General features: G+C 41.1%; 54 protein-coding genes (2 of these 54 running past the window's edge). 27 read left to right on the top strand and 27 right to left on the bottom strand.

Annotation, left to right across the window (positions count from 1 at the left end; all coding sequences use genetic code 11):
- Both KQP93_RS05320 and KQP93_RS05315 read right to left on the bottom strand, forming a co-directional pair.
- Nucleotides 1-232: the beginning of a YqaA family protein gene (locus KQP93_RS05320; protein WP_217876231.1), read on the bottom strand. 353 nt of this gene lie to the left of the window's left edge; 232 of the gene's 585 nt are visible here — the first part of the coding sequence; its start codon is at nucleotides 230-232; the stop codon falls past the left edge of the window.
- A 59-nt stretch (nucleotides 233-291) separates the two neighbouring features.
- Entirely contained in the window at nucleotides 292-1,200 is a 909-nt protein-coding gene (locus tag KQP93_RS05315; RefSeq protein WP_217876230.1) for a GGDEF domain-containing protein, read from the bottom strand.
- A 236-nt stretch (nucleotides 1,201-1,436) separates the two neighbouring features.
- Between KQP93_RS05315 and KQP93_RS05310 the strand changes: the two genes are divergently transcribed.
- Both KQP93_RS05310 and KQP93_RS05305 read left to right on the top strand, forming a co-directional pair.
- The gene (locus KQP93_RS05310) at nucleotides 1,437-2,669 is read left to right on the top strand and encodes a TMEM143 family protein (protein ID WP_217876229.1); all 1,233 of its coding nucleotides are present in this window, start codon (nucleotides 1,437-1,439) and stop codon (nucleotides 2,667-2,669) included.
- A 141-nt stretch (nucleotides 2,670-2,810) separates the two neighbouring features.
- On the top strand, nucleotides 2,811-4,850 hold the full coding sequence (locus KQP93_RS05305; protein WP_217876228.1) for a S9 family peptidase: 2,040 nt from the start codon (nucleotides 2,811-2,813) through the stop codon (nucleotides 4,848-4,850).
- Between the two features lie 33 nt (nucleotides 4,851-4,883).
- On the opposite strand, the gene KQP93_RS05300 is transcribed toward KQP93_RS05305, so the two are convergent.
- Entirely contained in the window at nucleotides 4,884-6,014 is a 1,131-nt protein-coding gene (locus KQP93_RS05300; RefSeq protein WP_217876227.1) for an ROK family transcriptional regulator, read from the bottom strand.
- 155 nt (nucleotides 6,015-6,169) lie between these two features.
- On the opposite strand from KQP93_RS05300, the gene fucP reads away from it, so the two are divergent.
- From fucP to KQP93_RS05260, 8 genes are all read left to right on the top strand, one after another.
- The gene (fucP, locus tag KQP93_RS05295; protein ID WP_217876226.1) at nucleotides 6,170-7,459 is read left to right on the top strand and encodes an L-fucose:H+ symporter permease; all 1,290 of its coding nucleotides are present in this window, start codon (nucleotides 6,170-6,172) and stop codon (nucleotides 7,457-7,459) included.
- An 80-nt stretch (nucleotides 7,460-7,539) separates the two neighbouring features.
- Nucleotides 7,540-7,890, top strand: a complete 351-nt coding sequence (locus KQP93_RS05290) for a hypothetical protein (RefSeq protein ID WP_054561182.1) — start codon at nucleotides 7,540-7,542, stop codon at nucleotides 7,888-7,890.
- Nucleotides 7,890-8,270 (top strand): hypothetical protein, encoded by a 381-nt coding sequence (locus KQP93_RS05285; protein ID WP_217876225.1) that lies wholly within the window; start codon nucleotides 7,890-7,892, stop codon nucleotides 8,268-8,270. The genes KQP93_RS05290 and KQP93_RS05285 overlap by 1 nt, the downstream gene beginning before the upstream one ends.
- 84 nt (nucleotides 8,271-8,354) lie before the next feature.
- Nucleotides 8,355-9,110 (top strand): substrate-binding periplasmic protein, encoded by a 756-nt coding sequence (locus tag KQP93_RS05280; protein ID WP_217876223.1) that lies wholly within the window; start codon nucleotides 8,355-8,357, stop codon nucleotides 9,108-9,110.
- Nucleotides 9,111-9,113: 3 nt separating this feature from the next.
- Nucleotides 9,114-11,330, top strand: coding sequence for a tetratricopeptide repeat protein (locus KQP93_RS05275; RefSeq protein ID WP_217876218.1), 2,217 nt, complete (start codon nucleotides 9,114-9,116; stop codon nucleotides 11,328-11,330).
- A 411-nt stretch (nucleotides 11,331-11,741) separates the two neighbouring features.
- Nucleotides 11,742-13,625: a propionyl-CoA synthetase gene (locus tag KQP93_RS05270; protein ID WP_217876217.1), complete on the top strand. Its 1,884-nt coding sequence runs from the start codon at nucleotides 11,742-11,744 to the stop codon at nucleotides 13,623-13,625.
- Nucleotides 13,626-13,737: 112 nt separating this feature from the next.
- Nucleotides 13,738-15,405, top strand: a complete 1,668-nt coding sequence (locus tag KQP93_RS05265; protein ID WP_217876216.1) for an asparagine synthase-related protein — start codon at nucleotides 13,738-13,740, stop codon at nucleotides 15,403-15,405.
- Between the two features lie 119 nt (nucleotides 15,406-15,524).
- Nucleotides 15,525-16,094: a DUF2799 domain-containing protein gene (locus tag KQP93_RS05260; RefSeq protein WP_217876215.1), complete on the top strand. Its 570-nt coding sequence runs from the start codon at nucleotides 15,525-15,527 to the stop codon at nucleotides 16,092-16,094.
- Here the strand turns inward: KQP93_RS05260 and KQP93_RS05255 are convergent.
- Together KQP93_RS05255 and KQP93_RS05250 are read right to left on the bottom strand one after the other, a co-directional pair.
- Nucleotides 16,080-17,762, bottom strand: a complete 1,683-nt coding sequence (locus KQP93_RS05255) for a sensor domain-containing diguanylate cyclase (RefSeq protein ID WP_217876212.1) — start codon at nucleotides 17,760-17,762, stop codon at nucleotides 16,080-16,082. The two genes, KQP93_RS05260 and KQP93_RS05255, sit on opposite strands and share 15 nt — an antisense overlap.
- Nucleotides 17,763-17,877: 115 nt before the next feature.
- Nucleotides 17,878-19,191: a DASH family cryptochrome gene (locus tag KQP93_RS05250; protein WP_217876209.1), complete on the bottom strand. Its 1,314-nt coding sequence runs from the start codon at nucleotides 19,189-19,191 to the stop codon at nucleotides 17,878-17,880.
- A gap of 235 nt (nucleotides 19,192-19,426) precedes the next feature.
- On the opposite strand from KQP93_RS05250, the gene KQP93_RS05245 reads away from it, so the two are divergent.
- Complete coding sequence (locus tag KQP93_RS05245; RefSeq protein ID WP_217876207.1) at nucleotides 19,427-21,067, top strand: hypothetical protein; 1,641 nt, start codon at nucleotides 19,427-19,429, stop codon at nucleotides 21,065-21,067.
- Here the strand turns inward: KQP93_RS05245 and KQP93_RS05240 are convergent.
- Nucleotides 21,064-21,537 (bottom strand): VOC family protein, encoded by a 474-nt coding sequence (locus KQP93_RS05240; protein ID WP_063700397.1) that lies wholly within the window; start codon nucleotides 21,535-21,537, stop codon nucleotides 21,064-21,066. The genes KQP93_RS05245 and KQP93_RS05240 overlap by 4 nt on opposite strands.
- 68 nt (nucleotides 21,538-21,605) lie before the next feature.
- Nucleotides 21,606-22,862, bottom strand: coding sequence for an MFS transporter (locus KQP93_RS05235; RefSeq protein WP_217876202.1), 1,257 nt, complete (start codon nucleotides 22,860-22,862; stop codon nucleotides 21,606-21,608).
- 252 nt (nucleotides 22,863-23,114) lie between these two features.
- On the opposite strand from KQP93_RS05235, the gene KQP93_RS05230 reads away from it, so the two are divergent.
- From KQP93_RS05230 to KQP93_RS05220, 3 genes are all read left to right on the top strand, one after another.
- A complete protein-coding gene (locus KQP93_RS05230) occupies nucleotides 23,115-25,484 on the top strand; it encodes a TonB-dependent receptor domain-containing protein (RefSeq protein WP_217876200.1) in 2,370 nt (789 codons plus the stop codon).
- A gap of 119 nt (nucleotides 25,485-25,603) precedes the next feature.
- Complete coding sequence (locus KQP93_RS05225; protein ID WP_217876199.1) at nucleotides 25,604-26,524, top strand: alpha/beta fold hydrolase; 921 nt, start codon at nucleotides 25,604-25,606, stop codon at nucleotides 26,522-26,524.
- A 43-nt stretch (nucleotides 26,525-26,567) separates the two neighbouring features.
- Nucleotides 26,568-27,260, top strand: coding sequence for an ATP-dependent Clp protease proteolytic subunit (locus KQP93_RS05220; protein ID WP_217876198.1), 693 nt, complete (start codon nucleotides 26,568-26,570; stop codon nucleotides 27,258-27,260).
- 14 nt (nucleotides 27,261-27,274) lie between these two features.
- On the opposite strand, the gene KQP93_RS05215 is transcribed toward KQP93_RS05220, so the two are convergent.
- Nucleotides 27,275-28,642: an alkaline phosphatase PhoX gene (locus KQP93_RS05215; protein WP_217876197.1), complete on the bottom strand. Its 1,368-nt coding sequence runs from the start codon at nucleotides 28,640-28,642 to the stop codon at nucleotides 27,275-27,277.
- 260 nt (nucleotides 28,643-28,902) lie between these two features.
- Here KQP93_RS05215 and KQP93_RS05210 point away from each other — a divergent pair, with 260 nt between their 5' ends.
- Together KQP93_RS05210 and KQP93_RS05205 are read left to right on the top strand one after the other, a co-directional pair.
- Nucleotides 28,903-29,373 carry a DUF4920 domain-containing protein gene (locus KQP93_RS05210; RefSeq protein WP_187489954.1) on the top strand — a complete coding sequence of 157 codons (471 nt, stop codon included), beginning with the start codon at nucleotides 28,903-28,905 and terminating at the stop codon, nucleotides 29,371-29,373.
- A complete protein-coding gene (locus KQP93_RS05205; protein ID WP_217876196.1) occupies nucleotides 29,366-29,935 on the top strand; it encodes a PepSY-associated TM helix domain-containing protein in 570 nt (189 codons plus the stop codon). The genes KQP93_RS05210 and KQP93_RS05205 overlap by 8 nt, the downstream gene beginning before the upstream one ends.
- A gap of 57 nt (nucleotides 29,936-29,992) precedes the next feature.
- Here the strand turns inward: KQP93_RS05205 and KQP93_RS05200 are convergent, their stop codons facing one another.
- Both KQP93_RS05200 and KQP93_RS05195 read right to left on the bottom strand, forming a co-directional pair.
- A complete protein-coding gene (locus tag KQP93_RS05200; protein ID WP_217876195.1) occupies nucleotides 29,993-30,802 on the bottom strand; it encodes a hypothetical protein in 810 nt (269 codons plus the stop codon).
- Between the two features lie 98 nt (nucleotides 30,803-30,900).
- The gene (locus tag KQP93_RS05195; protein ID WP_440590109.1) at nucleotides 30,901-31,320 is read right to left on the bottom strand and encodes an Lrp/AsnC family transcriptional regulator; all 420 of its coding nucleotides are present in this window, start codon (nucleotides 31,318-31,320) and stop codon (nucleotides 30,901-30,903) included.
- 128 nt (nucleotides 31,321-31,448) lie between these two features.
- Here KQP93_RS05195 and KQP93_RS05190 point away from each other — a divergent pair, with 128 nt between their 5' ends.
- Together KQP93_RS05190 and KQP93_RS05185 are read left to right on the top strand one after the other, a co-directional pair.
- Nucleotides 31,449-32,039, top strand: coding sequence for a LysE family translocator (locus KQP93_RS05190; RefSeq protein ID WP_217876194.1), 591 nt, complete (start codon nucleotides 31,449-31,451; stop codon nucleotides 32,037-32,039).
- Between the two features lie 155 nt (nucleotides 32,040-32,194).
- The gene (locus KQP93_RS05185; protein ID WP_217876193.1) at nucleotides 32,195-33,331 is read left to right on the top strand and encodes a GGDEF domain-containing protein; all 1,137 of its coding nucleotides are present in this window, start codon (nucleotides 32,195-32,197) and stop codon (nucleotides 33,329-33,331) included.
- Here the strand turns inward: KQP93_RS05185 and KQP93_RS05180 are convergent.
- Entirely contained in the window at nucleotides 33,328-33,849 is a 522-nt protein-coding gene (locus KQP93_RS05180) for a cytochrome b (protein WP_217876191.1), read from the bottom strand. The genes KQP93_RS05185 and KQP93_RS05180 overlap by 4 nt on opposite strands.
- Before the next feature lie 82 nt (nucleotides 33,850-33,931).
- Complete coding sequence (locus tag KQP93_RS05175) at nucleotides 33,932-34,735, bottom strand: LytR/AlgR family response regulator transcription factor (RefSeq protein WP_217876189.1); 804 nt, start codon at nucleotides 34,733-34,735, stop codon at nucleotides 33,932-33,934.
- A gap of 167 nt (nucleotides 34,736-34,902) precedes the next feature.
- Here KQP93_RS05175 and KQP93_RS05170 point away from each other — a divergent pair, with 167 nt between their 5' ends.
- From KQP93_RS05170 to dps, 3 genes are all read left to right on the top strand, one after another.
- Nucleotides 34,903-35,913, top strand: coding sequence for a substrate-binding domain-containing protein (locus KQP93_RS05170; protein WP_217876186.1), 1,011 nt, complete (start codon nucleotides 34,903-34,905; stop codon nucleotides 35,911-35,913).
- Between the two features lie 79 nt (nucleotides 35,914-35,992).
- Complete coding sequence (locus KQP93_RS05165; protein ID WP_217876184.1) at nucleotides 35,993-36,412, top strand: CBS domain-containing protein; 420 nt, start codon at nucleotides 35,993-35,995, stop codon at nucleotides 36,410-36,412.
- 227 nt (nucleotides 36,413-36,639) lie between these two features.
- A complete protein-coding gene (dps, locus tag KQP93_RS05160) occupies nucleotides 36,640-37,158 on the top strand; it encodes a DNA starvation/stationary phase protection protein Dps (RefSeq protein WP_058585578.1) in 519 nt (172 codons plus the stop codon).
- A gap of 221 nt (nucleotides 37,159-37,379) precedes the next feature.
- On the opposite strand, the gene corA is transcribed toward dps, so the two are convergent.
- The 5 genes from corA to KQP93_RS05135 all read right to left on the bottom strand — a co-directional run bounded on the left by corA (nucleotide 37,380) and on the right by KQP93_RS05135 (nucleotide 41,125).
- Nucleotides 37,380-38,336, bottom strand: a complete 957-nt coding sequence (corA, locus tag KQP93_RS05155; protein WP_054560713.1) for a magnesium/cobalt transporter CorA — start codon at nucleotides 38,334-38,336, stop codon at nucleotides 37,380-37,382.
- A gap of 121 nt (nucleotides 38,337-38,457) precedes the next feature.
- Nucleotides 38,458-39,687, bottom strand: a complete 1,230-nt coding sequence (locus tag KQP93_RS05150; RefSeq protein ID WP_217876177.1) for a serine hydrolase domain-containing protein — start codon at nucleotides 39,685-39,687, stop codon at nucleotides 38,458-38,460.
- A 28-nt stretch (nucleotides 39,688-39,715) separates the two neighbouring features.
- Nucleotides 39,716-40,330 carry a hypothetical protein gene (locus KQP93_RS05145; RefSeq protein WP_217876176.1) on the bottom strand — a complete coding sequence of 205 codons (615 nt, stop codon included), beginning with the start codon at nucleotides 40,328-40,330 and terminating at the stop codon, nucleotides 39,716-39,718.
- Nucleotides 40,331-40,361: 31 nt separating this feature from the next.
- Nucleotides 40,362-40,574: a helix-turn-helix domain-containing protein gene (locus KQP93_RS05140; RefSeq protein WP_054560716.1), complete on the bottom strand. Its 213-nt coding sequence runs from the start codon at nucleotides 40,572-40,574 to the stop codon at nucleotides 40,362-40,364.
- A 167-nt stretch (nucleotides 40,575-40,741) separates the two neighbouring features.
- Nucleotides 40,742-41,125 carry a hypothetical protein gene (locus tag KQP93_RS05135; RefSeq protein ID WP_055021296.1) on the bottom strand — a complete coding sequence of 128 codons (384 nt, stop codon included), beginning with the start codon at nucleotides 41,123-41,125 and terminating at the stop codon, nucleotides 40,742-40,744.
- 182 nt (nucleotides 41,126-41,307) lie between these two features.
- Between KQP93_RS05135 and KQP93_RS05130 the strand changes: the two genes are divergently transcribed.
- A complete protein-coding gene (locus KQP93_RS05130) occupies nucleotides 41,308-41,958 on the top strand; it encodes a tellurite resistance TerB family protein (protein ID WP_217876174.1) in 651 nt (216 codons plus the stop codon).
- A gap of 44 nt (nucleotides 41,959-42,002) precedes the next feature.
- Here the strand turns inward: KQP93_RS05130 and KQP93_RS05125 are convergent, their stop codons facing one another.
- Entirely contained in the window at nucleotides 42,003-42,251 is a 249-nt protein-coding gene (locus KQP93_RS05125; protein ID WP_054560719.1) for a hypothetical protein, read from the bottom strand.
- A 156-nt stretch (nucleotides 42,252-42,407) separates the two neighbouring features.
- Here KQP93_RS05125 and KQP93_RS05120 point away from each other — a divergent pair, with 156 nt between their 5' ends.
- On the top strand, nucleotides 42,408-43,178 hold the full coding sequence (locus tag KQP93_RS05120; RefSeq protein WP_217876172.1) for an AraC family transcriptional regulator: 771 nt from the start codon (nucleotides 42,408-42,410) through the stop codon (nucleotides 43,176-43,178).
- Here the strand turns inward: KQP93_RS05120 and KQP93_RS05115 are convergent.
- Genes KQP93_RS05115 through KQP93_RS05105 form a run of 3 tightly spaced genes read right to left on the bottom strand, consistent with a single transcriptional unit; the run spans nucleotide 43,175 to nucleotide 44,789 of the window.
- Complete coding sequence (locus KQP93_RS05115; protein ID WP_054560721.1) at nucleotides 43,175-43,381, bottom strand: helix-turn-helix domain-containing protein; 207 nt, start codon at nucleotides 43,379-43,381, stop codon at nucleotides 43,175-43,177. The genes KQP93_RS05120 and KQP93_RS05115 overlap by 4 nt on opposite strands.
- On the bottom strand, nucleotides 43,381-43,938 hold the full coding sequence (locus KQP93_RS05110; RefSeq protein WP_217876170.1) for a DUF2975 domain-containing protein: 558 nt from the start codon (nucleotides 43,936-43,938) through the stop codon (nucleotides 43,381-43,383). Before KQP93_RS05110 ends, KQP93_RS05115 begins: the two co-directional genes overlap by 1 nt.
- The gene (locus KQP93_RS05105) at nucleotides 43,935-44,789 is read right to left on the bottom strand and encodes an alpha/beta hydrolase (protein WP_217876169.1); all 855 of its coding nucleotides are present in this window, start codon (nucleotides 44,787-44,789) and stop codon (nucleotides 43,935-43,937) included. The genes KQP93_RS05110 and KQP93_RS05105 overlap by 4 nt, the downstream gene beginning before the upstream one ends.
- A gap of 264 nt (nucleotides 44,790-45,053) precedes the next feature.
- Between KQP93_RS05105 and KQP93_RS05100 the strand changes: the two genes are divergently transcribed.
- Complete coding sequence (locus KQP93_RS05100; RefSeq protein ID WP_217876168.1) at nucleotides 45,054-46,202, top strand: hypothetical protein; 1,149 nt, start codon at nucleotides 45,054-45,056, stop codon at nucleotides 46,200-46,202.
- Between the two features lie 10 nt (nucleotides 46,203-46,212).
- Here KQP93_RS05100 and KQP93_RS05095 read toward each other — a convergent pair whose 3' ends face one another.
- Nucleotides 46,213-47,841 carry a sensor domain-containing diguanylate cyclase gene (locus tag KQP93_RS05095; RefSeq protein WP_217876167.1) on the bottom strand — a complete coding sequence of 543 codons (1,629 nt, stop codon included), beginning with the start codon at nucleotides 47,839-47,841 and terminating at the stop codon, nucleotides 46,213-46,215.
- Nucleotides 47,842-48,033: 192 nt separating this feature from the next.
- On the opposite strand from KQP93_RS05095, the gene KQP93_RS05090 reads away from it, so the two are divergent.
- Together KQP93_RS05090 and KQP93_RS05085 are read left to right on the top strand one after the other, a co-directional pair.
- Nucleotides 48,034-48,573 (top strand): heme NO-binding domain-containing protein, encoded by a 540-nt coding sequence (locus KQP93_RS05090; protein ID WP_217876162.1) that lies wholly within the window; start codon nucleotides 48,034-48,036, stop codon nucleotides 48,571-48,573.
- A gap of 1 nt (nucleotide 48,574) precedes the next feature.
- The gene (locus KQP93_RS05085) at nucleotides 48,575-50,302 is read left to right on the top strand and encodes a response regulator (protein ID WP_217876160.1); all 1,728 of its coding nucleotides are present in this window, start codon (nucleotides 48,575-48,577) and stop codon (nucleotides 50,300-50,302) included.
- 3 nt (nucleotides 50,303-50,305) lie between these two features.
- Here KQP93_RS05085 and KQP93_RS05080 read toward each other — a convergent pair whose 3' ends face one another.
- Nucleotides 50,306-51,442, bottom strand: a complete 1,137-nt coding sequence (locus tag KQP93_RS05080; protein WP_254907712.1) for a helix-turn-helix domain-containing protein — start codon at nucleotides 51,440-51,442, stop codon at nucleotides 50,306-50,308.
- 227 nt (nucleotides 51,443-51,669) lie between these two features.
- On the opposite strand from KQP93_RS05080, the gene KQP93_RS05075 reads away from it, so the two are divergent.
- Nucleotides 51,670-52,479, top strand: a complete 810-nt coding sequence (locus KQP93_RS05075) for a DUF2306 domain-containing protein (protein WP_217876158.1) — start codon at nucleotides 51,670-51,672, stop codon at nucleotides 52,477-52,479.
- Nucleotides 52,480-52,546: 67 nt separating this feature from the next.
- On the opposite strand, the gene KQP93_RS05070 is transcribed toward KQP93_RS05075, so the two are convergent.
- The 4 genes from KQP93_RS05070 to KQP93_RS05055 all read right to left on the bottom strand — a co-directional run.
- Entirely contained in the window at nucleotides 52,547-53,548 is a 1,002-nt protein-coding gene (locus KQP93_RS05070) for a family 43 glycosylhydrolase (protein WP_217876156.1), read from the bottom strand.
- Between the two features lie 264 nt (nucleotides 53,549-53,812).
- Nucleotides 53,813-55,312 (bottom strand): hypothetical protein, encoded by a 1,500-nt coding sequence (locus KQP93_RS05065; protein ID WP_217876154.1) that lies wholly within the window; start codon nucleotides 55,310-55,312, stop codon nucleotides 53,813-53,815.
- Between the two features lie 272 nt (nucleotides 55,313-55,584).
- Entirely contained in the window at nucleotides 55,585-57,360 is a 1,776-nt protein-coding gene (locus KQP93_RS05060) for a sodium:solute symporter family protein (protein ID WP_217876152.1), read from the bottom strand.
- Between the two features lie 19 nt (nucleotides 57,361-57,379).
- Nucleotides 57,380-57,671 carry the 3' end of a Gfo/Idh/MocA family protein gene (locus KQP93_RS05055; RefSeq protein WP_217876150.1) on the bottom strand. The gene runs 851 nt beyond the window's last position, so only the last 292 of its 1,143 coding nucleotides appear in the window; its start codon lies off the right edge, out of view; its stop codon occupies nucleotides 57,380-57,382.

Below are 57,671 nucleotides of genomic sequence, written 5' to 3'. Positions count from 1 at the left end.
AATAGCCGAGGGCATAACCAAAAATAGCACCAATAATACAACCAATAGTCGCCATTAATGCGATTAACCAAATCTTTTCGCGGCGGGCCTGCATTAACGGAACAAGCACAGCTTCAAGAGGAATAGGCACTATGGTTGACTCTAAAAATGATGCCACCGTGATTGATTTTAGCATATGTTTAGAGTCGATAAACTGCCGTGTTTTTTGCTTTAACTTTTTAGCAATTGCCATTATTCATCCCTTGGAGTTTTGTTGCGCTTTAGGTTACAACAAAAACCCTTAACCGTCCCTTACGGTTTATGAATATAACGGCTACGGCCTTGATTTTTTGCCAAATAAAGCGCTTGGTCGGCACGTTTCATGGTGTTGCTAAATGTCTCTGTGGCACGTTTTATAGCCGAACCCACACTCACGCTGAGCGTTTTACTAGGCGTCACCATCACATTATTGGCAAGGCTGAGCAATTGCTCACAGGTAGCACGTAATTCATCTGCGTCGTCGGTGGCTACATAAAGTGCAAACTCCTCACCACCGATTCGCGCAAATAGAATGTCTTCATCTAATGCTTGATGACACTGATATACAAAATCTATCAATACCTGATCGCCAACATCATGGCCATATTCATCATTAATCGCTTTAAAATGATCAATATCAGCTATCACCAAGCTGTGTGGCTTATCTTGGTTTTGCTGCACATAATGATAAAAATAACGACGGTTATACGCCTTTGTTAATACATCGGTTTTTAGCTCTTCTTCAAGCTGCTCGCGGGTTTTCGCTAAATCAGTAAGCGCAAGATAAAGCCCAAACCCAGTCACTAGCATTCCTAAGGTGCGGGTAATATCTTCAATATAAATGCCAACCCAGATTGGTTGAAATACCAGCTCATCTAAAAAATCAAATGTAAGCCCAACGCTCCAAAGGAAGATACCCACACTTAAAAATAAGTAACTGCGCTTGGCAACCACCGAGGTTTGCACAAACGCGAAAATACAAATCAAAATGAGCAAATTGATGGCGTCACTTAGCACGCCATTTAAATAGATATCGTTTTCTAGTCGATTAAAGTAATACAGATAAGTGATAACTATCAGCAACAAAAAGGCGACAAAAGAACTAATAAAAAACTGCTTTACTAAAAGTGGTACTGAGTTTAACTCAGCCTTTATTTCTGGGGGGGATGCTTGCTTATTCATACCTAATCACGACAACGTACTGCAATGACATCAACATTAGCAAAGCAAATTTAAAAGTGCATGATAAAGCCGCTTTAAAGGGCAAAAACCAGCGTTTTTACTGGAGTAAAAAGTCTAAAAATAAGCCGTTTTAGTCAGTAAAAAAGTCTAAGTTCATGCTATTTGCCACTAACGGTCGCAATTCTGCTGTTATTTTTTTATTATCGCTGACAATTTAAATGACATAGCAAGAATCAATGAGCGACGCACGATTTATTCCATTTCGAAAACATGACATCATCAACCTTTGCCAAGCCTATTTAGGTAAATCGCAATCAGGTTCGTTTATGGAGTTTGCTACACTTTTGCAAAGCGTGACTCATTATCAATATCACGAGCTGCTGGAGTCATTAAAAAACAACTATGCGCCATTTGACCCAAATAGCGACACTCGCACTCTAACACCGATTACTAACGAGCAACGTGCTAGCTACCAGTCAGCCTTTGCAAAAGACTTTGCCACGGTACTCAATGCTGCCAATTTCGAAACCATTACAAATCAAGACTTACAAGATGCGCTGAATGAAGAGTCTTTATTCAAAGTGCGTTTAGCCGTTGAGTTTGATGACTTTGCAGAAGTAGTTTTTTACCGTCGCGGCGAATCGCAAAAAACAGAGACGCTGCGCAGTTTTTGGGGCCTTAAGAAAAAGCAGATTCAATTTACTAACTATGACCGCGTTGCCATATTCATCCGCTTTAAAGACGAGCAGTACTTTTTAGAAAAAGGCAAAATGCCAGTGGGCTTTGAGCCAAATTCAACCATTGTCAAATTATTCCAGAATGTGCCAAAAGCCGATTTAGAAATGCTGTTTCCGAATAGCGAAGTAAAAATGCGCCCAATAGATAAACTGATTATTGGTTCATCAGCACTGATTGGCGGTGCTGTGGTATTGATAACAAAATTAGGCGCGTCAATTTTACTACTGATTGCTCTGATTGCCTTTTGGGGTGGTTGGCGCAGTGAAGAAGTACATATGAGTCAGCAGCACTTTATTACCTTTGCAATTGGCATGGGAGTGTTTGGCAGCTTTATTTTTAAAGAATGGAGCAAGTTTAAAAACCGTAAAATTCGCTTTATGAAAGCACTGGCCGACAACTTGTATTTTAAAAACCTCGATAACAATGCAGGTGTTTTTCATACTCTCGTTGATGCAGCTGAAGAAGAAGATGTTAAAGAGGCGCTGCTTGCCTACACCTTTTTACTAAAAAGCGAATCAGCGATGACTGCAGAGCAATTAGATAATCAAATTGAGCAATGGTTTAAGGAGCAACATAATTGCCAACTCGACTTCGAAATTGATGACGCTTTAGACAAGCTAGTAAGGCTTGAGCTGGTTAATCAGCAAAGTGATCTTTATTCAGCGGTTGATTTAGATAAGGCCAAACAGCGCTTAGATGCGCGTTGGGATGACTATTTTAAGTTTGCCTAAGCCTTTAAAATCAGCTACTAGCAAGTACAAATAAATTTAGAGTCAATTCAACTGGGGTAAATGCAACTTTATCTCAATGTGCTTGCGCAGCGAATGGTCTGCTTTTAGGATAAAATTTTACGGCTAAAAAAAGACCATTCCATGCAATTAAAAAAAACAATCCTTATTGGAGCAGGTTTGCTGTGCGCAGCAACAACAGCTCAAGTATATGCTAATGACAAATTTGTCTCTGAAGATATTTTTCAACTTGAATACGCAGGCGACCCACAAATAAGCCCAGACGGTAAAAAAATCGTTTATGTGCGCAGCGGCTACGACATCATGAAAGATGGTAACAAGCGTAGCTTTTGGCTGTACGATATAAAGTCTGGTCAACACACGCCGCTGTTTTCTGATGAGCATAACTATAGCCAACCTAATTGGTCTCCTGATAGCAAGAAAATTGCCTTTACCAGCAACTCAAGTGGCTCAAATCAACTTCACGTTTATTGGTTAGCACAAGACAAACAAGCATTATTAACGCAACTACCAAAATCAGTACGTAACTTAACTTGGTCGAATGACTCTGAACAAATTGCTTTCACCATGAGCATTCCTGAAGGTAAATCTGCGTTCGCTAAATCAGTAAAACTGCCTAAAAAACCAAAAGGCGCTGAGTGGTCAAAACCAGTGAAAGTGTTTGAAAAAGCACGCTATCAAGCTGATGGCGCAGGCTTTTTAGAGCCTTCATACCGTCACGTTTTTGTTATTCCTGTTTCGGGTGGCACACCACGCCAATTAACATCGGGTGATTATCAGCACTATGGCCCACTTGCTTGGGATCCAAGTAACACAAAACTGGCTTTTTCTGCTGATCGCAATGATGAGTGGGAGTACCGCACAACTGAGTCAGACTTATATGAAATCAATGTAAAATCAGGCGAGCTTACGCAACTAACTGATTTACCAGGCCGTGAAACTAAGCCGCGTTACGCACAAGACGGTGATGAACTTGCCTTTGTTGCGCGTGACAATGCCCCTGTGCCTTACATTAACTCGACACTATCTATGCTCGATTTAGATGATAAATCAATCAAGCATATTACTGAAAAATTAGACCGCTCAGTAGCTGATTATAAGTGGTCAGGCGATGGTGACTTTGTTATTCAGTACGATGATTTTGGTAAGCGTAAGCTCGCTAAAGTAAACAGCCGCGGTAAAGTTACTGATTTAACTGATACGGTATCGGGCACTTCGATTGGTCGTCCGTATATCAGTGGTAGTTTCAGCATGGCCAATAATGGCGCTATTGCGTACACCACAGGCAGCGAATACCGCCCAGCTGATTTAGGCTACATCTACAGAGGTAAAAGTAAAACGCTAACTTCATTAAACGAAGATGTATTAGGCCATAAAAAGCTTGGTAAAGTGCATGAGCTGAATGTTAAATCGCAGTTCGACGGCCAAGCCATTCAAGGTTGGTACATTACGCCACCTGATTTTGATGAAAACAAACAATACCCATTAATGGTTGAAATTCACGGCGGCCCACATCTTGCCTATGGCCCAAGCTTTACTGCTGAATTACAACGTTATGCCGCTGAAGGTTACGTGGTTGTGTATGTGAATTACCGAGGTTCAACAAGTTACGGTAAAGACTTTGCACTACTGCTAGATGGTAAATACAGCTCTGAAGAAGACTTTGCCGATCACAACTCGGCAGTTGATGCCATGATTGCTAAAGGCTTTATCGACAAAGATAACCTATTTATTGCTGGTGGTTCAGCTGGTGGTATTGCAACGGCTTATGCGGTTGGTTTAACAAACCGCTTCAACGCTGCTGCAATTACCAAGCCGGTGATCAACTGGTTAAGTAAAACTCTTTCAGCTGACAGCTATATTGGTCAAATTCGTAACCAGTTCCCTGGTATGCCTTGGGATAATGTAGAGCACTACTGGAAACGTTCGCCGCTTTCATTAGTGGGTAACGTAACCACGCCATCATTGATCATGACAGGTGAAGAAGACCGCCGCACGCCTATTTCAGAATCAGAGCAGTTCTATCAAGCATTAAAACTGCAAAAGGTCGATACCGTGCTTATTCGTGTACCGGGCTCACCACATGGTATTGCAGGTCGTCCATCACGTATGATTTCTAAAATTGAATACACCCTTGCGTGGTTCAAACAATATCAGAAGTAATGAATTAAGCAGGAGTGAGGTGCTCACTCCTGCTTAAAAATAATGATGACTAAGCGCAAGTTGAGCTGAACCTATCGACTGCGCTTTTTCCCCGCACACGCCTAAACCCACTTCACAGCTACGTAGTCCACGACTATCTAAACGTGAAAATGCTGTAATTGATAACTGCTTGAGCTGTTCAAGCGCTTTACTCGGTAACGGCGAATCAATAATCACAGCTTGCATATCTAATAAACTTAAACTGTTATGCATGGCAATACTGATAGCCTCAGCGGCTTTTTCAAGCCAAGGCTGAACGAGTCGTTTATGATCTGAAAACTGACTGTCGGTAAGCTCATACACTGAAATGCCAAGTTGCTGCTTATCAAACTCGCTTTGCAATGATAGTAATGAACATTGACTAAGTAACTGCTCCCGATCAGCGTTTAGCATTGAGCCTATAGCACCGGCATTACCACTTTTACCTTCGAGAAGCTGGTGGTTAATCACCACAGCCCCGCCTAAAAAAGCCCCCAAATAAACATAGAGAAAATCGCTGTAGTTATTAGGGTTACCAAGGCTTAGTTCTGCACAGCAGGCAGCGTTATTATCGTTACTAATATAAACCGGTAAATTAAACTGACTTTCTAAGTAACCTTTTAAGTCGAAGTTTTGCCATTGGCTAAGGGTATTTGTTGCAGAGTCTGAAGCAGCTTGCCATTGCCAAATATCAAACGGCATAGCGACCCCAAGCCCACACACATGTGAGCGCAGTTCAGGTTCTAATTGACTGATTAATTGTGGAATATGTGTTTCTAAGAATGATTTGAGCTCATCGACAGATGCTTCATTCACCTCAACAGATACCGATGCTCTTTGCGTGCTTTGTAAATCAACGAGTATCAGGTCGAAGCGTCGTCGCCCGATTTTCAAACCAAAGCTAAACGCGCCATCGGGATTGAGCCTGAATGGCACGCTTGGTTGCCCTACTCGTCCTTTTACAGGTGCATCACGAAGCAATAGCTTATCTTCTTCGAGCTTGTTGATATTGACTGTTGCCGCCTGAGCAGACAAAGCTAACGCTTTCGCTATTTGTGCTTTAGGCATGCTTTGCTGTTGCCTAATTAAACTTAAGATTGCGCGCTCGTTATTGCTTCTTGGTGCTCGCGATAAACTGCTCTTCATAACATCCTTCTTGATACAAGCTTGATAAGCGGCCTATTAGACCTGTTTGGAGTACTATCTACCAGTCAAAATAATAAATCAACTAGGTTGATTTATTATTTGTAGTCGTGAATACTGTCGGCCACAACAATATGAACACATTAATCTGGTGAACTATGCAAACACAGTCTGCTATTGTATCGCGCCAAATGCTTTGGCCTTTTATTCTGCTTACAATTTGCTTTGCTGCTTGGGGTACTGCGGCGAATATGACAGACCCATTAGTGAAAGTTTTTAGCAAAACATTTTCGATGAGTGCGTTGCAATCAGCACTGGTGCAGTTTAGTTATTACGGTGCTTATTTTTGCTTAGCTTTACCGGCAGCCATGATCAATAGACGGTATAATTATAAAACGGGGCTGTTAGTGGGTTTAGCCATGGCTGCCTGTGGTGCCTTATTGTTTTACCCTGCTAGCCAAACTATGCTCTATAGCCACTTTTTATTGGCCTTGTTTATTCTTGCTGGTGGCTTGTCTATTTTAGAAACCTCGGCAAATCCCTATGTCATGCAGTTAGGATGCGAGCAAACAGCAACCCGTAGACTTAACCTCGCGCAAGCTTTCAACCCCGTTGGTACTAATATTGGTGTGTTTTTAGCGGCGACGTTGATCTTACCGAACTTAAATCAAGCTGATAGCGCAAGCCGTGCCCTGATGAGTGAAGCGCAATTAAAAACCGTTGTGAGTGCAGAGCTCGATGCTGTAATGGTGCCGTATGTGGGTATGGCGTGTTGTTTAATCTTACTATGGCTATGTATCTTTTTTAGCCGCTCTCCTGCTACTGTAACAAAAGCGGCAGCGCAGCCGCGTAAACTTAAAAAAACCTTTCAACATTTGTATCGAAATAAGCACTACCGATTTGGTGTGTTGGCACAGTTTTTTAATGTTGGCGCACAAACCTGTGTATGGACCTACACCATTGGCTACACAATGGAAGCTCTTAACACTACAGAAGTCACTGGCGGCCAAGTCTTACAATATTCTATGTTGGTGTTTTTAGTGTCTCGCTTCATTATGACTTGGCTAATGCGCTTTATTAGCGGCGCTAAATTACTGCGTTTTATGGCTTTAGTTGCAGCCGTGCTTTGCTTTATTGTTACCACCCAAGTTAATTTAGTGGGCGTAGTCGCACTTGTTGCTATTTCAAGCTGTCTATCTTTGATGTTTCCAACCATTTACGGCACAGCACTTGAAGGCCTCGGCGAAGATGCAAAAGTGGGTGCGGCAGGTTTAGTAATGGCAATTTTAGGGGGCGCATTTTTACCTCTGATCCAAGCCGCAACTATAGATGCCTTTAACACTGCGGTTTCGTTTGTTGTACCACTTGTTTGCTTTTTAATTGTTGCTTTGTACGGCCACCATACCAAAGTAGCAGCAATACCCGCCAAAGCGCAGTTGCAGGACTAAACTCATCAATGAGATAATGCACCTCGTTTACCTACTTAAGCGAGGTGTATCGTCAATTAATGGCACATATTACATTTTTCATGGTCAAGTTTTTGGCCTTTTCTGTTGGCTGTTTTTCCTGCTTTTTACTTCATGACCAAGCCAATGTTGCCCTTGTGTTATCTGCTGCATTTACCGGATTAGTTGGCACATTTATTCCTTTTCCTGCTCGTTTTGGTAACCACCCTTATGCAGCCATTTACGCTGGCAGCTTTGCTGGCATGTGCTCATCAAGTTTGATCAACAGCTACTGGGAGCTGAGTTTTATCTCTTTAATTGGTGCCAGCCTTTACGTATTAACTATGAATCTATTTGCAGGTTTTGGTGGTCGTCTTGGTAGCGTTGCTTTTGCCAGTGTGGCGCTTTATATGCTTGCAAAAGGGGTCTTTTAATGGATTTTTTTATTGCGATTGCAGCGTTATTAGGTGCTTACTCAACCTACTTTTTAGCACATCATAATCGCTTTGATGGCATTCGCGCCTCAGCCGCCACCAGCATTATTGCATTTGCGATTTTAAGCCTACTCCCTGTTGATGTAGAACTTTACAGCGTGGCGTTTTTTGGGGGGACTTTCATTGGCATGAGCGCACCAAAACGCTTTGGCATTTTTACATTAGCCATTGCTTCAATATTGTTTGCTTTGTTGTTTGAATACCTTGTGCCGCGCTTGCATGGCTATGGTGGAGCATTGGGCTTGAGTGCTTTTCTATCTGTCTGTGTTTGCCATATCGGTATCTTGCTAGGGGCACCCCGCAGTAAAAAAAGCAACTAAATCTGACTTGGCAATTAAAAGCCTATACCTTTACATTAAGATTCTTTAGTATGTTAATTACTTGTTTAAGGATAAAGGATCTTTATGCTGTTTCGCTCATTACTGATTGCTACCCTGCTTTGTTTCATCAGTTGTGCAACGGCTGCGAAAACACTGACCTTTATCGCTGAAGATCTACCTCCTTACCATTTTAAAAATCAGCAAGGCGAAGCCGATGGTGCACTTGTTGAAGTAGTAAAAGCCGCCTTAGCACACACAAACATCCCTAGCGAATTCGCAATTATGCCTATGGCGCGGGCTTTTCATGAGCTCGAAAACAATCCAAACATGTTAATGATTTCGCTACTAAAAAACCCAGCTCGCGAAAACCGCTTTCAGTGGTTAGCACAAACCTATTTTTCGGACGCTTACCTCGTCGACCTTGCGAGCAAAAGCCACAAAATATTTAGTTTAAAGCAAGCTCAGCAGTACCGTGTCGCGACTATTCGAGGCTATTCAAGTGAGCATTACTTGAAGCATGCCGGATTTAATGAAGATAAAAATTTGGTGCTAGTCAGTCATTACCATCAACTTTGGCAATTGCTTGAAAAAGAGCGTATAGACTTTGTACTGACCAACACCCTGACTTTGCAAAACGAACTGGCATTATCAGGGGTTGATCCAAGTGACATTCATAAAAGCCTACACTTAGATGACTTTCCGTCAGGTCTCTATTTAGCTGCAAATCTTAATCTAGATAAACAACTCGCTGTGCAATTAAGTAACGCGATTGAAGCTTTGAAGCAAAGTGGTCAATACCAAGCAATTTTACAAAAATGGCAGTTGCCTTTACCCAAATAAAAAATGAAAAATACTCCATTATTTTACAAAAGCTTAGCCTTAGCTTGTGCCCTTAGCTGCCTAACGCTAAGCGCCTATGCTATTACCCCTGAGCAGGCGTTAGAAAAGCTAAACGAAGCCCAGTCACTACGTAACAGTAACCCAAAACAAGCCACTGAAATATTTGAGCAGTTAACTACCGATACGACCCTTGTTAATGAGCCTAACATCATGCAAGAAGCGCTTGAATCGCTGGCATTTATAAATGTGAGCAGTGGTGATTATGACCAAGCACTAAGCTATGCAGAGCAGCTGCTGGAGTACGGACAAAAGCAAAATAATCAGGCTATCACAGTACGAGCGATGCTAATTCAGGGCTACGCACAAGGCAGAAAAAGTAACTTTCTAACAGCAGAGCAGCACTACCGAGATGCATTAGCTATTGCCAAGCAGATAAAAGATTCAGTGCTGATTGCCCAGTCTTATGAGCGATTAGCAGCCATTTTACGCTGGCAAGATAAATACATAGCCGCCCTTAATGAGGCACAAAAGTCTGTTAATATCTTACATGAATTTGATGATGACAAATCGTATGCATCGGCATTACTAAATCTAGGAATAATCGAAGCCATTATTGGCGATCACAATGCGGCGCTCGCAAGTTTAACTCAATCATTTTCTTTGCATCAGAAGCTTGATGACAAAAAAGGCATTGCCGATTCGCTTTATGAAATTGGCGAAGTTTACCGCCGTATGGGCGACAGTGCCCAATCGTTAAAGCATTTTAAAATGTCTCACGTGTTAGATTTAGAAATTGGCTCTAAAGTCGACATCGGTAACAGTGCCATGAAAGTTGGCTATGCTGCGCTAAAACAAGGTGAACTTGCTACAGCCACAGATTACGCTGAGAAGTCGATTAGCTATTATCAGCAATCATCTTCAAACACAGGGCTATGTCGCTCGTACGATTTAATGGCGTTAATTGCTTTAAAACAAAATAACATCAGTGAAGCGCAAGCCTATATCAACCGCGCTTTGGCAATCGCTACTGACTATAATTTTCGCTCACACTTGGTGTCTTTAGGGATCACTCAAACACGCATCTATCAAACCCTTGATGATCACGCTGAAGCAATTAAAACCGCAGAGCAGGCTTTAAAACAGGCTGACGAGCTGCAAGATATTGAAGATCAAATTAGCTTAAATAAGTTACTCACTGACTCTTACCTTGCTTTACAACTGTATAAACAAGCATTTGAATCGCAAAACCGCTATCAAACCCTTGAGGATAATACAGGTAAAAATCAGCATGACTTAACTGTGGCCGCGATGCAAAGCCAAGTGGCTTTTATGCGAAATCAACAAGAAATCAACCAATTGAGTGCTGATAAGCAAATTCAAGCAGCCCAACTAAGCGAAAGTGAATGGCAATTTAAAGCGTCGTTATTGGGCCTAAGCTGCGTGATTTTACTGATATCTGGCTTTGGTTACCGCTCATTTAAAAAGCGTAAGCTTGCCAGTGAACGAGCACAGCTACTCCAAGAAGTCGTTGATAAAAAGAACCGCTTACTAGCCGATGTGTCTCATGAAATTCGCACGCCACTCACAGCACTGCAATTGCAAGTTGAAGCATTGCAATACAATATCGCCAAAGACGTTGGTGCCTCTTACGATGCCATTAATCGAAAGCTTACCGATATCAATGTACTGATCCGTGATATTCATCAACTAGCACAAGCAGACTCAGATAGCCTATATCTGAACTTAAAACCCTATTTACTTGCTGATGTATTATCCGTTTGGCAACAAGACTTTGCTGCTTTTGTACAAAGCAAAGGCTTTGAATTTACCAGTAACATTCACCTTACAGCAGATATCAAAGTGACGTGGGATATCGATAAAATTAAGCAAGTACTGACTAACCTTTTATCAAACAGTGCCTTTTATACTGATAAACCCGGCAAAATTAAATTTATTGCGACGGCTTCAGAGCAGAACATTACTTTTAGTATTGAAGATACCCCACCCGGCGTTACCGATAATCAGTTAGTTGAAATATTCGAACGTTTATACCGCGTTGATAAGTCGCGCAGCCGTCAAACAGGTGGCTCAGGCCTTGGGCTTGCAATTTGTAAAAGCCTAATTGAAACACACAAAGGCACTATCAAGGCTGAGCACAGTGAGCTAGGTGGCGTTAAGATCCTCATTTGCTTACCGCTTATTAGTGAACAACAGGTTTAATTAGCATCACGATTCCCTAAAATCGCCCCTAAACAGGGCGATTTCACGACATTTAGCTCAATTAATGCCGACCAAGGTCGCATATTATTTAATCAAAAAAACACCTACATTTTAGATATCCAAGCTACCCTAAGATGCGAGAATTCAGCAAGAGATAAAACGCATTTAGACAAGGCATTGATTGCAAATAATGGTTGTTCCCTTATTAAAATCAATAACGCTGGATAAATGCGTTTTAGCCTTGCCCTTTGGGCGCTTCACAGGAAACCCACTACTGTGTTGTGACAATTTGAAAGGTAACCACATTCCTACATTGCCACGCCTTGTATTGACTTCCCTGTGATAGCGCTGAAACATGCATCTTAGGGTAGCTTGGATATTACTCTCACTAAAAAGTATAGGAGCCTCACAATGGCGGGCGAATATCAACAACAATACCAACAGTTCCAGCGCGATCCGGGTCAGTTCTGGCTTGAGCAAAGTAAACGAATTCCTTGGTTTAAAGAGCCAAGTGCTCCTTACCAATATGACGATAATGATTTTTACCATTGGTTTGCCGATGGTCAGTTAAACACTTGTTACCTAGCCCTCGACCAACACGTCGAAGCAGGCTATGGCGGCCAAACTGCACTGATTTACGACTCCCCTGTTACCAATACCAAACAACAATACACTTATGGCGAGTTACAAACTCAAGTTGCTAAATTTGCAGGGCTCATGCAATCCCTTGGCGTTAGCAAAGGTGACCGTGTAGTCATTTATATGCCAATGATCCCACAAGCAGTTATTGGTATGCTGGCGTGTGCGCGCCTTGGTGCCATTCACTCCGTTGTATTTGGTGGTTTTGCACCGCACGAACTCGCGGTGCGTATTGATGATGCAAAGCCAAAGCTTGTGCTTACTGCGTCTTGCGGGGTCGAAATTAATCATGTGATTGAATATAAGCCACTGCTTGATGAAGCACTCGAAAATGCCGAGCATGCTGTTGAACACTGTATTGTATTTCAGCGGGAACAAGCCATTGCCGAGATGCAAGATGGCAGAGACATCGATTGGCAATCAGCCTCTGATACAGCAAGTGCAGTCGATGCAGTGCCTGTTGCAGGTGACGACCCGCTTTATATTCTTTACACATCAGGCACCACAGGCACACCTAAAGGGGTGGTTCGAGAAAACGGTGGTCACGCAGTTGCAATGCATTACAGCATGGAAACCGTGTATGGCATGAAGCCCGGCGAGGTATTTTGGGCAGCTTCCGATATTGGCTGGGTGGTTGGTCACTCATACATTGTATATGCACCGCTCATTTATCGCTGTGCCACCGTACTTTATGAAGGAAAACCCATTAGAACCCCAGATGCCAGTGCGTTTTGGCGTGTTGTCGAAGATTATAAAGTCACCGCCTTATTCAGTGCTCCAACTGCATTTCGCGCAATTAAAAAAGAAGACCCTACCGCCAAGGGCTTTAAAAAATACGATACCTCAAGTTTAAAACGTTTATTCTTGGCCGGCGAGCGCCTTGATCCACCCACCTATGAGTGGCTAAAAGACAACACCGGCTTGCCTGTACTCGACCACTGGTGGCAAACAGAAACAGGTTGGGCAATTGCGTGTAATCCAATTGGTATTGAACAACTTGCTACTAAGCCGGGTAGTTCGACGGTGCCAACACCGGGCTTTGATGTACAAATTCTTGATATGAATGGGGAGCAGTGCGCCGCAAACGAAAGCGGCGCAGTGGTTATTAAACTACCTTTACCTCCTGGCTGCTTACCAACAATTTGGCAAAACAATGAACGCTTTCAAGCGGGCTATTTAAGTGAGTACCCTGGTTATTACCTCTCTGGTGATGGCGGCTATATTGATGACGATGGGTATCTATTTATTATGGGTCGTACCGATGATGTAATTAACGTTGCAGGTCATCGCTTATCAACCGGTGAAATGGAAGAGATTGTAGCAGCCCACCCTGCTGTTGCTGAATGCGCAGTATTTGGTGTTAACGATGCACTTAAAGGGCAATTACCCATGGCGATGATAGTGCTCAAAGACGATTATCTTGGTGATAGCAAAGAAGTTGAGCAACAGTTAGTTCACTCGGTAAGAAATCAAATTGGCGCCATTGCCTGCCTGAAAAACATTTTGCATGTTGAGCGCCTCCCAAAAACCCGCTCAGGGAAAATACTCAGAAAGAACTTACGCCAATTGGTCGATGGTGAAGAACTACAAATTCCATCTACCATTGATGATGCGAGTATATTTGATGAAATCAACCAACAACTTAACAATCGCTGATCTGCGTTTGTAATTTTGTAATGTTACCAAAGGCCTTGTTTAAGGCCTTTATTCGTTTTGGCCTATGGCTTGCAACTTTACATGTAAGTTAGCAAACGAAAAGGTGGTTAACATGGCTGTTATCGCAGGTTATATCCAATTCAATGAATTAGGCAAAACAGAATTTCATTATATTAATCAAATAGCTGATGTATTTAATCGCTATAAAAAAGCAGATGTTCAGCGCTTTGATTGTGATAATGGAGCTATTTTTCACTATGACTTTGATGCTTACCAACAAGCGAGTTGGTTGCAAACTGAGTCGCAAATTGCAACGCTGATTGGTCATCCTTTACTGAGCAGCTCGCGTAGTGATGATTTAAAAACCATGGCCAATACAGCTTCGCTCAACACCTGCTTACGGCAATGTGAAGGGGTATTTAGCTTTTGCCAGTTTAATAGCCAATTAGGCAGCTTAGTACTTGCCACCGACCCACTTGGTTTAAAGCCGTTTTATACCTTAAAAACAGCGCAAGGCTTACTGTTTTCAACCAACTTGGGGTTATTCAAACAGTTGAGTATTGAGCTTGAAAGCGATGCCGAAGCACTTACAGAGCTTGCTGTGCTTGGTTATCCGCTGTTAGATCACACGCCTTACAAAAACATTAAATGCTCATACCCTGGCGAAATATTACGTTTTGATGCCAGCCACGGCGTGGTAAAGCAACGTTACTTTGATTGGGTCGCCCTTGCCAAACAAAACCTAGAGGTTACAGATGCAATTGAAGGCGTGACTCAGGCTTTTCGCAGTGTTGTAACAAAAGCGATGCACACCGATAAAAAAGTGCTGAGCACCTTGTCTGGCGGCCTTGATTCACGGTTAATTAACTGCGAGCTATTACGCCAAGGTGTTGAACTTAAATCGTTTAATTTTTCGCAATCAGATAGCCAAGATCTCTACTGCGCAAAACAATATGCTTCACAAAATGCCCTTAAACTTGAAATTGTGCAAGTACGCGACACGCAAAAGCTCTCTGTTGAGCAGCGCCTTGGCAAATACTGGCGCAAAGCACATCACAATGAATATAAAACCGTTTCAAGACCACAAATTAGTTGGTCTGGTAATGGTGGCAGTGTTGGCTTAGGTGCCGTGTTTTATGGCGACGCTATTTATGATGCAGCAAAAGAAAACAACCTTGATAAGCTCATTCAAGCTTATTTAGATCAGCAGTACGCTTATTTGCCAAAGTCAGTGGTTCATAATGCGTCACTACTACAGCAAAAATTAATTGATAACCTAAAACTTAGTTTTAAACCCTTGGCTGAATTACCACTCGAAAAAGCATTCCAATTGTTTTTACTACTCAATGATCAACACCATCATTTGAGCATTCCAAACGAGCAAGTATGCGAGTTTAAAATGGAGTTCTTCCATCCGTTTTATTCGTGGAAAGTGCTGCAATATCCTTTAGCTGTCCCCGTTGAATATGTTCGTAAACACCGCTTTTATCAACGCTGGCTTAAAACCAGTTACCCACGTGCAATGCTTGCACCGTGGCAAGCCTATCCGGGTCATATGCCTTGCCATATTAAGGTAAATTACCAATCACAGTGGCAGTTTAACAATAGCAATCTGATGCCTTTTGGCGAGCTCTTTAAGCTCTGGTACAAGATCATGCGCTTTGACCGTCATCAGTTAATCAAACGCAGTCATTTTACCGCGTTATGCTTATTACAGTTAGCTCACCTAAAAAATGCGCAGCCAAATATTCGCATTGCTCAGCGATTCTGTCAGTGGTAATTGATAGTCACAATGCCTTCACCTGAGGGCATTGTTATGAAATACAAAAACAGCTTTCTAAAACATAATATTACAGGCTAGAATCAAGTTAGTTATTAATAATTTAAGCTGAGACTTTAATGAGAAAATGGATACTTCCTCTACTGCCATTAATCGTATTAGCAGGCTGTACCTCAGTCAGTAAAGATGAATGTTTACAAGCCAATTGGCATGGTATTGGTTATAAACATGGCGCTGATGGCACTGAGTATCGTGATGGCATAGATGCCTTATCACAATGTAGCGAGTATGGCGTAAGTGCCAATATTGCGGAATATAAAGTGGGATACGATCAAGGTCTGGCAGTTTATTGTGAGCCCGAAAATGGCTTTACGCTTGGTATGCAAGGGGCATCTTACAATGGCGTCTGTAATAGCACAGCGTTTCGTAAAGCATGGCAAGAAGGAAACGACAGGTATCAAGTACAGCAAAGGCTGATATACATTGATGACCGAATTGACGACATTGACCGCCGCCTAAAAGATATTCGTGCTGAGCTTAACAGCAATCAACTTGATAATGGCCAACAAAAAGAGCTTTATCGAGAACGAAGAGATTTAGAAAACGAGCGCAAAGACTTACGCAAAGAGCGTGCTTTACTTCCGCTTTTAAATAAATTGCCGAGTGTCGAAATATCAACCGAGTGGTGATGCTTTATGTTTAAGCTTCATCTTATACATTTGCTCGTCAGCAGTGGCGAGTAACTCTTTGGCGTTTTTACCATCTTCTGGGTAAAGCGCGATACCAAAACTAGCACTCACAGGCACTTTTGTTGCGTAGCGCTTTGCTACGCCCTCAACCGCTTTTTGGCAGCGCCCTGCAATGTCTTGGCAAACAGAGAGTTTTGCTAACGTTGGCAACACAATCACAAACTCATCGCCGCCAATACGCGCTAATATGTCTTTATCACGCAGCTGAAGTGAGAGCTGCTCACTGATTTCAAGAAGTAGATTATCGCCCTGTTCATGGCCAAAGGTATCGTTCACCAATTTAAAGTTATCAAGGTCAACATAAATCAACGAAAACTCGTTACCTTCATTCGCCGCATGATGAGAAAATGAGTGTAACTGAATATCTAAACCACGTCGATTTAACAGCTTAGTCAGTGGGTCTTGATTGACTAATTCATCAAGCAGTTGGCGCTTTTCTACTGCCTGCGAAATATCATCAAATGCACCAATATAATGACTAACTTTACCATGTTCGTCATACATAGCATCTATAGTTAACAACTCAGGAAATACTTCACCGGTTTTGCGCTTGTTCCATATTTCACCTTGCCAACGGCCAGTATTTAATAAACGCTCCCACATCTTTTCAAAAAACTCTTTGGGTTGCTGCTCAGCTGAGAGTATAGATGGGTTTTTACCAAGCACTTGTGATTTACTAAAACCTGTTATTTGCTCAAAAGCAGGGTTAACATCCACAATTTTAGGCTCAGGGGTGGTGATTAATATACCACGACTTGTTGTTGTAAATACCGCTGTAAGCAGCTGTATTTTTTCGTTACTTTTAACTTCTTCGGTGACATCTTCTGAATAACCATTCCACTCAACACTGCCATTAGCACGGGCTTTGGGTGAGGATTTTCCTTCAACCCAAATCACCCCTTTAGTTGGGTGATTGACTCTATAAACCTCATGCCAATCGGATAATTCGACTCGCGATTTTTCAATACTTTTTATAACACGCTTTAAGTCATCTGGATGGATAATATGCATGATTAAATCAGCAGACTTTTTTATATCATCTGCCGTGCAGCCATAGATATCAAAAACTTTAGAGCTTGCAAAAGGGAAGTAAGCTTGGTCATTTTTATCAACTATATATTGATAAACAAACCCCGGTAAGTTATCAGTAAACTTTTGTAATTTAGCATGTAAAAACTCAATTTCTCGCTCTTTTAACCACTGCTCAGTGATATCGATATGAACGCCTAGCATCCATTCAGGATTGCCATTTTCATCCCAACTTTGCACTTGGCCTTTATCGAGCACTTTAACCCAGTGCCCTTGTTTGTGCTTCATTCGCGCTTCGCAAATATAGCGTTCAGAATCACCTTTAAAATGGGCATTTAATAGCTGTTCAGATTTTGGCAAGTCATCAGGGTGAGCAAAGCTGAGCCAAGTTTCGATTGAAACTGGCAGTAATTCTTGCAGTGAATAACCGATAATATCGGCCCACTTATCATTGAAAATGGTTTCGCCTGTTTGTACATTCCAAAGCCAAATACCCGCATCCCCACTGTCGAGAATTAGCTGAGCAATGTCTAAACCAAGCTGCGATTTAATCGCATCATACCCTTCACTAAATGCCATAATTAGCCTTGTTAACTAGCCCACCAACAATAAAAGCAAGCCTTAATCATTATTTTAGTTAACAAAATAAAAAAACACTAAAAATCTGTGAAGAATATTGATCTAACGCAGGCTATTACATTTTTGGCCAATCTACCTCATCAACACTGTCGATTGTACTTACGATGCTTTGATCTCCTTGCCATTTTCGAATGTAACGCGCTAGGGGATCATAAAGCGCTGTTTGCTTATTAATATGAAAATGTCGACCGCCTCTAGGGTCAACGCCGACACCCGCAATATATTGCCAATTACCCCAGTTCGCAGCCACGTCGTAATCGATGAGTTGCTGTTCGAAATACGCTGCGCCATAGCGCCAATCCAGTTCAAGCTCATTAACTAAACAGCTTGCCGCAATTTGCCGAGAGCGGTTAGAGATATAGCCTGTCGCATTAAGCTCATGCATTATTGCATTTACCAAAGCAAACGGCGTGCGACCTTGGCACCACGCATTAAAGCGCTGGCTGTTAAAAGTCGTCAGTGGCGCACTATGCTTTTGCCCTTTAAACTGGAAGAGTGTTGCGCCAGCATGCATCGCATGCCACTTAAAATATTCGCGCCACAGTAATTCAAACTTTATCCAATAGCTCGACTCATTCGCACCGTTTTGTAACTCATACACTTCAACTTCTCGGTACAGCTGTTTTGCGCTAATTGTGCCACCAGCGAGCCATACACTGAACTTAGTACTGTTACTAAAGCCGTCTAACTCATTGCGTGTTTCTTTATAACTGCTTGGTGCTTTAGATGAAAAGTACGCATTACAATGCTTTTGGGCTGCAACTAAGCCACCTTTAAAACTTCCTGAGTGAACAGTAACATCATCTATAGTTTGCTCAGGGCATAGCTGAACTGGGTGAGGTAAGTAACTAGCAGCTTGTTGTGGCGCTGCTATAAAGGTTGGCTCAGCTTCTACCTTTTTGCGAAAGGCAGTAAAGTTTTTAGGTAAGTCATCAAGCTGAAAAGGTAAGTCCGCTGCTTTAAACAAGGTGTCTTGCTGATAGGTTTTCACCGTCACTTCTGGGCATAAAACTTTGATTTTATCGAGCTGTTTTTGCTCATAAACACCAACTTGCTCGGTACAAACCAAAGTTTCAATATCGAACTTTTTCAAACGCTGACTGATTACTTGCTCAGGCTCACCAGTAATCACATGGAGTGTTTGCCCAAGTTGCTCAACGGCTTGTGCAAATGCTGCCAGGCTTTCACGTAAAAAATGGTATTTATGCGTCCCATACGGTTTTGATTGATAGTTAGTTTGCCTAAACCAGCGCGGCTCAATCACAAACACCAAATCAAGCTCGCCATCAAAATCAGCTAACTCAGATAGAATTTCATTGTCGACTAGGCGTAAATCATTTTGCAGCCAATATAAAACACGCTTTTTCATTATTTACTCTATTAGAAACCTTAAGAAATCATACGTAAGCCAGCTATTTCTCGATTAACTTCGCCACAGTTAGTTAGCATAACGTCTATTAATCATGAACTTACAATCTTCAATGAAGTTTAAGTTTTAGTTAAGTTTTTCTTAAGTTAGCGATTTTATGCTGATAACTGTAAAGAATTTAAAGGTTGATAAAGCCAAACACGCTGCGTCTCCTTGGTATTTAGTAGGCATAATAATGATGAATAAAATAACACCTGTTTTATTAATAACATGCACTGCTACAGGGACTGTTTATGCAAATGAGCCTTTAAGCTTAGATGTGGTTTGTGAAGTAAAAAGCAAACCTACTGCAGAATTAAGCGAAGACAAAGACATCACTGTTGATAAACTCAATATTGATACTCATACGATTTTCGATCCTAATGACCCTGAAACAACCGCCCTACATCGCTTTATCAACTGGCTGCACATTGATACCAAAAACAAAGTTGTTAGTGAGCAAATTACCTTTAAAGAGGGTGACCAAGTCAGTGAGCGTCAGCTACAAGAAGCGGAACGTATTCTGCGCAGCAAAAAATACTTAAGAGATACCAAAGTTAGCTATACAAAAGATTGCCTTGAAGATGAACCCCGCGTGGTGCAAATCGATACCTGGGATACCTGGAGTTTATTGCCAACCATTAATTTTGGCCGTAGTAGCGGCAATAATAAATACAGCTTAGGTTTTAAAGAAGAAAACTTTTTAGGCTACGGTATTCGTGCATCATTAAAGTATAAATCAGATCATGAACGCTCAGGCTACCACTCAGTGCTGCAAATGCCAGTGCCTTGGCAGCCTCATGCAACCCTCACTTTACAAGCTGATGATTACGATGACGGGCAAGTCTTTTTAGTGGATTATCATCAGCCTTTTTATCAACGCAGCAGTGACGCACTAATGCGCTACTTTGCTAAATCACAAAAGCAAAAAAGTTATATCTATCAAAATGGCATGACTCGTTCAGAGTTCTTTACCGATGAATTAATCGCCCAGTTTGCTTACGGCGGAATTTTATCGCAAGACAGTCAGCAAACCTTTCACTGGCTTGCTGGGATTGATTACGAAGATGTCAGTTACCGCCCTTTTGAAACAGAGCCTTTGCTTGCAGGCCTTAACGATTACACCATTGCAGCGCCTTGGGTCGGATTACATTGGCTAGAGGACAATTACGCCGTATTACACGATATTGACCTAATAAACCACAACGAAGACGTTAACCTAGGTTGGGAGCTAAATTCAAAGTTTGCCATCGATACCGTAAATTTTGGCCAAGGCTTTTTATTTGATACAAACCTTACCAAAGCGTGGTTTAACAATAACGCCTTGTATCGATTTGCCGCTGGCATCAAAGGTAATGTCGGAACTGAGCTTGATGACCGTTTAGCGCTTTATTCAAAAGCACAAATGAACTATCGCTGGTCAGACTCATTTGCTTTTTATGCGCATCTAAATGGTCATTGGCAAAACCATGAATTTGCTGACAAACCACTGGCTGTTGGTGGTGAAGAAGGCATGCGGGGCTTCCCAGAAAGTTACCAGCATGGTACCTCAAGCGTACAAGCAACGGCTGAACTAAGAATGTACCCTAATATCAATCTGTATCAGTTTGTAGATGTAGGCTTTGTTGGCTTTGTTGATGTAGGCCAAGCATTTGGCAGCACTGAAACTGCAAATATTTCAGATTCAATGCTAACCAGTGCAGGCGTTGGTATTCGCCTATATTCATCGCGCTCAAGTAACGACAATGTGATCCATATCGACTTTAGTACGCCTCTGGGCAGTTACCAAGACGTTGATTCGTGGCAAATAGGAATGTCGGTTGAAACAACTTTTTAAGCATCCTGCTCTTTACTCATGAGCTCTCCCATGCGCTCGATTAATTCTTGTTCGGTTAGGTCTTCTTTATGCGTCGCGATGTTCCATATATGGCCAAATGGGTCAGCTAACGTGCCCGACCTATCACCATAAAATTGGTCGTGCACAGGGCGTAGCTCTTTCGCGCCAAGCGACAACGCTTTGGCAAAAACAGCATCGACATCTTCAACATACAGCATCATATTGACAGGTGTACCGCCAAGCTGCTGTGGAGATTTGTATTCCATTTCAGGGTAGGTGTCAGAAAGCATGATGTAGGAGTCGCCTATTTTTATCTCGCCGTGCGCCACCCCACCATCAGGCATTGGCATTTGCATTACAAGCTCGGCATTAAAAGCCTGCTTATAGAATTCGATAGCTTTTGTTGCGCCATCAATAATCAAATACGGGGTTACCGCATGGAAACCTTTTGGGATTGCAGAAACAGCCATGTTACACCTCAACGTTAAATGTGTGAGTTATAAAGGTAGCAGCTGTTGTGCAATTTCACGCTATAAATTTACTTTGGCAATGTGCTTGCAAAATCGGGTCTGGGTAACTTTTCGAGTATGGCGTATAAGTAAATCACCACAAGACAAAGCCCTCCCGCTACAAAGAATAAGGTTGGGCCATCGTAATAATCTAAAATTAAACCACCACCGAGTGGTGCTAAAGCAAATCCTAAATCATAAAACGAAGCCGCGCCAAAGTACGCACCACGTAGGTGTGATGGTGCGAGCCTATCAAGGTGAACGTTCATCGTAGGAAACAAAATAGTTTCGGCCAAACTCATCACCACTATCGCACCAATCCAGCCCCAGAATAAATCGAGGGGATTAAGTGCTAGCCAAAACTGCGACACCATTAGTAGCACCAAGCCAATTTGAATGCGTACCGTTAGGCTAAATCGTGCCATCATTTTTAACAGCAAAAATTGACTCGAAATGATCACTAACGCATTGGTAAATATCAGCGCTGAAATCAATGCAAGTAGGTCGGGTGCCTCTGCACGAGTTAGGTATTGTATGAGTGAACTATCCATTTGCGCATAAATAAACATGCACAAAATATTGGCTAAAATTAAACACTGCAGCAGCTTATCTGCAAATAGAATACGTAAGATTTGCTTGCCCTGTACAGCTGGTTTTTTCTCTTCTGGCTCATCAATTGCTGCGGTATTATTTGCTGCTTTATCACTAAAATTAAAGCCCCAAACAAGCAGCACCAATAAAATAGCAAATGCCCCTGCGGTAATATAAAAGCTAGACTGCTCACCGGTTAAACCTAGCCATACCCCTGCTAATGGACCCACCGCACAGCCCACATTAACAATAAAGTACAGCGACTGCATGGCCAACTCACGAGTTTGTGCATCATCAATAATATCGCCAATCGCCGCACTGGTTAGTGGTCGCCAAAGTGCAGTCGCAATCGAGCATAAGGTCATTACAATCACATAACCGGCCACGGTTTCTACCTCAGCTAACAGCGAGAAAGAAATGATATACAGCACGCCGGTAATGTACATCAGCGTATGCCGGCCCACTTTATCTGATAGGCTGCTGCCAATAAAACTAGTGAACACTGAAATCACCGCGGCACTGGTAAGTACCAAACCGACTTCTGTCGCCGATAAAGCAAACTTTTCGTACAAGATCACCGCAAGAAATGGCCACACCATGTAATAGCTACCACGGGTAATAAATGAGCCAAATAGGAAGATCCACATAAGCACTGGAAACTGCTTGAAGCGCGCTAAAGAGATATCTGAATTCATTATTTTAATTTTTATGATGATGATTAAAACACTATACAGGAACGGAATCTGCCTTGGGTATTTAATCTAAAACTTGTTTGTAACAGCGTATTAATTAGCTAAAAAACAAACGCAACTTAATTGTGAATAATGTTAAGCCAACTTGAAAAAGATTAATCTAAATAAGAATAATTATTGATTGTATTTTTCATTTCTGTAGTATACGCATCGTTCCTCAAAGGGATAACCTACAAAAAGAACTGGAAACCTACAATGAAATCAATAAAACCAAGCTTACTGGCACTTGCCATAGCAACACATTTTTCAGCCTTTGCTGATGACGCTAAGCCGAAACAAGATATGGAACGCTTAGTTATCACTGCAACAGGTTTTGAGCAAAAAGTTACCGAAGCACCTGCAAGTATTTCGATCATCACCAATGAAGATATTAAGTCTCATGCCTTCACCTCAGTACTTGATGCTGTGCAGTATTTAGAAGGTATCGACATTGGCACAACCCGTGATAAAACAGGCCAAGGCAGTGTAAGTATGCGTGGTTTAACAGGTGAATACACCCTGTTACTTATTGATGGTAAACGCCAAAATAACCATGGCGATATTTATCCAAACAACTTTGGTGGTAACGCGTTTAACCACGTACCACCGGTCGATGCCATTGAGCGAGTTGAAGTAATTCGCGGCCCTGCATCAACACTTTATGGTGCAGATGCGCTAGGTGGTGTAATCAATATCATCACTAAAAAGCACACTGACAGCTGGAGCGGTGCAGTATCTTTTAGCCGTTCATTACAACAAAACGATGATTTTGGTGATGACATTACCACTGACTTCAGTGTGATGGGTCCGCTTATCAAAGACGTATTAAGCTTAGGTGTACGCGGCAGCGTTTACGAGCAACAAGCATCATCGCCAACATTTGAACCAGCAACCGATCCTAATGGTGTTGTACATGTTCGTTCATTAGGCTTTGGTAGTGGCGGTCGTACCGTTGATAATACAAACGAGCAGTATGGTTTTACTTTAACTTATACTCCGTTTGAGTCGCATCATTTACGTTTTGATTACGATAACTCAAGCCAAGTGTACGACAACACGCCAAGCTACGACATTGAGTCAGGCACAATAACTTACCCGCTTGGTACTAAAGATAACATTGAATCAATTTGGCAAGACCGCCGCGGCCAAGTAAACCCGCGTGCAGGTTATGCGGCAGACCAAGAGTTTGACCGTGAATGGTGGTCACTCAGCTACGATGGTGAACTTAATTGGGCAACGGTTAAGGCCTCTGTATCTTATGTTGATACGCAAAACAATGGCCGTACTTTACCACTGAGTGTAAGCGAGCGATTAGAACTGCAAGCTATGTACGATGGTACAGGCGAATACGAAGGAATGGACGAACAAGCACGTAAAGACTTAGCCGAAGAAACATTCTTACCGCGCCCTGCTCGCCCACTTGAAAGCAGCCAATATACCTATGACTTACGCTTTGATATTCCTATCACAGGTAGCTTTGGTAGCCATAACCTAGCAATTGGTGGTCAGCTTATCGACGGTGAATTAAAAGACGGCGTATTTGGCCTTGAAAGTGACCAAGCAGGTCAAGTACAAGAGCAAAACATGTACTCAGTCTTTGCCGAAGATAACTGGATGGCAACTGACAACTTTACCTTTACATTAGGTGCTCGTTACGATGACCATGATGTATTTGGCAGCCAAGTGTCACCGCGCGTTTACGGTGTATATAACCTCTCTGACACTTGGACCTTAAAAGGTGGTGTGAGTACAGGTTATAAAACGCCGCAAACCACTGATCTTTACGACGGTATCACCGGATTTGGTGGTCAGGGCACAAGCCCATTTGCGGGTAACCCAGATTTAGAACCAGAAACCAGTGTGAACTCAGAAGTTGCACTTTACTGGACTTCGCTTGATGGCGATCACAACATTAATGTGACTTACTACAACACCAAGTTTGAAGACAAGATTGCCCGCGGCGACACTATTTTAAGCTGTGAACAAACTAACGATGTACGCCCTTGTGTGAACTTAGGTCAATACGATCAACTTGGCTACGATAGCTACAGCCAAAAGATCAATATCGACGAAGTAGACCTTCAAGGTGTTGAAATTGCTGGTCAATACACAATCACTAAAACAGTGTCTGTTAACGGTAACTACACGTGGACTGATAGCGAACAAAAGAGCGGACCTGAAGAAGGTCAACCATTAACTAACTCAGCTGAGCACATGGCAAACCTTACCCTAAACTGGGAAGCGACTGACTTTATGAACTTATACCTACAGGGTGTATATCGTTCAGACCGTTACCGCGGTTGGGATAACGTGCACGATAAAGCGCTGTATTACAAAAACTACAACCTACTTAATTTAGGTGCGCAGTTTTATGTAAATGAGTACGTGCAAATCAATGCCCGTGTAAACAACCTATTAGACGAAGATTTCACCTCATATAGCACTAGCTATACCGACCTAAATGGCGATGGTGAGTATGAATACCTAACAGGTCGCGGTGTAGTTAGCGAAGTAACATTCACAGACGACTACAACGTTAAAGATAAAGGCCGTAATTTCTGGATTGGCGTTACCGCTTACTTCTAAGAAAACTCCCTGACAATAGACAGCATGTAGCCATATGCTGTCTATTCTTCTTTCTGTCACTAAACTGCCAACTTCACACACTAAGCTGATGATACCTGCGTAAGCTTATTTGTCAGTCTATGGAACATATCCTTACAGCTAGTGGTATCAGTATTAGTTATCAAGATGAAGGCGATAAAAATGCACCGGTGATCATTTTAATTATTGGCTTAGGTGCTCAATTTACCGTTTGGCCAGAGTCGCTATATTTTGGCTTGGTCGAAAAAGGCTTTCGGGTTATTCGTTTTGATAATCGTGATGCAGGGCTATCTTCATCGTTAGATGACTTAGGCAAGCCGAGTCTCGTAAAGCATTGGCTTAGCCGCCGATTACCCATTCGCGCAAAGCTGCCCTATTCGCTCGATGACATGGCTCGCGATGTAAAAGAATTAATGGATGCACTGGCTATCAAAAAAGCGCACTTAGTGGGGGCTTCGATGGGTGGCATGATCGCGCAAATTGCCGCGGCAAAGTATAAAAAACGTGTACTGAGCTTAACTTCAATTATGTCGAGTAGCTCGCCGTTATCGTTTTCGGGTTCAAACATTAACCTATTGGTAAAGCTCGCTAAAATACGCCCCCGAAGCAGTAATAAAGAAGCCGCGATTGATTACAATGTTCGGCTAAACCAACTCATTGGCAGCCCAGCTTACCCACAAGATGAACACGCTTTATACGCCAATGCTGAGCGCTATATTGAGCGGGCCCACACGAATCAAACTGGCTTTAAACGTCAGCTTGCAGCCATTGCCGCAACGCCGTATCGCGAACAACTTTTAAAGAAGATTAAAGCCCCCACGTTAGTGATCCACGGCAGTGCTGATCCTGTTATGCCACTGTCTGCGGGCATCAACACCGCTCTGTTAATAAAGCGCAGTAAGTTAAAAGTCGTGCCCGGAATGGGCCATGATTTTCCACCCGCTTTAATGAAAAAAATGACTAAGTGGATTACTAAACATGCAGCTAAAGTCAGCGCCAAAAAAGCCGCTAAAAAACCCTAAAAGCATGATAGAATTGTCATACAATTTATAAGGTTAGCGTTTTATGTTGCGTGTATTTTTTAGTCTGTTTTTAATTATCCCTTGGTTAAGCTTTGCCGGTGTGTCACAAAGCGAGCAGCGCATTATTTATCAGGGCGAAATTAGTGCCAAAAACAATCAACATGTTGCACAGCTTTTGGCTGAGCAGCCAAGCATAAACAGTATACAAATTACCAGTGGTGGCGGAAACGTTGATTTAGGTATGGACCTCGCCGAGTTGGTTTTGGCGCATAATTTAAAAGTTCATATAAAACAATTTTGCTTTTCGTCGTGTGCGAATTACGTATTGCTTGCAGGAAACCCTACTACCATAGCTAAGAACGCCATTGTCGGTTGGCACGGCGATGCCGCTTCAGCTCGCTGGCGAGATAGCGACATTGATGCCATGGTAAGCCATTTAAAAGTGCCAGAAAAAACAACCAAGTGGCAGGCTTTACGCACTCATTACGATGAAATAATTGCAAAAGCCGTGGCTCGTGAAAAAGCCTTTTATGCAAAACGCGGGGTTAATCATGACTTGCTAACGATTGGTTTATCTAAAGAGCTAAAACGTGCAGCTGTGGCACAAAAAGCCAGAGGCTGGAGCTACTCAAAAAAAGCACTCAATACACTGAATGTGAGTAATATTGAGTTTGCAGATTGGCAGCCCCGCTCGTCAAAGAACTTTCCGTTACTAATAATTAGTGAATTAGAGTAAAACTCTTTTATTTGTTAAACACTAAACTTATGCCATGGACCTGTTATAGCAAGTGTTTTTGAAGGTGAGTAAACGTTCACAAACAAAGTGCTACCATCTGGTGAAAAACAGGCACCTGCCAGCTCGGTTTGCGCCACTAAACGGGCAAAATTATAAACTTGCCCTTGGGGTGTCACACCGCGAAGATGATTATCAACCACATCGGTGTATTGGTCTTCACAAACAATTAAATGACCATTAGGTGACACGGTTAGGTTATCGCCAAAGTTGTATAGGGTTTTGCTAGTACTTTCTACAAACAACGAGATTTTACCTGGTTGCTGTGCTTCTTTATCTGTGCCCTCAAATTCTGATGGCTGATATTTCATAACCTGACCAAGTTGTTTTTTACCGCCATTGGTACAGCAAAAATAAAGCTCTTTATCACCCCAGTGAATACCTTCACCGCGAGCGAATAGTGCCGCACCTTGTTTGTATCCGCGTAGGCGTAAGTCGTCTTTCGGGCTTTCAGGGTTATCTAAATTGACCCACTCAACCTCAAGCTCTTGATGTAGCCCCATGGCTTTATTATTCCAATTACGGCTATCGAATTGTGGCTTACCTTTTACCACCATAGCTTGTAATTGCCCGCCTTTATGCAGCTTGCCATATTCCTTTGGAATAAAACGATAAAAGACGCTATCACCTTTATCTTCAGTTAAATAAACAATGCCGGTGCGCGGGTCAACAGCAGCCGCCTCGTGGTTAAATCGACCCATGGCTTTTAATGGCTCAGGTTTAATTAAGCCTTTGCTATTTGCGGGTACTTCAAAAATATAACCATGGTCTTGGTTAAATCCATCGGCTTTGGTATCTGTAGTTTCTTCGCACGTAAGCCAGGTGCCCCATGGCGTGATACCGCCAGAACAGTTACGAATAGTGCCGACCAATGACAAGTACTCTTGCTCTTTTTGATGAGTTTTTAAGTTATACACGATATGACTTGTGCCACCCGGTAACGCCACACCGTCACTGTTAGTATCAAAAGCCAGAGGTGTTTTATGATTGGCAATACTTGCTTCAGCTTTCGCTAAGTCTTTTGGCTTTAGCTCATGGTTTCGCACTAATGCAACACGGTCATTACCAAGTGCTAGGCAACCCATACCATCGGCTTTGTCCGGTACTGTAAACCCATCAGACATTTTCTCACCTAGGCTTGAAACTACTTGATAACTAAAGCCCTCCGGTAAGTCGAGCAATTTATCTGGATCAGGAATTAACGGGCCAAAGCCGACAGCCGTTGTTTTTAAATCACCTAACGACACTTTACCTATGGCACTTTTTGATAATCCTAAAAAGGCTAATGTGCCCGCCCCTACTAAAAATTCTCGACGTGAAACCATGCTAACTCCAAGCTAAAAACCAGCTTTATCATACAAATAAAAAAGGCATTATAAAGCAATGAAACGATAAAAAGTTACATTATCACAATATTCACGAAATTGTCATAAAGCTTGATTTAACTGATAGAACCCGTACAACATGAATAAGTAATTGATCTAGACTTAACTTAATTGCAAATCATTTTTAATCGCATTAGCCTTTTATCATACAAGTAAATCGCTTAAACTAAGGCTTAATTTTATTTAAAGAAGCAACCGCTATGTTCCTAAAATCAAAAACATTTATTGCATTCTCATTGGCGCTTTTAAGCTTTAGCCAACACGCCTTTAGCTTACAGTTTGGCAATCAAGTCGACAGTGACAAACTCATTAAAATTTCGACGGTTATGGCCTCACCAGACGATTACCTTGCAAGTCCAATTACCGTGGAAGGGACTATCACAGGGGTATGTGAAAAACGTGGTTGCTGGATGACACTTGCATCTGACAAACGCTTTGAAAACTTACGTATCAAAGTTGAAGATGGCGACATGGTATTCCCGATGACGGCTAAAGGCAGTAAAGCTATCGTAACCGGTAAGCTCGATAAAATTCAGCTTAGCCTTGGCCGCACTAAAGCGTTACTTGCTCACAAAGCGCAGCAAGCCGGCGAAAGCTTTGATGTAAACTCTGTGACTGAAGCAATGGCTATTTATCAGCTCGTACCGAGCGGAGTTGAAATCATTGAGTAATAAATCAAGTATCAACTGGTTTAAGTTAAACAGAAACTTACACCGCGATATTGGTTACTTTTGTGTTGGTTTAGTGATTATCTTTGCGGTTTCTGGCATTGCAGTGAACCACAAAGATGATTGGAACCCAAACTACAAAGTAAGCCACCAGCAAATCAGTGTGAGCGATGAAACTTGGCAATTAGATAATGACGAGTTGTTGATTGAGCAAATTATCTCCCATGCTGATATAAGCGAGCCGGTAAAGGCTTCTTATTGGGTGTCGCCGCAAGAGTTTAAGGTGTTTTTAAAAAACGGTAACAACCTCAGCCTTAAACTCAATAAAGATGTCATAAGCTATGAAGCTATTGAGCCTCGTCATGTATTTCAAGCATTTAACCGCTTACACTTGAACGAGACAAACGCTTCGTGGGTGATTTTTTCTGATATTTTTGCTGGGCTGCTGCTGTTTTTAGCAATCAGCGGCTTGTTTATGATCAAGGGTAAAAATAGCCCATGGGGCAGCCGCTCTGTATTAGTCATTAGCGGTATGCTACTCCCAGCAGCTTATGTATTTTTATAACAATCATTACAAAAAAGGCACTAGCCATTGCTAATGCCTTTTCTCGAAAAGCCAAACCTAGAACCTAAATTCAAAGTTTACATTTGCAGCAGTCTCGCTTTCACTGCGATCAAACCAGTTCATCGATTTATAAACTGCTTCACCTGTAATAGCGAACCAATGCGTAAATGCATATTCAAGTGCAATGCTGACACCTGCATTATGACCGTCGTAATCAGCACTAAAATCAAGGCATTGCTCTGTCGTATCACTGCATGCTCGAGTTAACATAGCCCCTTCTTCGCTGGCAAGATAATACATTTGGGTATAATCAACATCGATAGTGCCTTTTTGATAAAAGACACTGCCGTATAATAAGGCTTTTGAGCTTAATCGGTATCCTGAAATAAGTGCAATATCATAAGTATCGTGCGATAAATCCCAATCATAGGTATCGTCATCATAATTACCCGCTAATAGTGGACCATACCCCGCATCTTCACTGCGAATATAGCCAAGGCTGACAGCCATAGAGAAGTTTTTCTCGACGGCCGATTCTAAAGGGCTGCCATAAAACTGATGCTTAATAGCATATTTTTCATAATCATGATCGCCACCAATACCAGCCCCTACGGTAAGCTCCGTCGAATAACCTAAGGTCATACTCATCGAAGTCGTTATCGCTGTACTCGTTGAAGTACTCTCGCTGGTATCTTTCGCAATGATCTTGCTTGTATCTGTACCAACGGTTGCACGAAAATGAAAGGGGTCACTGTTGATCTCTGGGCTCTCAAAGCGTGCCATCGATACACCTGTTTCGGTTGTAGATTGACAACCTGCTAATAAACCTAAAGCTATAAACGCCAAAAAAGGCTTAAACGTTTTCACGTAATTTCCTTATATATTATTATTTTAACGCGAAGATTCTAGACTAAGGCCTTATAGCTCGCAATAAATTAATGACAAAAAAGGTACAAACTCTATTGTTAAGCGCGTTCATCCTTCGGTGATTCCATCACGACATGAGTGGTAATGGTTCGTACCTGTGGAATTGAGCCGAGTACATCTGCATGAAACGCTTTGTAGGACTTGAGATCCGCCGTCTCAACCCTCAGCAAATATTCAAACGAGCCAGTTACATTGTGGCACTCTTTTACTTCATCAATAAACTCAAGCGCGTGTTCGAATGCTCGCTGAGATACTGTTGAGTGCTCATTTAGCCCAACCCCAACATAAGCAATAAAACCTAGGCCAACAGCCTGATTATTAATAACCGCCCGATACCCTGCAATAACCCCAAGCTTTTCTAGTTCTTGCACTCTACGAAGGCATGCCGATGGCGATAAACCCACTTTATCTGCCAGCTCGGCATTAGCAATTCGGCCATTGCGTTTAAGCTCATGCAATATTCTGTCGTTAATTTTATCTTTTTCATTTTTGATTGTGAACTTTAAATATACACAACAACATTAAGCGCAAAAATTGCACGCATTACAACTTATAATTGCATCTTAATTCAAATGGAGAGATAGCGATGAGTTTTGAAATTTTAACAGCCTTGGCATTATTTGCTTTGGTGTCATCAATTACCCCAGGGCCAAATAACTTAATGTTGATAAGCTCAGGTGCTAACTTTGGCTTTAAAAGAACCACACCACATTTACTTGGCGTGACGCTTGGCTTTATGTTGATGCTGGTTTTAGTGGGCCTTGGCATCATGCAGCTATTTGACTTGTTTCCACCAAGCTACTTGATATTAAAGGTATTTTGCATTGCTTACTTACTCTATCTGGCGTTTAAAATTGCCACAAGTAACGCACAACAAAAAGCCAGTAGTGAAAGTAAACCGTTTACTTTTATTCAGGCTGCACTGTTTCAATGGGTAAACCCAAAAGCGTGGGCAATGGCATTAAGCGCGGTAAGCTTATATGCCCCAGACAAAAACCTCACCTCTGTATTAATCGTAAGCCTCGTATTTGGCTTAATTAACCTGCCGTGTGTCAGCTCGTGGACTTTACTTGGCGAAAAGCTTCAACATTGGCTTGCCAGCCCAAAGCGCTTAAAAGCATTTAACTACCTAATGGCAATACTATTAATCGCTTCAGTGATGTTTAGTTTGTTTTAATTTGAGCAAGTTTTGCTTGGCAGTAGTGTATTGAAAGCTTAGCTATCAATAAATGAACTAACGATTAAAGCATTTTTGAATCATAGATAGGATTTAAAGGTGAGTAATTTTTCCTGTGCTAAGCTTTATTTACCTAGAGCTTTTCAGTGCGACTCATGGCTAGTAACGTAGAGAATTACTTTTACCACGGCTTTTTTGTCTTCTTACTCATTACGGTAGTAACCTGCTCCATTATAGCCACGCGCCTGATGCGCAGTAGTTTTAATAACCGCTCGATTTACTTATTTAACCTGTTTTTTTACCTTGGTGTAATTGGCTTTGCATGGCTTTGGATCCAAGACTTATTAGACCTTACGCCAAGTTTTCGATCTGGTGTGGTGATTTATATGATCTCCATGACATTACTGCAATTATCCATTTATAACCATGATGAACCCAGCCGCTTTAATAAGATAATCATTGCGCATGGTGCTATTTTTTCTGTATTTGCCCTCCTTACTCAAAATATAAATCAACTTGCCCTTGTTGAAGCCTGTTTTACGCTAAGCGTTCTACCTGCACTTATTTACTACACAACAAAGCGCGCTGTCTGTGAGAAGAACATAGGCAATACAGTGTTGTCGATGGCGCAGTGTATTCTTCTTTTGGTGCCTATTTCACAGCTGAGTATCATTACCCATGAACACAACTTAGCGACCTTATACTCTCTCACGGTTATTGCCCATGCAACCGTGTTTGTTATGACTGGCCTTGGGCTTATTACCACCTTATTAGTTGACGAGAAAAAGCGTTATTTGGAGCTGTCTTTAAAAGATCCACTTACCGGGCTTTACAATCGCCGCGGACTACAATTCATTATTGAACAGCAGCAACTATTCAGCCCAAGTCAAACATCTAGCTTATTCGCCTGCGTAGTTGATATTGATTACTTCAAACGTATTAATGATAGTTACGGGCATGATGGCGGTGACCTAGTACTCGAAGTGTTCTCTGATCTAATGAAACACCATTTAAAAAAAGAGGACCTATGTTGCCGGCTCGGCGGTGAAGAATTTTTACTGTTTTTCTTTGCTACCGACATCAACTCTGCGACACAATTTTTAGAAGGCCTTCGTAAAACCATCGAAACAAGTCAAATTGCTTATCAAGAGCACCGTATATCTGTCACCGCTAGCTTTGGTTTAACCAACTGGCAGTCAAATGACAGCTTTGAAAGCTTAGTAAACCGCGCAGACAAAGCTGTTTATGAGGCGAAAGATAATGGTCGAAACCAAATTAAAATAAACGCTTAAAGCATACTCTTTAGGGTCGCATCTTTATCTATAAAATGATGCTTAAGCGCCGCTAAAATATGGATTGAAAGAGCAGCTGATAACACATACCCAGATAAAATATGAATTTGCCAGCCAAAATCGCTTAACCAGGCGTTTGACGCAACGGCCTGACCCGCCTCATTATAATTACTAGCCACTAACTGCCACGAAAAAACCGCAATACCAAAGCCGCCGAAACCGCTATAAAAAGCACCTGACAGTAACATTACAGCTAGCAAGATTAGCAAGCCCCAATGATATAAATGCAACCACTTAGTTAAGCTTGTTTGTACAGTAGATTGAAACGGCTGATAGAGCCTATAAACTATTCTTAACAGCCAGACGACGGCAATGATCACCGCAATTGATTTATGCCAATGATACAAACTGTAGTCAGTCACCCTGGTCATGTAGTAACCCAAAACAAGCACGCTAATGACTAATAGCGCACTGAGCCAATGCAAAAACTTATGTGTTTTCTGTGTCTTTATTGTCATGAACTTTATCCTTAAAAACTGTTTTCATGACTCAATAGTAAAGATTAAGCTTTTGTTTTAAATAAGATTGTGACGAAACCCATCATTCTGTGACGAATACACTTGGCTCACTTAATACATTTGCTAATGCTGGTTTAAAAGTTTTGCTAACAGGAATGCTAAACCCTAGTTTCATCTGTAAATTTGCATTTGCTTTATGAAGATTAAAATCTTCAATATGGACTAGGTTAACAAGGTAGCTGCGGTGCACTTGCTTAAATTCATTGCAAGGTAAGTGAGCTTGAATGTTTTTGATGGTATCTCTTTTTAAAAAGCATTCGGTTAATGTTTGTATTTCTACATAGTTACCGGCAGCTTTAATAAATAATACTGATTCTGGGGAGAGTCTCTTAACAACCCCTTTATGGTTTATTTCAATATATTCAGATAGACCATTCTCAGGCTTGTCGTTCTTTGCTTTTGACAAGAGCGACATGCTGCATACTCGCCATAACGCCAATACCAAACAACATGCGATTAAGTACTTTGGTAAAAGCTGAATGAATGAAGCAGCAATTGCATAGCCATAAAAAGAGTAATCAACAAAAATACGTAACATCACCAAAGAACAAATAGTCACTGCGCACGTAATAATAAAAACAAATAAGTTGCTATTAATCCTGGCTTTTAAATCAACAAAAGCCACCAGAAAAATATTTAAAGCACATAAAGCCCCCCACTCTTTTAGCCAAAAAATTTGTGAGTCAATAAACTGATATTGGCCTCCCGCAATTAAATGACGCCAAAAAAAGCAATATGCATTAAATACAATAAAAAAAGCCGCCCACAAAAAAGCGGCCTTTTGCCAAAGTGTTGTTAATTGCTGCCAGTATTTATATATGATCATAGCCACTCCATTTGAGTCATAAAAGGTAGCAAAAATAACCGCTTCCCTAAAAAGGCTTTTTCATTATATGTTAAAGCTTGTTGATTGATGTAAATGCTGACTGGTAAATTCAAACGCTGCCACTATAATTAGCTCGTGCTTATACTTAACTTGCAATATGTAGTGCTATGTCTTTAAAAGTATTATTAAATTTTAAATTAAACTGGGTGCTTTTGTGCGCCTGTTTTTGGCTTTTTGCCCTGCCAATTCAGGCTAAATATGTGGTGGCTGTTGTTGGTAAAACCAAAAACGATAGCTTTTATCAGCAAGCCTTTAAAGGATGTGAGCAATTTGCAAAACAGCATCTCGATTTTGAATGTATTTACGATGGCCCCAAAGACTTTCAAGATATTCGCACGCAAGTATTAGTTATCACCGACCTTGTTCGCAGAAACAACATTAGTGGTTTATTAATCGCAACCACAGATTCCAATTACCTTGTTGAAAGAGCGTTAAAACAGCTTAAAGATAACAACATTCCTGTGATCACTTTTGACTCTGATCTGCTCGAAGAAGACCAGCAGTACCGTTTAGCCTATGTGGGTACCAATAATTTTGACTATGGGGTGGCCTTAGGGAACGAATTAAAAAAATTCACCAACAAAGAAAATAATCAAGTTTGTATTCAATCAGGACACTCAACAACACCTAATTTAAACAAGCGTATTGAGGGTGTTCGCTATGCGTTGTCAGGGCAAAAAGATAAACGTTTAAGTGGTGAAAATGGCTGGAGTGAGTTTGATCGATGCCCTTTATATAGCTTAGGCAAGCGAGAGGTATCACTCGGTCAACTCGACAAACTACTTAACCTTGAAAATCCACCACTATTTTTAGCGGTAGCGGGCTTTGCCCAATTTAACTCTAATTATGCAAACGTGATTGCTAAACATAAGCAACGTATTGCTAATCAAGAGGTGGTGATCGTTTCTGCCGATACTGAGCAAATGCAATTAGAAGTATTACAGCAAGGATTATCATCGGCCAATATTGGTCAAAACCCATTTGAAATGGGACGCCTGTCTGCTGAATTGATGTATCAATACCTCACTAAAGGTGAACGACCAGCTAAGTCTCACTATTATTTAGACTTTCACTATTGTCAGCAAAGTAATGCAGGTACTTGCACCGTTAATCACTAAAACTTTGATCTCACTAAAGTGCAATTCACTCGATACGCGCTAGACTTACCACAACTTGATTAATTGTAAGGATTTAGCCATGACACACCTAGTTAGTGATTTGATGACGCCAGACCCATTCGCCATTAGCGCGCAAAATAGCCTGCATGACGCTCATAATCTAATGAAAGAGAAGAATGTCCGTCATATTCCAGTGATCAATGAGCATGGTGGCTTAGTTGGCATGTTAACGCAAAAAATCATGATTGCTCAGGTAATGAATATCATGGCTAATTACAGCGCCAGCGCCCTTGAACGCAAAGAAAAGCAAACTAAAGTGGTTGATATTATGGCTACCGATTTTACCAGTATCTCGCCAGAGCAACCGCTACACGAAGTTGCTAAGTTTTTTGTTGAAAATCGTCATGGCTGCATGCCTGTGGTTGATAAAGATAACAACCTAGTGGGAATTCTCACTTCATCTGACTTTGTTCGTTTAGCAGCGGCATTACTCTCTTAAGTCGTAAATTTGTATCTGCACACTGAATTTTTTACAGAAGGTGTGCAGAGTTTTCATAGTCATACCTCACCACAACCACCCCGCCTCAAAATAAAATAAAATAAAGCCTTAAAATTCAACAGTTTAACTTTATATTCATTTTAGGCACAACGCTTGCTTTCTAAATAACTACACACGCTTTTTAATTTAAAAGCGAAAGGAAATTTATAGATAATCTCGGAGGAGTAATGAGTAATTCATCATCAAAAATCGCAGAATTTACAGCACCAGGTGTTAAAGACCAAGCTGCAGCTGACACGATTGCAATTCTAGACCAGCGCATGGTCGCTTTAATCGATTTACACCTCACTTTAAAACACATTCATTGGAATGTTGTTGGCCCTAATTTTATTGGTGTACACGAAATGTTAGACCCACAAGTAAGCGCAGTGCAAGAGATGACTGACACGATTGCAGAGCGTATTGCAACCATGGGCGGCGTACCTGTTGGCACACCACAATCAATTGTAGAACGCCGTACTTGGCAAGATTATTCAATTGGTAAAGGCTTAGTTACTGACCACCTAACAGCGCTTGATAAAGTGTATAACGGTGTTAATAAAGACCACCGTGCAGCTATCGAAAAGCTTGGTGAGCTAGACCCAGTATCTGAAGATATGATCACCGGCCAACTGGCTGACTTAGAACAATTCCAATGGTTTGTTCGTGCACATATCGAATCGTCTACCGGCGAATTGAAAGGTTAATACCAATTCGCTTAATTAAGTGGTCTATTTTGAGGCAATAAAACCTCGTTGCTAACAAGGCAAGAATTTCGTTTTTTAGTTGATCTAAATCAGAAATTTTTAACGCAGATAGCGACAGGTTTAATCCCTCAAAATGATTAAGTATTATTGCGGATTGGTACAATCCCTAGGTCTATCCGAAGACCCCTTGCCCAGCATTTGCTGGGCTTTTTTATGCTTTGTTACAACCAGCCTTTATGTTTAAAGAACAAGTAAGGTGCAAAGCCAGACAGCAACATAATGCCAATTGCAAACGGGTAACCCCATGCCCATTGCAGTTCAGGCATGCTGTTAAAATTCATCCCATAGATACTGGCGACAACGGTCGGCGGTAAAAACACCACTGAGGCAATAGAGAAGGTTTTGATAATTTGGTTTTGTTCGATGTTAATAAAACCCTGAGTCGAGTCCATTAAGAAATTCACCTTATCAAACAAAAATGTACAGTGAGACATAAGGGTATCAATATCGAGTACAATTTCACGTAGTGATTCGCGGTCTTCTGTCGGCGCTCCTAGGTGGCGCAGTAAAAACGAGATATTCCGGCGTGTATCCATCAAACATAAACGCACCTTACCGTTGTTATCTTCTAGACGAGAAATTCGGCTAACAGCTTCTTCTAAGTCAGAGTCATCCTCTTCAAGTACATAGGCACTAAGTTTTTCTAACTGGTGATGCATGTCTTCAAGCATGTCAGCGTGGTTTTCGACTTTTTGGTCAAATAAAGTCACCAAAAGTTGCTTCGGATTATCACACGCCACTTGCCCTTTCCGTGCACGCAGTCGTAATAGACGAAAATCGGCTAGTTCATCATCGCGGATTGTAAGCAAGCAGTTGTCTTGTAGCAAACAAGCCACGGTTACCGTATTAAAGCGCCCTTCATTTGGTGACATGAAAAGCGCATGCACATGCAAGCCTTCATGGTCAATAAAACAACGGGAAGAGGCTTCGATTTCTTCAACATCATCAGCACCAGGTAATGTGATATTAAGCGTGCTTGCCAGCGCTTGTCGTTCTTCTTCGGTTGGATTTATGGTATCAATCCAGTGGGCATTTTTTATGGCGGTTGCAAGAGGCGTATCAGCAGCTGGCTCAGTTTCTGTGATCACACCTTGGTCTATAGAAAAAAATCGTAACATGCGCCCTACCCTGAATAATCAATTTAAAGCAAATACTATAGCTGTTCACGTTAATGAACAATGACAATGCTACTAATTACTGGGTAAAGCGGAAAAATAATTTAAGCCTAACATCAATTGCTTATTTCGCTTTTTTGAAACGCACCACAAGCATACCTATCAAGATAATACTAAGGCCTATTAAGCAGGGTACAAAAGCGCTTTGCAGGGCAACATCAAACGCTAAAAAGTCGGGGTAACCGGTTTGCCAAAGCGTCCATTCATAACCGAGCTTTGATGCAATATGTTCTCCGCCGCTGCTAAGTACGATGATTGCATCATTGTTATCTGGGTTGATGCGAAGCGTGCTATTTATTGCTGGCTCATTCGCGCCATCATGGCCAAACACAAAATCTCCCGATGCTGTTGGTGCATAAAGCATGGTACCTAGCCCCCAAATTGGTGCGCCTAAGCTAATTGCCAATGGTTCTCGCATGGTGCTGATCATTTGCGGGCTTAACTGCCCTGTTTGAGGTGATGTTAATGCTTGCACTAAAGCGATTAAGTCATGGCTACTTGCCAGTAAGCCTGTTGCCGCTGCCGATGCGTATTGAAAATGCCCCGCAGCTTGCCCGCTTTTATCATAAGCAGGTGCAATGTTATCTAACTCAGTTAGTACATCGTAACTGGCATCAGTCATATTGACTGGCTTAAAGACGTTATCAGCCATCCAAGTTGCAAAGCGTTGATTCGTTTTTTCTTCTACCAGCAGCTCAAGCATCAAATAGCCGCCCCCAGAATACTGAAAATCGCCCACAGGCTTGGTGACTTTAATTTCACGCACACCCGTTGATGATAGCGGCTTGTTTAGCGACGCAAGCAAGCTTGGTACGGTTTCATTTAGCTCAATATCAGCAAAGCCCAAACCATCGCCAAGCCCCGCAGTATGAGATAACAGATGAGCAAGGCTAACTGATTGATTATCAAACTCTGATTCAGGTAACTGCCAACCCGTCAGTTGCTCATTAATCGCGTGATCTAAACGAATTTGTTGTTGCTCAGCCAGAGTCATCACGCCATAGGCGGTAATAAATTTACTGAGCGATGCCACTGGGAACAAAGTATTTGCGGTTATTTCATCTTTGCTTTTTGAGTAATCTTGAAAAACCACTTGGCCATTTTCAATCAAAACATAAGCAATGTTTGCGTGATTGTTGTCAATCAGCGCCTGACTGTTAGCAATAAATTGCTCAGTATTGCCCGTTTCGGCAATGGGTTTTAAAAACCAACCACTGACCCCACCATATACACAGGTAGCAGCCCAAACAAATGACAAAAATAGCGTTAACAGAATCGTTTTAAACCAGCTCATACCCTATTCCTTGTGTTACAAAGCGTTGTTAAATCACTTCGATTTGCTCAGGTTTTTTGATAAAGAACACCATTAAAATTAATAATGCTGCTGGGAATAAAAACACATTCAAGTAAGCAAAAATCACCGTTAGCTGTAAGATGCACATTAGCAACAATAGGATAGAAAACACCGTTAGCAACGATGACATTCCATGGCGCTTTGTTAGTAATAACGCGGCTGTGATCAAACCCACTAACGCATACAAGCCTAAACTCCCAGCCGAGACCACTATGGCAATAATTGAAATACTTTCTACTACATCATTCGATGCTTTATCACCAGCTACGGCAAGATAAACATCGCATAACACAGTGGCATGAAAAGCTAATACCAGCACCGCCAACACACATAACAGTATGCGTACACCTTCAACATCAAACATATCTTTTAGTGCTTTGCGTAAACTCAGGTACACGTAAATTTCAAGTGCACCGATGATCACAAACACAAAGTCTGAAAAGTTTAAGCTTTGTAAATCAAGCTTGAGCGCTTCTCCTAAGCCATCAAGTGTTTCGCCAAATACTGAAATCCAGTACATGGGAAAAATGACAGCGAGTAATCCTGCTGCTATGCCGGGTAGTAAATAGTCACGGTTGAGCATATGCCCTCCAAAATCCTGTTGCGTTGTAAAGTTATTCGCTATCGCGTTCGTACACCAAAATATCGCCGGGTTGGCAATTAAGCTCTTCACAAATAGCTTCAAGGGTACTAAAGCGGATCGCTTTCACTTTTCCGTTTTTTAGTAATGATAAATTGGTCATAGAAATATCAATGCGCTGAGATAGCTCTTTCAGCTGCATTTTGTTCTTTGCCAATTCTATATCTAGGTTGATTCGTATTTTCATAGTCTAAAAAGTACACAGCGGATTTATGATTGTCAAACTTTATTTTACGATTATCGTAAAATAAAGAATGAAAAACATAATAACTCAGTAAGTAATTAAACCCATATTTTGACCATTTCAGGCATAAAAAAAGCCAGTAAATACTGGCTTTTCGCTCTATTTATAAGTTAGACATTGGCTTGGTAAGCAGGGATAGCTATCGCCGCTACAATACCCAATAAAAATATGCCACCAATGATCAACACGCCCCAAAATGACCATTGTTTTTGTACTCGTTGAAAATGCTCAACGCTATCCCAACGTTTATTTTGCCATGCCATTTCTCGGCCTTTAAAACCCAGATAAATCGACACAATAAAACCAACATAAGGCACTAAGGCCAATAAGCCAATCCAAGTGCTGTTGCCAATTGCCCAAATCCAACTTAGCAAGAAAGCGCCCCAACTAAAGCCTTTAATGCCCTCGGGTAAATCGTCTACCTTCCCCTGCCCTGAGTTATTTTCAGATGCCATCTGAAGGCTTGCTTCAGGTGGTGTGTAATTATCTGCCATGAGTTTTTCCTCATTATTAATTAAACAGAAACCCTAACTTATAGTACTGGGTGTATTTTAAGCAAGCTAAAGATGTGTACCTAAAGCAGATAATTGTTAGCTGATGTGTTTTGTAACATTTATCTCGTTTCCTTTTCATTTTAAATCACCTAGTCTGGGCACATAACTGCAAGGAGAGAACAATGAAAGACTTACAAAAGTTAGTGGGTAATTTAAATAAATCAGGCGCGCTGAGTGGTTTTTTAGGAGGCGTTGCTGGCGGCGGACTAACCAGCTTAATGGGCGGAAAAACTAAAAAGAGCAGTAAAAAAGCCGTAAAATATGGTGCGCTTGCTGCTGTCGGTGGCCTTGCTTGGAAAGCCTATAAACAATACTCAGATCAAAAAGCGGCTCCAGTGCAGCAAACTAGTTCTCGTGGTTTTGATTTTACCCCCGCCACGCTGCCCGAGCAGTCATTTAATGATGTCATCGACGATAATCACAGTGATGGGCAATTATTACTCATGCGCGCTATGATTGCAGCCGCCTATGCTGATGGCCACATTGATGAAACGGAAAGACAAAAAATCTTCGCACAAGTAGAAACAATGCAATTGTCTGTGCAAGAAAAGGCCATGCTGTTCGATGAGCTAAGAAAACCAATGCAGCTATCAGAGTTAGTTGCCGCTGTGCCTAACGCACAAATGGGCATTGAAGTATATGCAGCCAGTGCCAGCGCAATTGATTTAAACCAAGCAATCTCTAAACACTACTTAGACACGCTCGCTAACCAATTATGCATTCCTAATGAACTGGTAATGAGCATTCACAGAGAGCTTGCCGACTACCAATAAAAATGGGGCGTCTTCGCCCCATTTTTATTGGTAAACAGTGATGATTAATGCGGCTTTTTAGTGCCGTAACGTACCATATCTTTACCGTTTTCATACACTTCACTTGTCACGTAACGGCCAAGTAAAAGTTGATGTTTATCATCAAGTACCGCAATAAATGGTCGACCATCACTATTGTTGGTTGCAAGAGCAACACCGGTTACATTCTCAAGCCCTAAACCGCCAGTTTCAACTAGGCGTAAAAATGTTTCTAATTCGTCTAATGTTTCAATTACATCGTTATCGTTAATCATCTCAAATACTCAGTGATTGCTAATGGGCGTAGCATAGCAGGATTAAAAACAGGGTGCGAATAACAGCCCCTAATGTAGCTTACTTTTGGACTAAAAATTGACACAACGCTATTCAATTGATGATACTTTCGCTATCCATAGAGGCAGTGAAGTTTAATGAGTAACCATTTAACGCTCGAATTAATGACCCCAAAGGGCAATCTTGCCGATAGTATACAAGCTATTTGGTATGCCACAGCACACTCTCAAGGAGAGCAATGGCTTGCTTGCGATGGTGCCACTGGGCTTGTGTTTCCTGTTGTTGGTGAAGTTTTAATTGATGACAAGCCGCTTGCTGCCCCTTATGCAGTGCAAGAAACATCGACTCAAGCATCTAAAGTCACATTTTCACACGATGCACAATTTTGCGGTATTCGCTTTAACCCTACGGTATTGTCTGAACTAAAGCGTAATGCTCACCCACTCCTTGCAGAGCCGTCCCTATGTGAAATTGCCGAAGATCTTAAAGATAATGCCAGCCTAGGTACGTTTGTTACGCTTATTAGCCGCCACTTTACTGATAATAAAAACATTAACCACAGTAACAGACACTCAAAGCACCTAATCCGCAATCTTATTGAGTTAACGCCACTCGAAACTGCTTACCAACTTGCCCCACTCAGTCAACGCCAGCTCGAAAGGCAAGTTAAAGAGCAATGCGGTGTCACCCCTAAGTATTTTGAGCGTATCTACCGGGTAAAACTTGCTAAACAAGCAATTAAAGATAACCCCGAAATGAGCTTTGCAGATATTGCACATGAGTGTGGCTTTACCGATCAGCCTCATTTAATCAAAGAATTCAAAGCAATAATGCATATCACGCCAGCAAAATACCGCAAGTTATTAAAAGACTCTCAGACTAAACAAACACAGCTCATTTTGCGCTAATCGTCTTCAAAACGCAGAATATCACCAGGCTGGCAACCTAAGTGCTTACAAATCGCATCTAAGGTCGTAAAGCGTACAGCTTTAGCTCGCCCTGCTCTAAGAACTGATAAGTTTTGTGGCGTAATACCTATCGCTTCAGCTAATTCTGCAGACTTCATTTTTCGCTTAGCTAACACTACATCTAAATCAATAATAATCGCCATTAAATCACTAACTCTTGCTCTTTTTGTAGCTGCTGTGCTTGACCCATGATCCAACCAATAACATAAATAATTAATCCCATCACTAAGCCTATAATATCAGTATCTTGAATAGCCACGACCCTTCCCATATCAGTTCCTGTTGCTATATTAAGAAGAGTGATAAGTAGTGACGGGTAACACACAACTAGTACAAATTGCGCCAATAATACGCCACCTAACCATTTAAAACATTTTATATTTTCAATAGCGAAGAAGGATCCACGTCGATAAAGCAAAAATAACCGAATCAAAATTATGTTGATAAGAATAAACGGTAGCAATTGCACAAGACCAAGCCATAAGACACTATCAAAACCATGCTCACTCAATGTTTGCGCTACTCCTTGCCAAGAGCCGCTGACTTCAAGACCAATCCACATATGCGCACCGTTACTTTGTGTAAAACTTAAAACATCACTGTCACTAAAAAGCACAATAATGCTTGTTACTAACAAGCTAATAAGCGTAAAAATTAGCAAGCTTAGGATCAGCGTACTCATCCAAACAATTTTTTTCATGACGATTTACCCAATATTATTTGTTTTAGAAGTTGATCATAATGAGTTGCTAACTGTTTACCTGTTAACGCATTAGAATGGTGCTTTCCTTTTGCAATGTAAATCTGCTTTTGCTGAGATTTTGCATGTTGATATAGTGATTTGGCTAACTCAGGTGGAGTTTGAGTGTCTTTTTCACCGGTGATTATTAATAGCGGTGCTTGATAAACTTGTAACGCTTTTAAATTATCGACTTGTTTAATCTCTTTACTAAACTCAACACTAACAAACGGTTTAGCAAACCACGGAATTCGTGCTGCTGTCATCTGTTCAACATTTGTCACACTCCCCTCGAGTACCAGAGCATCAACGTTGCGCTGACTGGCAAGATAACCTGCGATCATACTTCCTAAAGAATGACCATGGATCACCACAGGCAAAGTATTTAGGTCTGATCTGCCTTTCACATAATCAAATACCTGTAATGCATCAGCTTGCAGATTAGCTACGCTAGGTACTCCAGAACTAAGCCCATAACCACGATGATCCATCATTAAAATATTAACTTGAAAAGGTAAAAGTAGCTTGGCAGGCTCCCCACCTGCGGCACTAACGCGAAACTGGTTACCACCAAAGTAAATTACCGTAGCGCGAGCATCTGCAACTTTAATAAGGGTACCCTTAAGTCTAGTGCCCTCATCGGTGGTTAAAGTTACCTCCTGCGTTTTGGCGGTGGCATTAATACTTTGTATTTCCTGCATCGTTATTTTTTTATCTGGATATAAAAAGTGAGATTCCTCAACTTTCATTGTCGTACAACCAGTTAATAACAGCACAATCAGTGAAACCACTGCAATAGAACCAAATTTCATTTTAACGATCCTTCTAGTAAAAAAACTACTATGGCACTAGGCAAGTTAAAAAACAAACTAAAATTATCGAAAAACGATAATTAATTATTTAATATCGAACATCCCAAGCCCTTCCTTTGAGAAATAACTTTGATCAAAAGCGCTATCTCCGTTAATTCATTATTTTTCAAATTCTGTGTTGAGCGATTTTATTTGCGCTCGGCATTTATCCATAGGATAGTTAACCCAAGCCTACTAAACGTGCTGTAACTAAATAGGATAATCATGAAAAAAGTTTTACTTGCCACCAGCTTAATTGCCTCGTCATTTACTGCATTTGCAGCCAATTTAACCGTTGAAGAACTGCGTATTGAAAAAGCCAGCAAAGCCATACCAAAGGTGTTGAGTGCTTTTTCTGATGAAGTGAACCAATTTGAAAAACAGTGGCAAGCTGCCACAAGTTATAAGCAAGCCAGTGACCTTATTGATGATTACGCCAAACAATTATGGCGCGATGCTAAAGCACGTATAATCAAAACTAACAGCTTCGACGACCGAGAGCTGTATTGGGCACGTTTACTTTCAAGCAAGATTATTCGTACCAGTAAACCCCAGTTTGCAATGACCGACAGCGAACAAACCGCGTTATTAACAATGCTTGAAAATGGCAGTCGTGGCCGCACCGACCTTGATTACAGTAAAAAAACCGACAAACGCATTTTAATTACAGGTTTTGATCCATTCTTATTAGATAGAAATATTAATCAAAGTAACCCATCCGGTGTTGCGGCATTATTACTTGATGGCCAAGTGATTAATTACAATGGCATTAGCGCCGAGATCAATACGGTAATGGTGCCAGTACGCTACGAAGACTTTGACCAAGGTATTATCGAATCATTACTTGCGCCATATTACGCACTTAACAATGTTGATATGATTGCCACTATTAGTATGGGCGGTAAAGACTTTGATCTTGAACGCTTTCCGGGTAAACGCCGCAGTGTAACGGCGCCAGATAACGCCAACATTGTGTATGGCGGCACAGCCACTGCTCCGAAAATTTCGAGCCTTAACGACCGCCCACTTCCGGGCAATGAATTTGTAACTTTCAGCTTACCAGTTAAGCAGATGCAACAAGCCAAAGGGCCTTTCCCAATTAACGACAATCATAAAGTCATCACGCTTGAAAAGGCATTTGAGCCAAAATCACTTAAAGAATTAGAAGGTGCGATTGCGGTAAAAGGCGGTGGCGGCGGCTACTTATCAAATGAAATTTCGTATCGTAGTATTCGCCTGCGTGATGAGCTTAATTCAGACATCCCAACGGGGCATATTCACACTCCACGTATTCAACAATTTGAGCCAGAAACAGAAGCTAAAATTGTTAAGCAAATTAAAGCAATGCTTGAGCAAAGCTTAGTTGCAATTTAAAGCGTGAAGCTCAGCTATTAAGCAATAGCTGAGCTTTTCCTATAACACAGCAATTTCGGCCTTGCTTTTTCGCTTTATAAAGCGCGTCATCCGCTATTTTGAACAAGCTATCTGAATCAAACGCCTCATTAGCAACTTTACTAGCAACACCTATCGATAAAGTAACATAGCTTAAGTCTGTGCGACCTTGATGAGTAATGTGAGCAGATGCAACGGCGTTTCGTAGCGTTTCAGCCACTTTGAGTGCCTCCTGTTTATCTGTATTGCTAAGCACAATTACAAATTCTTCGCCGCCATATCGAGCAACAAAGTGACTGTCTGGATTGGTATTATCTTTAAGGAGATTGGCGACTTCACAAAGCGCTTTGTCACCTTGATCATGTCCATAATAGTCATTGTAGAGTTTAAAATGATCGATATCGGCGACAATCATTGAGATAGGCTGCGAAGCTAAATCTGTATCGCTGGCAAGCATTGCAAAATGTTTATCCAATGCCCGACGATTGGCAAGCTCGGTCATTGAATCGGTATTGCTGATACGTTTTAACTTCTGGTGGCGCTCTAGTATTTCTGCACGTTGATTTTCTATCAGACTAAATAACTCATTCATACCACGTCCGAGCTGGTGCAATTCGTTATTGCCGAAGTACTCATCCCGAGCGCTAAAGTCGTTATTTCTGATTGCTGAATTTACCAATGTATAAAGCTTTCGGAGTGGCCTTAAAACCTGTTGATTTATATATAAATAAAACAAAATAAATACAGAACCAGAAATCAATAAACCGGTAATTAAAGAGCTATCAAACAAACTTCGGTCATAAGTACGTTCACGGGATGCAATAGAAAGCACAAATAGTAAGCTTCCTGCTTGATCATTGACTCCTAAGTAAAGCTGCTGATTATGCTGGCTCGCCTCCATTGCATTTCTCTTTTCACCAAACACTCTGGTTAAATGTTCTTTATATTTAGCCGCATCCTCTGTGCCATAAAAACTAATGTCTTTTGCTAACCCTGGTGTTAGATTTTCGATAAAGCCTTCATCAATAAAGCTCCAAAGCAGTAAAGTACCAACAAATTCGCCTGTGCCATCGGACTTAGTGACATTGTAAGCAACCGTCAAGGCTGGCGTTTTATCTATGGTAATAAACCGGACCTTATAAATTAACTCAGATTGGCTAGTGGTTATATCGTCAGATAAGATTATTAGGTTGTTTTTTATCAACAAATTGGGAGTTTCTAAAACCGTTGGTGAGTAAGGCTGATAATCACTATTAAAGCTGCCACCGCCAATAATATTTGCCTGCGTATCATATAAATACCAACCATTTACGTCTAACCGCTGTAGTGCATCAGCAATAACATAATCGCTATTAAACCATTGAGTATCACGTTGCTGTGCAGCTTCATGCATGGTATCCCAAGCTGAGCTGTCAAAAACCATTTTTGACAGCGCATCAATCTCTTGTTGAAGTTGTGACTCCACGCGCTGAATATCAATTTGATCGTTTTGTTTTGTCATCGCTTCAAAAGTTGGCAGTATCCAAAAGTGCCTGATGATTGTTTGCGCTAATAAGATAGCAAAGCACGCAGCAGTAAAAGCAAGTAATAAACGTTTTTTGAGCCTCGCACCGATCACCATAAAATACCAAACCCAACATAGTCAAAAATACAATTGTATTAAAAAGTATAACCTCGTTTAATCAGCTTGCTTGCTAGGCTTTAATTTTTCAGCAAATGTGAAACTCTAGCCATACTAAAGTTCAACAGTGAAAAATTGTAAAATTTCTCTTTACATCTAAACTTTTAGTATTGAATTTTGTTGGGCTACTGTATGAAAGGTATCGTCTTTACCGAGTTTTTAGAAATGGTCGAAAATGAGTTCTCTTATGAGATGGCAGACAAAATCATTGAAGAAAACTCACTTACTTCAAACGGCGCTTATACCAGTGTTGGAAACTACGATAATAAAGAGCTGCTAATGTTGGTCAGCTCATTGAGCAAACATATAAACAAACCCGTTGATGAGCTGGTTCATGCTTACGGTAAATATTTGTTAAAGCGCTTTTTTGTTTTGTTTCCGCATTTCTTTGAAAGTGTCGAAAGTACTTTTGAATTCCTTGATACCATTGACCAGCACGTACATATTGAGGTTAAAAAGCTCTATAACGATGCACAATTACCAAGCTTTGAAACTAAACGAATTAGCCAGAACGAAATGCAAATGTTTTATCGCTCAGGAAACCCGTTTGCTTGTTTAGCTGAGGGCTTGATTGAAGGTGCCTGTGAGCATTTCAATGAAGTTATTACCGTTAAAAGTGAGATTGACGATAACTACCAATCTGCCACTTTTACTCTAACAAAAGAAGCTTAATGTGGATGAAGAACTCTACAAACGTAGAATAGAACGAGAGCGCCAGGCTCGAAAACAAGCCGAAGCGCTTTTAGAACAGAAGTCCTTAGAGTTATATGAAGCCAATATGACGCTAAAACATGCCGCCGAAAATCTAGAAAAAGAAGTTATCCTTCGCACCCACGATTTGAATAAAGCAAAAGAGATGGCCGATGCCGCCAACCAAGCTAAATCAATGTTTTTAGCGAATATGAGTCATGAAATCCGCACCCCTATGAATGCAATTTTAGGCATGGCCCACCTCGCCCTTGATACTGAATTAACCGATAAACAATATGATTACGTTGAAAAAATTCAGCTTTCGGCCAAATCACTGCTTGGGATTATTAATGACATTCTCGATTTTTCTAAAATAGAAGCCAATAAGCTCGAACTTGAAAACAATGATTTTAACTTAAACGACTTTCTCGCTAACCTAGCTAATTTAGCCAGTAGCTTAATTGAGAAAAATAACATCGAAGTCATTTTTGAAGTTGACGATGACATACCCGAGTTTTTAATCGGTGACGCTCTTAGGCTTAATCAAGTTTTATTAAATTTATTGAGTAATGCCATTAAATTTTCGAACCAGCAAAATGTCACGCTAAAAATGACAAGAGAGTCAAAAACCGATACCACTATTTGTATTAATTTTCAGGTGATTGACCAAGGTATTGGCATGTCACAAGAGCAAGTTAATAGTGTGTTCAAGCCCTTTTCTCAAGCTGATGTTTCTACAACCCGTAAGTTTGGTGGTACGGGTCTTGGTCTTGTAATTAGTAAAAAAATTATCGAGCTTATGGGGGGGCATATTGAGGTTAAAAGCCAATTAAGCAAAGGAAGTTGCTTTAGTTTTGATGTGTCATTTGCACTATCGGCTATGCAAAGCTGCCACGACACAGATATTTTCAAACATAAACGTGCTCTTATTATTGAGCAAAGCGAGCAACCTGAAACTATTTTACATGACATGCTCAAAGTATTAGACATCGATGTGCAGACGATTAATTGCCTAGATGAAAAGCTATCTGAGGTCGATATTAGCCATAATTACGACTTCATTTTTTTAGACTGGCACGTACTAAACTGTGAGCAAAATAACATTTTAGAGAACCTCAAAAAGCAGCTTTCTATCGATATTAAAAAAACCATTATTCTCGCATCTTTTGAAAACCAAGAAGTTAAAGACACGCTAAGTACACTTGATAAAACCGTTGAAGAAATATTATTAAAGCCGATTATTAAAGGGAACTTACTGAAAACCCTCGAGCATGTGATGGGTATCGCTACGAAAAAAGAGAGCAGAGTCGACAACACTTGTTTTAAAAAACTTGCTGGTTCAAAAATATTGCTAGTTGAAGACAACCCGCTTAACCAACAAGTTGCATCGCAAATACTACGCTCAAATGGCTTTATTGTTGATATTGCCGAAGATGGCATTGCAGCGATTGAAGCTGTAGAAAAAGGCACTTTCGATTGTATTTTGATGGACTGCCAAATGCCAAGAATGGATGGTTATACCGCAGCGAATAAAATTAAACAACAATCAAAGTTTGCCCATATTCCAATTATCGCCATGACCGCCAACACCATGGAAGCCGACCTAACTAAAGCGAAAGAATCAGGAATGCAAGGCTATATAGCCAAGCCAATAGAAGTGCAAACCATGTTTGCGGTCATTGCTGAGCATTTAACGCAAAAGCCAATGTAACTTCTAGTCAGTAAGCTCTATGATATTTTGTTCAACTAATGAGTTGTTTTGCTTACGAAACTCGTTTGGGTTAACCCCAACAATGCTTTTAAAAACACGGTTAAAGGTAGCAAGCGAAGAAAAACCACTTTCCATTGCAATACTTAAAATGCTCCAATGACTTGCTTCGTCTTTAAGTAGCAGCCCTTGTGCATGCTTTACTCGGTACTGATTAATAAATAAATTAAAATTAGATGCTTTAAAATGATGGCGAATAGCGCGGCTAATCTTATACTCAGGTACTGCTAATGCTTGTGCAAAGTCAGAAATTTTCAAATTAGTTTGCAAATAAACCTGCTTATTGATCAGTGCTTCTATATCAGTAATAAGCTCAGTCTCTACCTCTTTATTTTCAGATTGTTCAGCCTGATGGGTAGCTTTCACTACCTTTTCAGAGTTCACCACTGCACTATCAACAGCTTCAGGCACTGTGTTGTGGGCACGTTTTTGCAAAAACATCACTAACTGCATTGCAAGTACAATCAACAACGCTGATGAGGTAATTATAAGCGGTTCAAATTGTTGAAACTCGCTTTCACTGAATAAAAACTTAGGCAGTATGCTGGCATTAAATACCGCTAAAAAGTAGCAGCTAGCAAAAATAGTTGCCTGCAACTTTTGCGTTTGCGTTTTCTCTTTATAGCCTCGTAATGCTTCCCAAAAAGAGAGCACCAAAATACTCGAAGATAGCAATACCGTTATTTCGGCCATACCTTGCTTTAAACGCCACATGAATTGGCTCTCAGGGAAAACTTGCACATCAATACTCACCAAATAATGCCAAGTTTGGTTAAACATAATTAAACCCGCAATAGCAACTGCCACGGCAATATGTACCGTAGAAATAGGCTTATGCTTACGAAACAAAGTGCGTGATATAAGCCAAGACATATTACAGGTTGCGCAGGTAAATAAGCCGATTAAATAACTGTAAACACCAATACTTGGCGCACTGATTTTTTGCACCCCAACCATGCAAAGCGAACCGCAAAATACAGCAAACAGATAATGAATAAGCTGCTTCTCTTTTTTCATACCATTTAGCAGCATGAGCCCCATACAAACAAAAACGAGTAAGTAATAAGGGGAAGTATTTTGCATAACTCTACATACCTTAAATTGGGAGTTTGATGAAATATTTACCAATCAGATAAGTTTACTTTTTCAAGATCAACATAGCAAAAAGAGTTTGTTAGTGAATATGTCAAACCCTGTGTGAATTCTCATAAATAAACACAATATTTCATTGATCAAATTTCGAATTTGAGAAGAAATCTTGCTCTAGCCCTTTATATTTGAGGTATTAGAAAAATGTAATGGATTTGATAATGTTGCACAAAAATAGCAAACTCACACCTTTTAAAGCGCTCGAATACAGTAAAAAACTTTGGTTTATTAGCCTGCTAATGGCGCAAACTTGCTTTGTGATTTACCTCATTCTTGGTTATGGAATGACAGGGTTAACTACAGGTCTATCAGGTTGGAACCGACTTAATAGCACTGCCTATGTTGCTAGTGATGCCACAGGGAATTTCATGTATGCAGTGCATGTATTATTTGCGGTAGTGATGATCCTTGGCGGAAGCTTACAACTCATTGAAAAACTGAGGGCAAAATACAGAGCATTCCATCGCTACAATGGCCGTGTATTTGTTGTTTTAGCTTGCTGTATTTCATTTGCTGGCATGTATTTAATGATAGTAAGGGGCACCGTTGGTAATACCTTGATGCATGCACTGACAATGTTTGGCGGTTTAGTTGTTATCGTATCAAGTATATTTGCAGTGAAAACAGCACGGGCTCGTAACTTCAATGCTCATCAAAGGTGGGCTATACGGTTATATCTTGCTGCTAATGGTGTGTTGTTTTTTAGATTACTGATATTTGCATGGTTTTTAGTATTTGGCACTTTAGGCGTTGATACCGCCACATTCACTGGGCCTGCCGTACTTGCTGTTAGCCTTTGCTCTTACTTAGTACCACTTTTAATAGCCGAACTTGTCCGCTATGCAGCTCGCACAAATATTACGTTTATCACTATTGGCACTGCCTGTTTGATGACGCTCATATCAATCGTGTTCTTAATCGGCTTATTTGGGGTGACTTTGGCAAACTGGTACCCCGCTGTTGTTGGCTAACTAACTCTCATACAAAAAAGCCACCTAAGTTGGTGGCTTTATAAACTAATTTTACGTCACTATAAAATTAATACAGTTCAAATAGCGGTCGACCATTTTCGTCGTACTTCACTTCCATAACACGAGCATGGCGGTTTGGATCGTAAAGCGGATCTTTTACAATCTCCTCAAGTGGGCGGGTGTCTGTTTTTGGCACTACACTTGGTTCACCTACAGCGTGCTCATAGTCACGAGCATGATAAATACACAGTGGCGTTTCCCCATCTTCAGCCACTGTAAAACAGTTATGACCTGGGCCAAAAATGTTCTTTTCAACACTTGTTTCAAGCACTGGCATGCGTGTTTTAGTCCATGAGTTACGATCAAGTAAATCGCTGTTTTCGTCTGCTTCCATATAACCCATGCAGTAACATGCACCTGTTGCGCTTGCAGAGAAAGCAATAAAGACTTTACCGTTATTTTTAAGCACTGCGGGGCCTTCGTTTACCCAAAAATCGACACGTTCCCAATCGTAATCTGGTGTCGTCAGCATAAACTGTGCAGTTTTTAGTTTAATAGGTGATTCCATCTCAGCTAAATACAGATTAGATGCCGCAAATTGGCCACCGGTTTTCTCTGCCCAGCAAAAGTAACGTTTACCGTTATTTTCAAAAATGGTGGCATCTAAAGAAAAATCAGTGAACGACTTTTCATCGCCCTCAGCCGCTTGCATCATGCCAAGCTCAACCCACTCATCATTTAGCGGATCTTGACCTTTACACTCAAGCACATACGGGCGTAATGCCCATATATCACTTTCTTCACTCGCTGCAAAATAGATATACCATTTGCCATCGAGGTAATGAATTTCAGGTGCCCAGATATGGCGGCTCATTGGGCCGCTGTCATGTTTAAACCAAATATCAAAGGTTTCAGCGTCTTTTAAGCCCTCTAATGTCGCAGACTTACGAAGTTCAATGCGATCATAAGTTGGTACAGAACCTGTAAAATAATAAAAACCATCGCTGTGCTTATGCACAAATGGATCGGCACGCTGCTCTACTAACGGACTATTTGTTTGTAATGTCATCTTGAAACCTGATCGTTAAATTTTAATTTGTATTATTTTATTACTTTTGAGTAAGAACACAAATATAACATCATTTTTAACAAACTGTGAAAAGAAATGTAAGGACCAAATATAAGATGCAAAATTTTCTATGGCGAGAGTTAAAGAGTAAATTTACAAGGAATGTGCTTAACATAGAACAGCAAGCTTGAGGCTTAAAAACTTAAACCTCAAACTTGCTTGAATAAAAAGGGGGATCCCCATCCACCCTTGATTTAGATATCGCTAGAGCGATTTGGCTTTATATATTTTCTTTTCTTTTTTCGAGAGCAGCACATCAACGGGCATTACATCGCCTGATACTTTCTTAACTGTTAAGGTATGTGCTCCCGCTGCTAAATCATGTTTTTCGAACACAATACTTTGCACTTGGCGATAGTTATTGCCATCGAAAATAGAGTATATGCCTTGTGATTTACCATCTAAGATAATCTCAACGTCACCATGATTAATGTCTTTTGAAGTGGCAAATACAATACTCGAACCACTAAAGTCATAACTAAACGATGCACCATTAACGGTTGTCATGTGTAAATCTTGTTGGTATTCGCCGGTATTTGTTTGCTCAGATCTCACCCAGTTGCCATTTTCACTATATTGAATTCGAGGATCATCATCGTTTACCAGCTCTAGACCCGAATAGGTAGTGTCAGTTGTTGTGCCAACCGTGTTTCCTACCGTTTGAATTTGCACTAAGCGGTCAACTAACCAACTGCCATTTGGATTAATAGCCACATCTAAAGTTGTGACGCCCCCAGCCCATGCAATGTCTTTTACTCGGTTTGCTACCTCATTATTATTGTATTTTAAGCTGCGTTTAACTTGTCCCCAGCCACCAAATAATGGATCTTCTTGCGAGGTATAAGTAAAACCATGCCACTGTACTTTTGTACCCAGTGCTGTGGTTACTTCACCTGATTTTGGAATAGGTGGCAGTTCGTTATGCTCACCTTGGGTGTAGTTACTTTGTGGGTCGTTTGGAATAAAGCTATATTCAAAGCCATCACTAATAGTGATCACGGCATTAGGGTTACCACTGCGCACTGATTTCGCAAGCTGATCAGCTACTGGGTAAGCATTATTTGCAGCAAGATCTTGCTGCGATTCATCTGCTTGATACCAACCATCAAACCACCAACCTGCAATATTATCCCCCCAGGTTTGGGCTCTTTCACTCACAAAGCCATTAATAAACCAGTCAGGATATGGCGCTTTCACTTTTTTGCCCGTCCATCTATCACCTAAGTGTGAAGGTAGATATGCAATTAGCTTGATGCCTTTTGCTTTAAGTGCCAGCGCCAAATCCAGAACAAGGTCGCGGGTTGGCGTGTAATCAGCCTGATTAGAATTAACTTGTGTGATACAACCCGGTGCAATCTGTTTGCTCGGACATGCCGGTGAGTGTAAATCATAAATATCACTTGTCGTTGATAAGTAACCACGGTTTTGGGTAATAGTAAAAATTACATAACGATAGCCAAGCTTAGCGGCTTTATCGGCATAATCGTTGACATCAAAACCATTTACGTAGTTATTCCACTCGTTATAATCTGTAATTTGGTACCAGGCATTATCCAAAGTACCACCAGCAAGATAATGATGGCTAATCCCCCACTTAGCATCTTGCATCCATTTAACTTCATTAGGTAACTGAGATGCAGCTGCACTAACACTGACAGCAGCTAAGGCGAAACTGGGTAAAACTTTGTAGAAATTTCTAATCATAACGACTAAACCATGCAATAACGGAAGTTAATAAAGAGCTTACGCAATTAACATTTAACCAACAATCAGATTACATTGAGTTCGACTAGATAGAGCTATAAGTTTTACAGATGAAAAATTTAATAACTTTAAATTTCAAAAACAAAACTACAAATATCAATCTGATTTTTTAAAGATTACGCTAAACTCATGTTAATAAAAAAGCCATGCATTATTGCCATAAATTTGACAGCAATGCATGACTTGCGACACAACTAGAATATTCCTTGTTACTATACTTCTTGCCTTAATGAGGCTATCACTTTCGGCATTTTACGCTTTACAACCCAACCAGAGGCCACAATCACAATTAAGTAATAGCCAAAGGTTTGCCAATCTTCAAATAAGGCACTACCAATGCCAAGCAGCAGTGAATAGATAAATGCAATACTCGCAACACACGCAATGGCGTTGTCTTTAATCCCTGCAGCGATCGGTTCAATGCCTGTTAAATCTCTGACTTTTTTCCAGCCACGGCCATGAATTTTTAAACGGCTATAAAATTCAATTGTTTTTGGGCTTGGGGTTTTGCTTGAGGTTATTAGGGTAACAACTAAACACACAACCAAGGTTATTATCGTTGTTACTAGCATACGCACTGCAAACCATTTAGCCTCACCTTCATCAGGTAGGATATATATCATGGCATTTCCGATAATAACGGCAGTTATAAGCGCGCTAATTTCTGACCACACATTTATTCGCCACCAATACCACCTCGCGATAAGTACCACAGAGATTGGAATGATAATCACTGTGATATATTCATAAGCCCCTAAAATACTCTCAAGTTGAGTTGTCACAATCAGTGCAACCAACGTTAACACTAACATACTGACCCGAGCGGCCTTAATGTAATGGGCTTTTTCGCGGCCTTTCACTAGGTAGGGTTCATAAACATCATTAACTAGATAAGAAGAGCCCCAGTTAAGCTGGGTATCAAGGGTACTCATAAAAGCAGCAAGTAAAGAGGCGACCATAATGCCTTTTAAGCCAACTGGTAGGAATTCATCGATCATCATTGGGTACGATTGCTCTGCATCAACTAATGATGGAAAGTAAACTAATGAGGCAACACCCACGATAATCCACGGCCAGCTTCTTAACACGAGATGACAAAAAGCAAACCAATATAAGCTCAACATGGCATCTTTTTCACTGCGTGCAGCAAGTGTACGCTGTAAGAAAAAGCCAAATCCAGGTGCGTAATTCAGCCAACCAATACACACTAAAATAACAAAAGTCGCAGTTTTTAGATCCCACTCAAAGTCGGGGATCATTTTGAGCGTATCGCTATTAAACCCAGGAGATGCCTCAACCGCTGCAACGATGCCACCGTGCTCTTGTAAGTCGACATAAACGATAATAGCTAATACCACAGAGCCTACGATTGCTAATGCAAATTGGATTAAATCGGTATACACAACACCATATAAACCAGACATCGCGGTATACACAACTGCAGCAACAGCTAGCACAATTAAAATAAGCGTGGTCGCGGTGATTGCGCCAAACAGAGGAATATCGAACAAAGGTTCAGGGGAGAGCCCTAAAATCACCACAATAATTTTCGACATGGCGAGAGTAACCGAGGCAATAATAATACAGTTAACAAACACACCATCAAAAATAGCTTTAAAAATTCGCAAAAAATCAGTGGCTTTACTCTTGTCATAACGCTGTGAAATTAGCTCAATTTCGGTGAGTGCTTTTGATCTTCGCCACAAATTAGCAAAGAAGAACACCGAAATTATCACGCCAATAACACTCACCCACCATATCCAGTTTGCATAAATCCCCTGCTCTCGCACAGCACCTGCAACAAACAAAGGTGTGTCAGACGAAAAGGTGGTGGCCACCATGGATGTGCCCGCGATATACCAAGGTAAAGATCGCCCTGCGACAAAAAAATCAGCCGTACTTTCACTGGCCTTTTTTGTAAAGAGCATCCCGATAACAACCGCTGCTACTACATAAAATGCAACTATTAACCAATCAATTAAGACCATGTGAATCCCCCAATGTGTTTTAATTTTTATTTAGGTAGCTATCAAATTTTTTCCATGTTTCTGTCATATCGATAATCGAACCTGTTTGCCTAGCTTCATCTAACTTGATGGCGGTGAGCCCCGCTTGCAAAGCATCAACAATGGATACCGGCAAAGAAGTCCCTCTTTCAAAAAAGGCAATCCAATCTGCCGCCATTTCTTCTTCTGCGCCGTAGTGCATCGAAATAGAGTCATCGTGGAAGTACGTTTTATCAATCAAAGCGCCTGAGGTAATGCAGTCATGCACTTTGAAATAATTACGCACAAAGTCA

Origin of the sequence: Pseudoalteromonas shioyasakiensis, from assembly GCF_019134595.1 — a bacterium.
GTDB classification, from domain to species: Bacteria; Pseudomonadota; Gammaproteobacteria; order Enterobacterales; family Alteromonadaceae; genus Pseudoalteromonas; species Pseudoalteromonas shioyasakiensis_A.
The sequence above is the reverse complement of the archived record's forward strand: the minus strand, read 5'-3'. Positions and strand labels throughout refer to the sequence as shown.

Bases quoted from the DNA above. Each gene is read 5' to 3' on its own strand.
- KQP93_RS05315 (WP_217876230.1), bottom strand. From the start codon at position 1,200: ATGAATAAGCAAGCATCCCCCCCAGAAATAAAGGCTGAGTTAAACTCA.
- KQP93_RS05310 (WP_217876229.1), top strand. From the start codon at position 1,437: ATGAGCGACGCACGATTTATTCCATTTCGAAAACATGACATCATCAAC.
- KQP93_RS05305 (WP_217876228.1), top strand. From the start codon at position 2,811: ATGCAATTAAAAAAAACAATCCTTATTGGAGCAGGTTTGCTGTGCGCA.
- KQP93_RS05300 (WP_217876227.1), bottom strand. From the start codon at position 6,014: ATGAAGAGCAGTTTATCGCGAGCACCAAGAAGCAATAACGAGCGCGCA.
- fucP (WP_217876226.1), top strand. From the start codon at position 6,170: ATGCAAACACAGTCTGCTATTGTATCGCGCCAAATGCTTTGGCCTTTT.
- KQP93_RS05290 (WP_054561182.1), top strand. From the start codon at position 7,540: ATGGTCAAGTTTTTGGCCTTTTCTGTTGGCTGTTTTTCCTGCTTTTTA.
- KQP93_RS05285 (WP_217876225.1), top strand. From the start codon at position 7,890: ATGGATTTTTTTATTGCGATTGCAGCGTTATTAGGTGCTTACTCAACC.
- KQP93_RS05280 (WP_217876223.1), top strand. From the start codon at position 8,355: ATGCTGTTTCGCTCATTACTGATTGCTACCCTGCTTTGTTTCATCAGT.
- KQP93_RS05275 (WP_217876218.1), top strand. From the start codon at position 9,114: ATGAAAAATACTCCATTATTTTACAAAAGCTTAGCCTTAGCTTGTGCC.
- KQP93_RS05270 (WP_217876217.1), top strand. From the start codon at position 11,742: ATGGCGGGCGAATATCAACAACAATACCAACAGTTCCAGCGCGATCCG.
- KQP93_RS05265 (WP_217876216.1), top strand. From the start codon at position 13,738: ATGGCTGTTATCGCAGGTTATATCCAATTCAATGAATTAGGCAAAACA.
- KQP93_RS05260 (WP_217876215.1), top strand. From the start codon at position 15,525: ATGAGAAAATGGATACTTCCTCTACTGCCATTAATCGTATTAGCAGGC.
- KQP93_RS05255 (WP_217876212.1), bottom strand. From the start codon at position 17,762: ATGGCATTTAGTGAAGGGTATGATGCGATTAAATCGCAGCTTGGTTTA.
- KQP93_RS05250 (WP_217876209.1), bottom strand. From the start codon at position 19,191: ATGAAAAAGCGTGTTTTATATTGGCTGCAAAATGATTTACGCCTAGTC.
- KQP93_RS05245 (WP_217876207.1), top strand. From the start codon at position 19,427: ATGATGAATAAAATAACACCTGTTTTATTAATAACATGCACTGCTACA.
- KQP93_RS05240 (WP_063700397.1), bottom strand. From the start codon at position 21,537: ATGGCTGTTTCTGCAATCCCAAAAGGTTTCCATGCGGTAACCCCGTAT.
- KQP93_RS05235 (WP_217876202.1), bottom strand. From the start codon at position 22,862: ATGAATTCAGATATCTCTTTAGCGCGCTTCAAGCAGTTTCCAGTGCTT.
- KQP93_RS05230 (WP_217876200.1), top strand. From the start codon at position 23,115: ATGAAATCAATAAAACCAAGCTTACTGGCACTTGCCATAGCAACACAT.
- KQP93_RS05225 (WP_217876199.1), top strand. From the start codon at position 25,604: ATGGAACATATCCTTACAGCTAGTGGTATCAGTATTAGTTATCAAGAT.
- KQP93_RS05220 (WP_217876198.1), top strand. From the start codon at position 26,568: ATGTTGCGTGTATTTTTTAGTCTGTTTTTAATTATCCCTTGGTTAAGC.
- KQP93_RS05215 (WP_217876197.1), bottom strand. From the start codon at position 28,642: ATGGTTTCACGTCGAGAATTTTTAGTAGGGGCGGGCACATTAGCCTTT.
- KQP93_RS05210 (WP_187489954.1), top strand. From the start codon at position 28,903: ATGTTCCTAAAATCAAAAACATTTATTGCATTCTCATTGGCGCTTTTA.
- KQP93_RS05190 (WP_217876194.1), top strand. From the start codon at position 31,449: ATGAGTTTTGAAATTTTAACAGCCTTGGCATTATTTGCTTTGGTGTCA.
- KQP93_RS05185 (WP_217876193.1), top strand. From the start codon at position 32,195: ATGGCTAGTAACGTAGAGAATTACTTTTACCACGGCTTTTTTGTCTTC.
- KQP93_RS05180 (WP_217876191.1), bottom strand. From the start codon at position 33,849: ATGACAATAAAGACACAGAAAACACATAAGTTTTTGCATTGGCTCAGT.
- KQP93_RS05175 (WP_217876189.1), bottom strand. From the start codon at position 34,735: ATGATCATATATAAATACTGGCAGCAATTAACAACACTTTGGCAAAAG.
- KQP93_RS05170 (WP_217876186.1), top strand. From the start codon at position 34,903: ATGTCTTTAAAAGTATTATTAAATTTTAAATTAAACTGGGTGCTTTTG.
- KQP93_RS05165 (WP_217876184.1), top strand. From the start codon at position 35,993: ATGACACACCTAGTTAGTGATTTGATGACGCCAGACCCATTCGCCATT.
- dps (WP_058585578.1), top strand. From the start codon at position 36,640: ATGAGTAATTCATCATCAAAAATCGCAGAATTTACAGCACCAGGTGTT.
- corA (WP_054560713.1), bottom strand. From the start codon at position 38,336: ATGTTACGATTTTTTTCTATAGACCAAGGTGTGATCACAGAAACTGAG.
- KQP93_RS05150 (WP_217876177.1), bottom strand. From the start codon at position 39,687: ATGAGCTGGTTTAAAACGATTCTGTTAACGCTATTTTTGTCATTTGTT.
- KQP93_RS05145 (WP_217876176.1), bottom strand. From the start codon at position 40,330: ATGCTCAACCGTGACTATTTACTACCCGGCATAGCAGCAGGATTACTC.
- KQP93_RS05140 (WP_054560716.1), bottom strand. From the start codon at position 40,574: ATGAAAATACGAATCAACCTAGATATAGAATTGGCAAAGAACAAAATG.
- KQP93_RS05135 (WP_055021296.1), bottom strand. From the start codon at position 41,125: ATGGCAGATAATTACACACCACCTGAAGCAAGCCTTCAGATGGCATCT.
- KQP93_RS05130 (WP_217876174.1), top strand. From the start codon at position 41,308: ATGAAAGACTTACAAAAGTTAGTGGGTAATTTAAATAAATCAGGCGCG.
- KQP93_RS05125 (WP_054560719.1), bottom strand. From the start codon at position 42,251: ATGATTAACGATAACGATGTAATTGAAACATTAGACGAATTAGAAACA.
- KQP93_RS05120 (WP_217876172.1), top strand. From the start codon at position 42,408: ATGAGTAACCATTTAACGCTCGAATTAATGACCCCAAAGGGCAATCTT.
- KQP93_RS05115 (WP_054560721.1), bottom strand. From the start codon at position 43,381: ATGGCGATTATTATTGATTTAGATGTAGTGTTAGCTAAGCGAAAAATG.
- KQP93_RS05110 (WP_217876170.1), bottom strand. From the start codon at position 43,938: ATGAAAAAAATTGTTTGGATGAGTACGCTGATCCTAAGCTTGCTAATT.
- KQP93_RS05105 (WP_217876169.1), bottom strand. From the start codon at position 44,789: ATGAAATTTGGTTCTATTGCAGTGGTTTCACTGATTGTGCTGTTATTA.
- KQP93_RS05100 (WP_217876168.1), top strand. From the start codon at position 45,054: ATGAAAAAAGTTTTACTTGCCACCAGCTTAATTGCCTCGTCATTTACT.
- KQP93_RS05095 (WP_217876167.1), bottom strand. From the start codon at position 47,841: ATGGTGATCGGTGCGAGGCTCAAAAAACGTTTATTACTTGCTTTTACT.
- KQP93_RS05090 (WP_217876162.1), top strand. From the start codon at position 48,034: ATGAAAGGTATCGTCTTTACCGAGTTTTTAGAAATGGTCGAAAATGAG.
- KQP93_RS05080 (WP_254907712.1), bottom strand. From the start codon at position 51,442: ATGCAAAATACTTCCCCTTATTACTTACTCGTTTTTGTTTGTATGGGG.
- KQP93_RS05075 (WP_217876158.1), top strand. From the start codon at position 51,670: ATGTTGCACAAAAATAGCAAACTCACACCTTTTAAAGCGCTCGAATAC.
- KQP93_RS05070 (WP_217876156.1), bottom strand. From the start codon at position 53,548: ATGACATTACAAACAAATAGTCCGTTAGTAGAGCAGCGTGCCGATCCA.
- KQP93_RS05065 (WP_217876154.1), bottom strand. From the start codon at position 55,312: ATGATTAGAAATTTCTACAAAGTTTTACCCAGTTTCGCCTTAGCTGCT.
- KQP93_RS05060 (WP_217876152.1), bottom strand. From the start codon at position 57,360: ATGGTCTTAATTGATTGGTTAATAGTTGCATTTTATGTAGTAGCAGCG.